Annotated in this window: 59 protein-coding genes and 1 pseudogene (2 of these 60 cut by a window edge); 33 read left to right on the top strand and 27 right to left on the bottom strand. The window is 54.8% G+C overall.

Annotated elements, in window-relative coordinates:
* Together AC2T28_RS17880 and AC2T28_RS17875 are read right to left on the bottom strand one after the other, a co-directional pair.
* A protein-coding gene (locus AC2T28_RS17880; RefSeq protein WP_486750003.1) for a flavin monoamine oxidase family protein crosses the window boundary here: on the bottom strand, nt 1-685 show its beginning. It extends 1,112 nt beyond the left edge of the window; the window shows 685 of its 1,797 coding nt (coding positions 1-685); its start codon is at nt 683-685; its stop codon lies off the left edge, out of view.
* Between the two features lie 618 nt (nt 686-1,303).
* Complete coding sequence (locus AC2T28_RS17875) at nt 1,304-1,756, bottom strand: RrF2 family transcriptional regulator (protein WP_486750002.1); 453 nt, start codon at nt 1,754-1,756, stop codon at nt 1,304-1,306.
* 132 nt (nt 1,757-1,888) lie between these two features.
* On the opposite strand from AC2T28_RS17875, the gene AC2T28_RS17870 reads away from it, so the two are divergent.
* From AC2T28_RS17870 to AC2T28_RS17850, 5 genes are read left to right on the top strand one after another with little or no spacing between them, the layout of a single operon-like run.
* On the top strand, nt 1,889-2,395 hold the full coding sequence (locus tag AC2T28_RS17870) for a cupredoxin domain-containing protein (RefSeq protein WP_486750001.1): 507 nt from the start codon (nt 1,889-1,891) through the stop codon (nt 2,393-2,395).
* The gene (locus AC2T28_RS17865; protein WP_486750000.1) at nt 2,392-3,849 is read left to right on the top strand and encodes a cbb3-type cytochrome c oxidase subunit I; all 1,458 of its coding nucleotides are present in this window, start codon (nt 2,392-2,394) and stop codon (nt 3,847-3,849) included. The genes AC2T28_RS17870 and AC2T28_RS17865 overlap by 4 nt, the downstream gene beginning before the upstream one ends.
* On the top strand, nt 3,849-4,439 hold the full coding sequence (locus tag AC2T28_RS17860) for an SCO family protein (RefSeq protein ID WP_486749999.1): 591 nt from the start codon (nt 3,849-3,851) through the stop codon (nt 4,437-4,439). The genes AC2T28_RS17865 and AC2T28_RS17860 overlap by 1 nt, the downstream gene beginning before the upstream one ends.
* Entirely contained in the window at nt 4,436-4,981 is a 546-nt protein-coding gene (locus tag AC2T28_RS17855) for a hypothetical protein (RefSeq protein ID WP_486749998.1), read from the top strand. The genes AC2T28_RS17860 and AC2T28_RS17855 overlap by 4 nt, the downstream gene beginning before the upstream one ends.
* Nucleotides 4,978-5,769 (top strand): formate/nitrite transporter family protein, encoded by a 792-nt coding sequence (locus AC2T28_RS17850; RefSeq protein WP_486749997.1) that lies wholly within the window; start codon nt 4,978-4,980, stop codon nt 5,767-5,769. The genes AC2T28_RS17855 and AC2T28_RS17850 overlap by 4 nt, the downstream gene beginning before the upstream one ends.
* Before the next feature lie 20 nt (nt 5,770-5,789).
* Here the strand turns inward: AC2T28_RS17850 and ccoS are convergent, their stop codons facing one another.
* The 10 genes from ccoS to AC2T28_RS17800 form a co-directional block, all read right to left on the bottom strand.
* A complete protein-coding gene (gene ccoS / locus AC2T28_RS17845; protein WP_486749996.1) occupies nt 5,790-5,945 on the bottom strand; it encodes a cbb3-type cytochrome oxidase assembly protein CcoS in 156 nt (51 codons plus the stop codon).
* A gap of 98 nt (nt 5,946-6,043) precedes the next feature.
* On the bottom strand, nt 6,044-6,208 hold the full coding sequence (locus AC2T28_RS17840; protein ID WP_486749995.1) for a hypothetical protein: 165 nt from the start codon (nt 6,206-6,208) through the stop codon (nt 6,044-6,046).
* The gene (gene ccoP, locus AC2T28_RS17835; RefSeq protein ID WP_486749994.1) at nt 6,195-7,067 is read right to left on the bottom strand and encodes a cytochrome-c oxidase, cbb3-type subunit III; all 873 of its coding nucleotides are present in this window, start codon (nt 7,065-7,067) and stop codon (nt 6,195-6,197) included. Before ccoP ends, AC2T28_RS17840 begins: the two co-directional genes overlap by 14 nt.
* A complete protein-coding gene (locus tag AC2T28_RS17830; protein WP_486749993.1) occupies nt 7,064-7,237 on the bottom strand; it encodes a cbb3-type cytochrome oxidase subunit 3 in 174 nt (57 codons plus the stop codon). Before AC2T28_RS17830 ends, ccoP begins: the two co-directional genes overlap by 4 nt.
* Nucleotides 7,234-7,965, bottom strand: a complete 732-nt coding sequence (gene ccoO / locus AC2T28_RS17825) for a cytochrome-c oxidase, cbb3-type subunit II (RefSeq protein WP_486749992.1) — start codon at nt 7,963-7,965, stop codon at nt 7,234-7,236. The genes AC2T28_RS17830 and ccoO overlap by 4 nt, the downstream gene beginning before the upstream one ends.
* A gap of 4 nt (nt 7,966-7,969) precedes the next feature.
* Nucleotides 7,970-9,586, bottom strand: coding sequence for a cytochrome-c oxidase, cbb3-type subunit I (gene ccoN, locus AC2T28_RS17820; protein ID WP_486749991.1), 1,617 nt, complete (start codon nt 9,584-9,586; stop codon nt 7,970-7,972).
* The gene (locus AC2T28_RS17815; RefSeq protein WP_486749990.1) at nt 9,586-9,906 is read right to left on the bottom strand and encodes a TehB family protein; all 321 of its coding nucleotides are present in this window, start codon (nt 9,904-9,906) and stop codon (nt 9,586-9,588) included. Before AC2T28_RS17815 ends, ccoN begins: the two co-directional genes overlap by 1 nt.
* A complete protein-coding gene (locus AC2T28_RS17810; RefSeq protein ID WP_486749989.1) occupies nt 9,899-10,669 on the bottom strand; it encodes a DUF2189 domain-containing protein in 771 nt (256 codons plus the stop codon). Before AC2T28_RS17810 ends, AC2T28_RS17815 begins: the two co-directional genes overlap by 8 nt.
* A gap of 60 nt (nt 10,670-10,729) precedes the next feature.
* Nucleotides 10,730-11,137 (bottom strand): group III truncated hemoglobin, encoded by a 408-nt coding sequence (locus AC2T28_RS17805; protein WP_486749988.1) that lies wholly within the window; start codon nt 11,135-11,137, stop codon nt 10,730-10,732.
* 1 nt (nt 11,138) lies between these two features.
* Nucleotides 11,139-11,609 carry a hypothetical protein gene (locus AC2T28_RS17800; RefSeq protein ID WP_486749987.1) on the bottom strand — a complete coding sequence of 157 codons (471 nt, stop codon included), beginning with the start codon at nt 11,607-11,609 and terminating at the stop codon, nt 11,139-11,141.
* A 173-nt stretch (nt 11,610-11,782) separates the two neighbouring features.
* Between AC2T28_RS17800 and AC2T28_RS17795 the strand changes: the two genes are divergently transcribed.
* Nucleotides 11,783-12,226 (top strand): pseudoazurin, encoded by a 444-nt coding sequence (locus AC2T28_RS17795; protein ID WP_486749986.1) that lies wholly within the window; start codon nt 11,783-11,785, stop codon nt 12,224-12,226.
* Between the two features lie 155 nt (nt 12,227-12,381).
* Here AC2T28_RS17795 and AC2T28_RS17790 read toward each other — a convergent pair whose 3' ends face one another.
* Nucleotides 12,382-13,083, bottom strand: a complete 702-nt coding sequence (locus tag AC2T28_RS17790) for a LysR substrate-binding domain-containing protein (protein WP_486749985.1) — start codon at nt 13,081-13,083, stop codon at nt 12,382-12,384.
* A gap of 74 nt (nt 13,084-13,157) precedes the next feature.
* Between AC2T28_RS17790 and AC2T28_RS17785 the strand changes: the two are divergent.
* A pseudogene (locus AC2T28_RS17785) lies at nt 13,158-13,796 on the top strand (LysR substrate-binding domain-containing protein); the annotation flags it as partial.
* 385 nt (nt 13,797-14,181) lie between these two features.
* Here the strand turns inward: AC2T28_RS17785 and AC2T28_RS17780 are convergent.
* Entirely contained in the window at nt 14,182-15,249 is a 1,068-nt protein-coding gene (locus AC2T28_RS17780) for a helix-turn-helix domain-containing protein (protein ID WP_486749984.1), read from the bottom strand.
* 363 nt (nt 15,250-15,612) lie between these two features.
* Here AC2T28_RS17780 and AC2T28_RS17775 point away from each other — a divergent pair, with 363 nt between their 5' ends.
* The 7 genes from AC2T28_RS17775 to AC2T28_RS17745 all read left to right on the top strand — a co-directional run bounded on the left by AC2T28_RS17775 (nt 15,613) and on the right by AC2T28_RS17745 (nt 21,579).
* Entirely contained in the window at nt 15,613-16,602 is a 990-nt protein-coding gene (locus AC2T28_RS17775; RefSeq protein ID WP_486749983.1) for a lipid A-modifier LpxR family protein, read from the top strand.
* A 100-nt stretch (nt 16,603-16,702) separates the two neighbouring features.
* Nucleotides 16,703-17,764, top strand: coding sequence for a Hint domain-containing protein (locus AC2T28_RS17770; RefSeq protein WP_486749982.1), 1,062 nt, complete (start codon nt 16,703-16,705; stop codon nt 17,762-17,764).
* Nucleotides 17,765-17,970: 206 nt separating this feature from the next.
* Nucleotides 17,971-18,591, top strand: a complete 621-nt coding sequence (rpsD, locus tag AC2T28_RS17765; protein WP_486749981.1) for a 30S ribosomal protein S4 — start codon at nt 17,971-17,973, stop codon at nt 18,589-18,591.
* A gap of 172 nt (nt 18,592-18,763) precedes the next feature.
* Complete coding sequence (locus AC2T28_RS17760) at nt 18,764-19,228, top strand: dTDP-4-dehydrorhamnose 3,5-epimerase family protein (protein ID WP_486749980.1); 465 nt, start codon at nt 18,764-18,766, stop codon at nt 19,226-19,228.
* Nucleotides 19,225-19,995, top strand: a complete 771-nt coding sequence (locus AC2T28_RS17755; protein WP_486749979.1) for a hypothetical protein — start codon at nt 19,225-19,227, stop codon at nt 19,993-19,995. The genes AC2T28_RS17760 and AC2T28_RS17755 overlap by 4 nt, the downstream gene beginning before the upstream one ends.
* A gap of 49 nt (nt 19,996-20,044) precedes the next feature.
* On the top strand, nt 20,045-20,908 hold the full coding sequence (locus tag AC2T28_RS17750) for a glycosyltransferase family 2 protein (RefSeq protein ID WP_486749978.1): 864 nt from the start codon (nt 20,045-20,047) through the stop codon (nt 20,906-20,908).
* 137 nt (nt 20,909-21,045) lie between these two features.
* Nucleotides 21,046-21,579 carry a PA14 domain-containing protein gene (locus AC2T28_RS17745; protein WP_486750009.1) on the top strand — a complete coding sequence of 178 codons (534 nt, stop codon included), beginning with the start codon at nt 21,046-21,048 and terminating at the stop codon, nt 21,577-21,579.
* 18 nt (nt 21,580-21,597) lie between these two features.
* Here AC2T28_RS17745 and AC2T28_RS17740 read toward each other — a convergent pair whose 3' ends face one another.
* Entirely contained in the window at nt 21,598-22,059 is a 462-nt protein-coding gene (locus tag AC2T28_RS17740) for an Lrp/AsnC family transcriptional regulator (RefSeq protein ID WP_486749977.1), read from the bottom strand.
* A gap of 105 nt (nt 22,060-22,164) precedes the next feature.
* On the opposite strand from AC2T28_RS17740, the gene AC2T28_RS17735 reads away from it, so the two are divergent.
* The 5 genes from AC2T28_RS17735 (at nt 22,165) to AC2T28_RS17715 (ending at nt 28,306) form a co-directional block, all read left to right on the top strand.
* Nucleotides 22,165-23,589 (top strand): aminotransferase class V-fold PLP-dependent enzyme, encoded by a 1,425-nt coding sequence (locus AC2T28_RS17735; RefSeq protein WP_486749976.1) that lies wholly within the window; start codon nt 22,165-22,167, stop codon nt 23,587-23,589.
* 122 nt (nt 23,590-23,711) lie between these two features.
* Nucleotides 23,712-25,355, top strand: a complete 1,644-nt coding sequence (locus AC2T28_RS17730; RefSeq protein ID WP_486749975.1) for a peptidoglycan-binding protein — start codon at nt 23,712-23,714, stop codon at nt 25,353-25,355.
* Nucleotides 25,356-25,443: 88 nt separating this feature from the next.
* Nucleotides 25,444-26,541: a histidinol-phosphate transaminase gene (hisC, locus tag AC2T28_RS17725; RefSeq protein WP_486749974.1), complete on the top strand. Its 1,098-nt coding sequence runs from the start codon at nt 25,444-25,446 to the stop codon at nt 26,539-26,541.
* Nucleotides 26,538-27,482, top strand: coding sequence for a prephenate/arogenate dehydrogenase family protein (locus tag AC2T28_RS17720; RefSeq protein ID WP_486749973.1), 945 nt, complete (start codon nt 26,538-26,540; stop codon nt 27,480-27,482). The genes hisC and AC2T28_RS17720 overlap by 4 nt, the downstream gene beginning before the upstream one ends.
* Nucleotides 27,483-27,484: 2 nt before the next feature.
* The gene (locus tag AC2T28_RS17715; RefSeq protein ID WP_486749972.1) at nt 27,485-28,306 is read left to right on the top strand and encodes an extensin-like domain-containing protein; all 822 of its coding nucleotides are present in this window, start codon (nt 27,485-27,487) and stop codon (nt 28,304-28,306) included.
* Between the two features lie 114 nt (nt 28,307-28,420).
* On the opposite strand, the gene AC2T28_RS17710 is transcribed toward AC2T28_RS17715, so the two are convergent.
* Nucleotides 28,421-29,422, bottom strand: coding sequence for a DUF2125 domain-containing protein (locus AC2T28_RS17710; RefSeq protein ID WP_486749971.1), 1,002 nt, complete (start codon nt 29,420-29,422; stop codon nt 28,421-28,423).
* Nucleotides 29,423-29,488: 66 nt separating this feature from the next.
* Here AC2T28_RS17710 and AC2T28_RS17705 point away from each other — a divergent pair, with 66 nt between their 5' ends.
* The 3 genes from AC2T28_RS17705 (at nt 29,489) to AC2T28_RS17695 (ending at nt 33,662) form a co-directional block, all read left to right on the top strand.
* Nucleotides 29,489-30,019, top strand: a complete 531-nt coding sequence (locus tag AC2T28_RS17705) for a gamma-glutamylcyclotransferase (RefSeq protein WP_486749970.1) — start codon at nt 29,489-29,491, stop codon at nt 30,017-30,019.
* A 73-nt stretch (nt 30,020-30,092) separates the two neighbouring features.
* Nucleotides 30,093-31,283, top strand: a complete 1,191-nt coding sequence (locus tag AC2T28_RS17700; RefSeq protein WP_486749969.1) for a biopolymer transporter ExbB — start codon at nt 30,093-30,095, stop codon at nt 31,281-31,283.
* A gap of 3 nt (nt 31,284-31,286) precedes the next feature.
* Nucleotides 31,287-33,662, top strand: coding sequence for a peptidoglycan -binding protein (locus tag AC2T28_RS17695; RefSeq protein WP_486749968.1), 2,376 nt, complete (start codon nt 31,287-31,289; stop codon nt 33,660-33,662).
* 74 nt (nt 33,663-33,736) lie between these two features.
* On the opposite strand, the gene AC2T28_RS17690 is transcribed toward AC2T28_RS17695, so the two are convergent.
* The 3 genes from AC2T28_RS17690 to gloB all read right to left on the bottom strand — a co-directional run bounded on the left by AC2T28_RS17690 (nt 33,737) and on the right by gloB (nt 37,964).
* Nucleotides 33,737-34,690 carry a M23 family metallopeptidase gene (locus AC2T28_RS17690; protein ID WP_486749967.1) on the bottom strand — a complete coding sequence of 318 codons (954 nt, stop codon included), beginning with the start codon at nt 34,688-34,690 and terminating at the stop codon, nt 33,737-33,739.
* Nucleotides 34,690-37,011 (bottom strand): ATP-dependent Clp protease ATP-binding subunit ClpA, encoded by a 2,322-nt coding sequence (clpA, locus tag AC2T28_RS17685; protein WP_486749966.1) that lies wholly within the window; start codon nt 37,009-37,011, stop codon nt 34,690-34,692. The genes AC2T28_RS17690 and clpA overlap by 1 nt, the downstream gene beginning before the upstream one ends.
* Before the next feature lie 179 nt (nt 37,012-37,190).
* Nucleotides 37,191-37,964, bottom strand: coding sequence for a hydroxyacylglutathione hydrolase (gene gloB / locus AC2T28_RS17680; protein WP_486749965.1), 774 nt, complete (start codon nt 37,962-37,964; stop codon nt 37,191-37,193).
* A gap of 57 nt (nt 37,965-38,021) precedes the next feature.
* Here gloB and AC2T28_RS17675 point away from each other — a divergent pair, with 57 nt between their 5' ends.
* From AC2T28_RS17675 to AC2T28_RS17640, 8 genes are all read left to right on the top strand, one after another.
* Nucleotides 38,022-38,768 carry a class I SAM-dependent methyltransferase gene (locus AC2T28_RS17675; protein ID WP_486749964.1) on the top strand — a complete coding sequence of 249 codons (747 nt, stop codon included), beginning with the start codon at nt 38,022-38,024 and terminating at the stop codon, nt 38,766-38,768.
* A gap of 477 nt (nt 38,769-39,245) precedes the next feature.
* Nucleotides 39,246-39,806 (top strand): F0F1 ATP synthase subunit delta, encoded by a 561-nt coding sequence (locus tag AC2T28_RS17670; RefSeq protein ID WP_486749963.1) that lies wholly within the window; start codon nt 39,246-39,248, stop codon nt 39,804-39,806.
* Nucleotides 39,807-41,345 carry a F0F1 ATP synthase subunit alpha gene (gene atpA, locus AC2T28_RS17665; protein ID WP_486749962.1) on the top strand — a complete coding sequence of 513 codons (1,539 nt, stop codon included), beginning with the start codon at nt 39,807-39,809 and terminating at the stop codon, nt 41,343-41,345.
* 15 nt (nt 41,346-41,360) lie between these two features.
* A complete protein-coding gene (locus AC2T28_RS17660; RefSeq protein WP_486749961.1) occupies nt 41,361-42,236 on the top strand; it encodes a F0F1 ATP synthase subunit gamma in 876 nt (291 codons plus the stop codon).
* Between the two features lie 20 nt (nt 42,237-42,256).
* The gene (gene atpD, locus AC2T28_RS17655; protein ID WP_486749960.1) at nt 42,257-43,681 is read left to right on the top strand and encodes a F0F1 ATP synthase subunit beta; all 1,425 of its coding nucleotides are present in this window, start codon (nt 42,257-42,259) and stop codon (nt 43,679-43,681) included.
* Between the two features lie 11 nt (nt 43,682-43,692).
* Nucleotides 43,693-44,109, top strand: a complete 417-nt coding sequence (locus AC2T28_RS17650) for a F0F1 ATP synthase subunit epsilon (protein ID WP_486749959.1) — start codon at nt 43,693-43,695, stop codon at nt 44,107-44,109.
* 123 nt (nt 44,110-44,232) lie between these two features.
* Nucleotides 44,233-44,583 (top strand): H-type lectin domain-containing protein, encoded by a 351-nt coding sequence (locus AC2T28_RS17645; protein ID WP_486749958.1) that lies wholly within the window; start codon nt 44,233-44,235, stop codon nt 44,581-44,583.
* A gap of 145 nt (nt 44,584-44,728) precedes the next feature.
* Nucleotides 44,729-45,445 (top strand): hypothetical protein, encoded by a 717-nt coding sequence (locus AC2T28_RS17640; RefSeq protein ID WP_486749957.1) that lies wholly within the window; start codon nt 44,729-44,731, stop codon nt 45,443-45,445.
* A gap of 84 nt (nt 45,446-45,529) precedes the next feature.
* Here AC2T28_RS17640 and AC2T28_RS17635 read toward each other — a convergent pair whose 3' ends face one another.
* Together AC2T28_RS17635 and AC2T28_RS17630 are read right to left on the bottom strand one after the other, a co-directional pair.
* Nucleotides 45,530-46,552 carry a hypothetical protein gene (locus AC2T28_RS17635; RefSeq protein ID WP_486749956.1) on the bottom strand — a complete coding sequence of 341 codons (1,023 nt, stop codon included), beginning with the start codon at nt 46,550-46,552 and terminating at the stop codon, nt 45,530-45,532.
* A 167-nt stretch (nt 46,553-46,719) separates the two neighbouring features.
* Nucleotides 46,720-47,742, bottom strand: coding sequence for a ribose-phosphate pyrophosphokinase (locus tag AC2T28_RS17630; RefSeq protein ID WP_486749955.1), 1,023 nt, complete (start codon nt 47,740-47,742; stop codon nt 46,720-46,722).
* A 108-nt stretch (nt 47,743-47,850) separates the two neighbouring features.
* Here AC2T28_RS17630 and AC2T28_RS17625 point away from each other — a divergent pair, with 108 nt between their 5' ends.
* On the top strand, nt 47,851-48,450 hold the full coding sequence (locus AC2T28_RS17625; RefSeq protein WP_486749954.1) for a DsbA family protein: 600 nt from the start codon (nt 47,851-47,853) through the stop codon (nt 48,448-48,450).
* Complete coding sequence (locus AC2T28_RS17620) at nt 48,450-49,280, top strand: alpha/beta fold hydrolase (RefSeq protein ID WP_486749953.1); 831 nt, start codon at nt 48,450-48,452, stop codon at nt 49,278-49,280. The genes AC2T28_RS17625 and AC2T28_RS17620 overlap by 1 nt, the downstream gene beginning before the upstream one ends.
* Before the next feature lie 48 nt (nt 49,281-49,328).
* Here the strand turns inward: AC2T28_RS17620 and AC2T28_RS17615 are convergent, their stop codons facing one another.
* The 6 genes from AC2T28_RS17615 to AC2T28_RS17590 form a co-directional block, all read right to left on the bottom strand.
* A complete protein-coding gene (locus AC2T28_RS17615) occupies nt 49,329-50,363 on the bottom strand; it encodes a threonine aldolase family protein (protein WP_486749952.1) in 1,035 nt (344 codons plus the stop codon).
* The gene (locus tag AC2T28_RS17610; protein ID WP_486749951.1) at nt 50,363-50,833 is read right to left on the bottom strand and encodes a YcgN family cysteine cluster protein; all 471 of its coding nucleotides are present in this window, start codon (nt 50,831-50,833) and stop codon (nt 50,363-50,365) included. Before AC2T28_RS17610 ends, AC2T28_RS17615 begins: the two co-directional genes overlap by 1 nt.
* Nucleotides 50,830-51,762, bottom strand: coding sequence for a bifunctional riboflavin kinase/FAD synthetase (locus AC2T28_RS17605; RefSeq protein WP_486749950.1), 933 nt, complete (start codon nt 51,760-51,762; stop codon nt 50,830-50,832). The genes AC2T28_RS17610 and AC2T28_RS17605 overlap by 4 nt, the downstream gene beginning before the upstream one ends.
* 113 nt (nt 51,763-51,875) lie before the next feature.
* Nucleotides 51,876-52,388 (bottom strand): hypothetical protein, encoded by a 513-nt coding sequence (locus AC2T28_RS17600; protein WP_486749949.1) that lies wholly within the window; start codon nt 52,386-52,388, stop codon nt 51,876-51,878.
* Nucleotides 52,389-52,552: 164 nt separating this feature from the next.
* Entirely contained in the window at nt 52,553-52,996 is a 444-nt protein-coding gene (locus AC2T28_RS17595; protein ID WP_486749948.1) for a MaoC family dehydratase, read from the bottom strand.
* A gap of 100 nt (nt 52,997-53,096) precedes the next feature.
* Nucleotides 53,097-53,972 carry a TIGR01459 family HAD-type hydrolase gene (locus tag AC2T28_RS17590; protein ID WP_486749947.1) on the bottom strand — a complete coding sequence of 292 codons (876 nt, stop codon included), beginning with the start codon at nt 53,970-53,972 and terminating at the stop codon, nt 53,097-53,099.
* Nucleotides 53,973-54,555: 583 nt separating this feature from the next.
* On the opposite strand from AC2T28_RS17590, the gene AC2T28_RS17585 reads away from it, so the two are divergent.
* On the top strand, nt 54,556-55,540 hold the 5' portion of the coding sequence (locus AC2T28_RS17585) for a putative bifunctional diguanylate cyclase/phosphodiesterase (protein ID WP_486749946.1). 629 nt of this gene lie beyond the right edge of the window; the window shows 985 of its 1,614 coding nt (coding positions 1-985); it begins with the start codon at nt 54,556-54,558; its stop codon lies off the right edge, out of view.

The following is a 55,540-nucleotide window of genomic DNA, read 5'->3' as shown; positions in this document are numbered from 1 at the left end:
CGTTTGAGCTATATCCGCCGCCGTCTGCCGCATAGCTGAACCCCTCGTTACCTGCTTGATCATAGAACACGTTCCAATAGCCGACATTGCTGGCCACATCGCCTGGATTGTAAACGAAGCTGTTAAACGTACTTGGCAGCGTTCCAGAGGCGTAGAACTGGCATTGCTCTGTGCGGTCATCAAGCTTGGCGTCGCCCGTGATAAGATCTGAAATGTTGGAATACAAAACGTCAGGGGACGCTTCGTTTACACCGGGTGTGTTATAAGGCGCCGTAACTTCGCCGCCGTTGGCTTTAAGTTCATTCTGATAGAAGTGCTGGCCGCGCAGGTAATACAACGGATTGTCGACCGTCAGAAAGTTCACGACATCCGGGCCTAAGCCGACCTCGTCAACAGTTTTTGTGACCAGCCGGTGGCCCTTTGCAGAGGTCGTGTTCTCGCCGTTCCACTCGATAAACCGCATCCCGCCAATCTCTATATACGTGGCGCTGTCCTCATCGAGGTAATGGTGTGAACAGATACGCCCGGCGGGTTGGCGGCCTTTGCCCTTGCCGGTAAAATCATAGGTTCCCCACTCGTACAAATTGAGCGTGTCACCAACCTGCAGCTTGCCCGATGACAACAGTCGCCACGCCGTATAAAGCCCGCCGGGGCCTGCGCCAAAAATCGAATACGTTTGTCCCATTATGAAAAGTCCTTTTGATAAGAGGATTAGCTGGTCGCCGGCCAGTCGACTGCGAATTTGTTTAGATCAATGGTGTAATCGCCATAGGTGAGGCTTTTGGTTTCTTCACAAAGCATCCGCACGATCATGTCCCCCAAGATCTGGACGCGATGGTCGCGCGTGATCGCCAATGAAAAGGTCTCACTTTGCGAAGTTGTCTAACTCAAAGGTTCCCATGAATAGTTGGAATCGCCAGTTTTGCTGCCCCCCTTCCTTCACACTAATTAGTTTCGGCAGAAATGCAATCAATGCGGTATTGCCATGATCTCACTACACCTTTAGGTTTGCGTCTGACGTGAGCACTTACGGGTCAAAATAGCGGTATTTGATGTGAGAGTGTTGTTGGCTCATCGTAGCCACCAAGGAGTGGAAGATGAGAAAGACAACAAAACAGCGCAGGATGTCTACTGCGCTGCTTTTACTTTCAGATCTTTCAGAGGCCTACGAGAGAACGTCTTTCACATCAATTTGGAGCTAAAGGATTGACCGGCTGTCCACGTTTTGCAGAAAGGAATAGCTGATGCAGTACGGAGACGCTGGAGGGGCTCTGCCATGAGTGATCTTAGTTTCAGGCTTTGGCTAATCAAACTCTTCCGTGATTGATTTCAGCAGTCGATCCATCCCAGGTGATAGGCTTGTCAGATCGGCAACCGTGTACCTGTCCATCGCTACATAAAAGGCCTCTTGGGCTTCCTGCAGTGCGAAGGAGAGGCCACATGCGGGGGAAAAACGGCAAGTTCCAGCGCCATCGGGGTTCATGCACTCGACCATGTGTTTGTCTGCCTCAAGGCGCCGCAGTACGTGGCCAAGGTTGATCTGGTCGGGTTGGACGGCAAGTTTCAAACCGCCACCGCGCCCTCGGCTGGAGACGGTGTAGCCTTCTTGCACGGTCCAGGCAGTGACCTTGGCAAGGTGATTGTATTTCACATCGTGCAGTTCGGCGATCTGTCGCGTGGTCAGTAACCGATCTGGCGAAGCGGCTAGGTGGATCAAAATCCGAAGGGCATAGTCAGTAAATTTAGAAAGCTGCATAGTATCTCTGTAGCACTCTCGAATAGGTATCCCAATGGCAAATTTAAATCGGTAAACAAAATGCCAGTTTAAATTGACATGCGGAATGCGTATTATTATGCACACGGGGCAACGGAAGAGAAAGGCCCCGAAATGCAAACCACGATTCTCCTTGTAACGCTGGCTCTGATGGCGGTAACCGCTGCCGTGATCTGGCGGGCCGTCAGCGCAACCAACGGTCCGCCCGCGCCTGTTTCTATCAATCAAACACGCGCTAAATTCATCTGGAGTATGATCTTTCTAGGCATCATCGTGTCTGTCGGCTCGTTGCGTGAGGGCCCGCACCAGACTGCCAGTTCCGAAACTTTGGTGGTCAATATCACCAGCGGCCAGTGGTGGTGGGAGACCGACACCACCGAAATTCCAATGGGCAAAGAGATCGAATTTCGGGTCACCACGGAAGACGTGAACCATGGGTTGGGGATATATGATCCGAACATGAACCTGGTGGCACAGGTTCAGGCGATGCCAAGTTACACCAACAAACTTGTGCATGTTTTCGATACACCGGGCACCTATCAGATCCTCTGCATGGAGTTCTGCGGTATCGCCCACCACGACATGACCTATGAATTTGACGTTTTGGAAGACATCGGATGAGCGCCCCATATTCGACAAACCCGGAAGTGGCCGCGCCCACTGTAAGCAACGACGCCGTTATCAAATTGACCATGTTGTTGGGCGGTGTTGTTTTCCTTGTGATGATGGTTTTTGGTCTGATCATGCGCGTCGCGCAGGGCGGATTGATCGACCTTGATCCGGAAATTTTCTACCAGCTTCTGACTGCGCATGGTGCCGGGATGGTTGGCTCTGCCGCTTTGTCTGGTGCCGCGATCATGTGGTACTTCTTGTCCCGTCACGTCCAGCTGAATGGAGCAATCTATCTGAGCTTCTTGGGGCTGTTTCTGGCAGGTGTCGTCCTGATACTTGGGTCGATTTTTGTTGGTGGCTACGGTGGGCTGTGGACCTTCCTTTATCCTCTGCCGGCAATCTCGGGTGGATTATGGGAAGCAAGCGCGGCTGTTGTCTTTTGCCTGGGCTATGTCCTGATCGGCGTTGGTTTTCTACTGTACTATCTAGAAATCGGCCTAAAGGTCATTCGCAAGTACAATGGTTTGCTGGGGGCTTTGGGGTGGCGTTATCTGTTTGCCAATAATGCAGACGATGTACCGCCGCCTACTGTGGTTGCTGCTGCAAGTGTGATGGTCTTCAATACCATTGGGATCGTATTTGGTGCTGCGGTCCTGGCGGCAAGCATTGTGAACCTGTTGTGGCCCAGCTTTGATGTCGACCCGCTGATGGCCAAGAATGCGATCTACTTCTTTGGCCATGTTTTCATCAATGCCACGATCTATATGGCAATCACTGCCGTCTATGAAGTTGTGCCGGACTACACTGGCCGCCCTTGGAAAAGTTCGCGCTTGTTCATTGGCGGATGGGCGGCCGTGGTGATCTTTGTGCAGGCAGTTTACTTCCACCATCTTTTGCAGGATGTGAACATGCCGACTTGGGCCTTGGTGATGGGACAAATCGTTTCCTACGCCTCGGGGGTGCCGTTGATGGGCGTGACCGTGTTCTCGCTTTTGGTCTACATCAAAGGGTCCAAAATGAAATGGGACCTGCCTGTCAGCCTGCTGGTGTTGGGCACCGTTGGTTGGGGGCTTGGGGTGATCCCTGCGATGATCGATGGCATGGTTTCGGTCAACAAGCTGATGCACAACACACAATGGGTGCCGGGGCATTTCCACACCTATCTGTTGCTGGGTGAAGTTGCGATGGCCTTTGGTTTTGCTGCTTGGTTGGTGCGTGACAAGGCGGCTAAGGGCATGACCGCATTAGAGAGGTTTGCCTTCCACGCCTATGTAACAGGTGGTTTTGGGTTTACTCTGATTTTCCTGTGGTCCGGGGCAAGCTCGATCCCACGCCGCTGGGCCGTTCATCTTGAGGCCTGGCAATTGCAAAGCCAGCTGGCGAGCCTGTTTGCGCTTGTGGTTGTTCTGGCAACGGCCTTGCTGGTGCTGCGTTACGTGGCCGGTCTGCTGAGGAAATCCTGATGCGACAGCTGTTGTTTACCATCGGTGCGGCCCTTTTGGGCTGCGCCACCCTCTGGACGGCGACTGATGGGTTTAGGGCCGTCACAGCTGAAGGCGCGCGGCGGGTGCAAATCACCAAACGCCCGGTGCCCGTGCCCGCAGTTGCCCTAGAAACCATGCGGGGTGATTGGCATTCCCTGTCTGGGCGCAATACTCCGATGCTGGTCGAGTTCATCTACACATCCTGTCCCACCATTTGCCAAACTTCGGGTGGTGATTTTGCAGAGTTGCGGGATCACTTGTCGGAGCAGGGGATTTCAGTGCCGATGTATTCGATCAGTTTTGATCCGGAAATCGATACGTTGGAAATGCTCCAAACATATGGTGAGGCCCATTCAGCCAGCGGTCATCCTTGGACCATTGCCCGGCCAGATGTCTCTGCGGTGCAGGAACTTCTGGACATTTTTCGAGTGACCGTCATTCCTGACGGTTGGGGCGGCTATACGCATAATCTGGCGGTGTTGCTGATCAACGCAGAAGGAAAGTTTGCGGGCGCCTATGACACGCGTGCCTTTGCCCAGATCCAATCTGCGTTGGAGGCATCGTTATGATCCGTGCATTGCCGCCTTTGGGCTTCTTTGCTTTGGCACTGTCTCTTCAGCGTTTTGTCGAAGCCGACCCGGTTATCCATGTCTTGCTCCAGTTTCCTGCGCTGATCCTGGCGGGTGGGTTTCTTGCAAAGGAGGTGTCTCTTCCTCGCGATGTGGTCGGATCGGCATTGGTGATTGCGGTTGTTGCAGGTGCGATTTGGATGCTGCCCCGATCGGTTGATGCCGCCTTGACCGATCAGTATTGGCTGGTAGCGAAATTTGCCACCTTACCTCTCTGTGTCGGCCTTCCAATTGGCTTGGCCTGGCCAGTCATGGGGCCCATTTTGCGCGGGTTCCTAAAAGCACAGTGCATTTCGATGCTGCTGTTTCTGGCCTTTCTGTACACACACGCCCCTGTTCGTCTGTGCAATTCCTATCTGGAGGTTGACCAAGTGCGTCTGGGCAAAGGTTTTACCTATGTCGCCATCGCTTTGATCCTTCTTTGGATCGTTCCACTGTTTGCTGGGGGCATTGCTCCTCTTCACGAAAGATCAACACCATGAACTTCACGGAATCCGTCAACACTTTCGCTGAAACTGCTGTTGCCAAACGAAGCCACCTCAAACGCGACAGGCTTGGATTTTTCACCTTGGCGATGATGGCTGGGGCCTATGTTGGGCTTGGTGTTCTTCTGATATTCTCGGTGGGGCAGGGCGTTGACCCTAGCATCCGTCCCATAGTGATGGGCGCAAGCTTTGGCATTGCGCTGGTGCTGGTGATCTATGCAGGGTCAGAGCTGTTTACCGGTCACACGATGTATATGACCTTGGGGTTGCTGACAGGACGTACGGGGATAAAGGACCTTGCGGGATGTTGGCTCACCAGTTGGACAGGCAATTTGATAGGGGCTGGTTTCTTGGCTGTTCTGTTCGTTTCTGGAGGTGGCGGTCTAGTGCTAGAAACGGAGATGAACAGCCTGCTTTACAAGGTCGCCGCAAAGAAAATGAACGGCGGCGAGCTAAGCTTGTTCTTGAACGGTATCCTGTGCAACTGGTTGGTCTGCCTTGCCATTTGGACAAGCTCGCGCAGCCAGAACGATATGGCAAAAATCGCCCTGATCTGGTTCTGTCTCTATGCTTTCATCGCAGCCGGGTTTGAGCATTCGGTGGCCAATATGACCATTTTTTCCGTCGCCTTGTTGTCGGATCATCCCGACAGCATCAGCTTGGCTGCTGCCCTGCGTAATCTGGCATATGTAACAGCCGGGAATGCCGTTGCTGGGGCAGGTATCATGGGCGTTGGCTATTGGTTGGCGGCAGGCCGCCCCAGATATGTCGCTCAAACCAGCTAATGAACCAAGATACCCCCCTCTCAGCGCGAGAGGGGGGTGTCTTCATCGGCAAGGATCCTGACGGCATCTCCTTCGGGGTCATCATATTGTTGGGTCTTGAGTGACCAATAAAACCCCAGCAAAGCCAGTACTGCTAGGCCGATGGAAATCGGGATGAGATAAAGAACTGCGTTCATTGGGCTTCCTTAATTGCTGCGGCCTTTAGGTAAGGGCATCCGATCCTTGGGAGACGCTGTGCCCCAACCTTCAGCTCAGCCAAATTGAAAAGGCGGCCTCATTTGGCCGCCCCTTTTGTTTCAATTGTTAACGGCTGTCCCTGATAAGCCTGCATCGCCAGTGCGATATGGCGTGATTTGATCACTCCATAAGACACGAGCAATCCAAGGATCAGCGTAAGAAACAGCCGCTGTGATGTCTTTTCACGATCACTCTGGGCCATTGGTTTCTCCCGACCATAAGACATAGAGGGTCAGCATTTTAATCTCGGTCTCGGACAGTTTGCCCTGCCAAGAAGGCATGACACCGACGCGACCGGTTTCAAGCGTTTCCAAGATGTCGTGTCGCGAACCACCGTAGATCCAGGTCTCGTCGACTAAGCTGGGTGCGCCAGTCTCTAGACCACCAGCACCGTCATCGCCGTGGCAACTTGCACAGTTTTCTGCAAACAGGGGTTGTCCCCGTTCTGCGGCTTCCGGCATGGGCGTTTGCCCTGAAAGTTGCAGCACATAATCGGTGATGTCCTTGATTTCGCTCCGTTCCAGCATTTCGTCACGACCAAAGGCGGGCATTTCGGCATAACGGGTTTCGTCATGATCAGCGTTGATGCCAACGGTCAGGGTCCATTCGATTTCATCAGGGGCTCCTGACCAGAGCCAGTGACCATCGGTCAGATTGGGAAACCCTCTCTGTCCTTGTAGATCCCGCCCATGGCAGGCTGCGCATTTGTCTTTGTAAAGTGCGCCAATTGCTGGGGCAAACTCCGCTTGCAATGTTGGATCCTGAGCAAGATCGCTGACGTCCTCTGTTCCGAACTTGGCAAAGGCCTGGGCGCGGGTTTCTGTGCCTTGAGCAACGGCTTCGGCGACGGCTTGTCGGGAAGAATAGCCAAGGATGCCGGGTGTGTAGTCTTTTACATAGGGCCAGGCAGGGTAGAGGATCCAGAACACCACACAGATCGCGATAGAGCTCCACATCCAAATACCAAACACCTTGGGCGGCGGGGTGTTGAGTTCGGTAATACCATTCCACTCGTGGCCGGTGGTCATTTCACCGCTAATTTCATCGAGTTCCGGGGTCATTTCTGGATTTCCTCATCCTCAAGCGGTTGTTGGGCGGCGGAGTCATAGATCCCACGGCGACTGGGCCAGTAGGTCCACAGGGCGGCCAGAAAAAAGACCACGAGCAGGTAGAGCGCGCCCCAGGTTTTGGAGAAAACAAGGACGGTGTCATGAAGAGTTTCGGGGTTCATTGTTCCAGATCCTCCTCGCTAAGTGAATCTACGTCGGCAAGAGTGCCAAGCACCTGCAGATAGGCGACAAGCGCGTCCATTTCGGTCAACCGGTCAGGGTTGCCATCAAAATCACGCACCTGCACTTTATCGCCATAGCGCGCGATCAGATCGTCTTCGTAATCGGCATCTTGATCCGCCTGGAACGTGGCGTCCCGCTCGGCGTTTGCAATCTGATCGGTGCTGTATGGGACCCCCGCGTGGGATAGGGCCTTCAGGGATGCAGGCAAACGTTGGATGTCCAGGCTGGTTTCGGACAGGAACCAATACCCAGGCATGACCGAGCCCGGAACCACGTCTCGTGGTCGGCTGAGATGGGCGACGTGCCAATCGTCTGAGTATTTGCCACCAATCCGTGCCAGATCCGGTCCGGTACGTTTTGACCCCCATTGATGGGGATGGTCATACATGGATTCCGCAGCCAGACTGTAGTGCCCGTATCGGTCCACATCCGAGCGTAAGGTGCGGATCATCTGACTGTGGCAGGCATAACAGCCCTCGCGCACATAGATGTCGAACCCTGCCAGTTCCAGCGGAGTGTAAGGGCGCATGCCCTCCACTTTTTCTACTGTGTTTTCGATGGTGAACAGCGGTGCGATTTCAAAGATTCCACCGAGAGAGGCGACAAAGAGGATGGCAGTCGCAAAAGCCATTCCGTTGCGTTCAAGTTTTGCGTGTTTTGTGTCCATTGTCTTATTCCACCTGTGCCGCGAGCGGACGTTGCGAAGCATCTTCTTGGGGCAGTCTTGCGCCGCGTACAGTCATGTAGATGTTGTAGGAACCGACCAAAGCACCTGCGAGGTAGAAGGCCCCGCCAATGGCGCGCGCCCAGTAGTAGGGGATCATCGCGTCCACAGTGTCGATAAAAGAGAAGCTGAAGGCCCCGTTGGGTTCGTAGGTTTGCCACATCAGCGATTGCGTGATGCCGCTGTTCCACATGGCGCCGACGTAGATCAGCGTTCCAGTCAGGGCGAGCCAAAAGTGCCAGGCTTCAAGACGGAGCGAATAGGTTCCCTCGCGTTTCCAGATCCACGGCACCATTTTATACATCGCGCCAAAGGTGATGAAAGCGACCCATCCAAGGGCTCCGGCGTGGACGTGTCCCACAGTCCAGTCGGTATAGTGGCTCAGGGTGTTCACAGGGCGGATCGCCATAAAGGAGCCTTCGAATGTGGCCAGCCCGTAAAACAACATCGCCACCATCATGAAACGGATAGCGGGATCAGTGCGAACCTTGTCCCAGGCGCCATTCAGGGTGAGCAGCCCATTGAAAACGGACCCCCAACTGGGCACCAGCAGGATGATCGACATGGTCATGCCTAGGTATTGAACCCAGTCGGGTAGGGCAGTGTAGTGCAGGTGGTGTGATCCTGCCCAAAGGTAGAGAAAGGTGATCCCCCAGAAGCCCAGGATCGAAAGGCGATAGCTGTAAATTGGGCGTCCCGCGGCTTTGGGCAAGAAGTAGTACATCATGCCAAGAAAACCGGCAGTCAGCAGGAACCCCACCGCATTATGGCCGTACCACCATTGCGTCATGGCATCCTGCACGCCGGAAAACAGTGGATAGCTTTTGGCGTAACGCAACGAGATCGGGACGGCGAGGTTGTTGACCACGTGCAACATCGCGATCACCACGATGAACCCCAGATAATACCAGTTGGCGACATAGATATGGGGCTCGGCCCGGCGGGCTAGGGTGCGCATGTAAAGCAACAGGTAGGCGACCCAGGTTACCAGTAGGATCAGGTCAGCGTACCATTCTGGTTCGGCGTACTCCTTGGATTGGGTGATGCCCATCGGGTAGCCGGTCACTGCTAGAACGACAAACAGGTTATAGCCGCCAAACACCAGCCAGGGCAGGGTTTCAGAACATAGCCGTGCCCGCGAAGTTCGCTGCACCACATAAAAAGACGTTGCCATCAGGGCATTGCCGCCAAAGCCAAAAATCACAGCAGTTGTATGGATAGGCCGGATGCGCCCAAAGTTGGTGCCCCACATATCGCCGTTTAGCGATGGAATCGCGAGTTGCCATGCGAGAAGGTCTCCGATGGTGAAGCCAAGCACCCCCCAGCCAAAGCAGGCCAACACTCCCCATTTGATAACGTCATCTTTGTACTCCAGCGGGATTTCAGCGGGTTCATCGCTGAGTTTCCCAACCAAATAGAAAGTCCCCCAGCCTGCCACCGCTGCAATCAACCAGCCATGCATTGCAAACCCTATGTCTCGGGCAAATCCCAAAATGGCAATCCCAAGCACCAGCACCGCAAGGGTGGCGATAAGGGAGAGAATGAGTTCATAACTGCGCGACATTACTTGGCCTCCGGTTGGCGAAGGCGATAGAATTCCACTTTGAATTTCACAGCATCGACAGGGCGCACATAATGCGGCTCTTCGGGCCAGATTATTGCTGTGTCTTGAGCTGTAACACGCTGCGCCGGGTGTTCGTCACGCAGATAAAGAGCCGGGTGTTCGTCACGCAGATAAAGAAGGGTGCCTTCCTGCACGACGATCTTGCCCCAGACCCCGGATTTTGTCTGGTGCTGGCGACGCAGCGAGGCGGGTAAAGTCTCTTGTGTGAAGAGCGGTGATTCAGAGTACTTCACTGCATTTGGAGGGAAGACTTCAGTCATTGGAACTCTCCTGAAAGAGGTCGGCATAGGCATGCCATGTGGCAAAGCCGAGAATTGGGAAGATGACGATCAGGGCAAGAAGACCTGTAACTACACCGATGAACACCAGCGCTGTGACGCAAGCGGCCCAAAGGACCATCAAGCGGAAGTTGGCGGTGGTTGCATTGAAACTCAGCCCCATGGCCGAGAACCCGTCTATGTTGCGATCAACCAGAATTGGGAAGGAGAACACCGAAATAGCAAAACCGAGCGCCGCAAACAGCCCGCCAGTGGCAGAGCCGATGAGGAACAACGCAATCCCCGATGGGGTCGTGAATAGTGTTGCCAAGGTTTCGAAAAATCCGCCGAAAGGCCGCAATCCGTAAAAGACGGCGAACAGCAGGGTTGCTGTGCGTATCCAGGACAGGAAAAGTACCATCATCACAACGCTGACCAGAGTGATCTGCCCTGGGGCCGCAACGCCCCCACCGCCCTTGCCAAGGGAGCGGCGGCTTATTCGGTATAGGCCAACGGTGGCCAAAGGGCCGAACAACATTGCGCCAGACACGGTGGGTAAGAGCATCCATGTCATCTCCAGATGCCACATCGCTACGATGGTGAACCAGCCGGTGGCTACCAGACCTATTCCGTAAGATATTGATTTGGTGTTGTGATTTCGAAAGTCTGCAAAGCCCGCAGCGAGCCAGATACGTACCAGTTCAATTGGTTTTTGTTCGGCGATGCGCGCCTTCCTGTAGCGATTTGCCTTCAAGGTTTCACTCATGGGTTAGATCCTTTTCGCCCAGATGCGAAAGCGCATCTGAAAACCATCTTTTTTGACAACTTAATTCAGCTCAGGCACTGCGCCACGTTTCGCTCGTATCTGCCGCAGACCCATCGACAGGCTGCTGCCAATACGATCGGCAAATGCGGCCAAGTTCCTGGCAGGATCTGGTGGTAAAACGTCTTCGCAGGTTTTGCGAAACAGCATGAGCCAGCGCACAAAATCCTCGGGGCGTACATCGGGGTTGGCAAGGTGGGTCCGCATTGGGTTGCCACTAAAACCTTGCCCCATACCAAGGGCATTGCACCAAAACGCGGTGATGTTTGCCTCATGATCGCGCCACGCTTCTACGCCTGTTCCAAGGGCGCTAAAAAAGATCGGCCCGAGTGTCTCATCTCGGCGAATTCGAGCGTAGAACGTCATCACGACTGTATCGATCTGGGTGGCGGTTATGTCGAACTTTTGCATTTCAGAGGGCGCCTTTCACTAAGGTTTTCCCATTTGGTGTTGTTGTGATTTTTTGGGGGACAGAGACTTTTTGTGCAGCGATAAGCAACAACCCCCACTTAAGAAGTTCTGCCGCCACGAAGATGATGTGCAGGCGGTTTGCAGGCGCCTGTGCCCCGGCGATGATGATGTCGCTGCGTTCCTGTAATAGGGGCTGCAATTGGAGTTGTTGAAGCAGGAAGAAGAAGATCGCCGTCAGCAGGGACCAGTGTGGCTGGCTGCGTGCAAAGCACAGGCAGGCCAGGGTCAGTGAAAGCAGCACATATTCGACACTGCCGATCCACTCGAACTGCACGCGCCCCACCAGAAGCAGTTCTGCAGTTGTAAGTGAGGTCACTTGAAACTTGGCCGGCGCTGCAACGAGATTTCCCGCGAGTGATACGCCTACCCAGACGTATATGCATGCAGTGGCCATGTTCTGAAATCGCTTCATTGTACGTGTTCCTTGGTTTCCAGTGCCGCTTGTTCCAACACGCGCACCAGATTGGCCGTGATGTTGCAGGTGCGCAGCTTGGCATGGACTTGAGTAGTTCAATAAACTAGTATTGTAAATGCGTATTTAAAAAGTTAGAGAGTTTACCGTGTGAAATGACAGGGACACCTCTGATGATTACTTTCAAAACCCCAAGTTTTGTTGCTGCCGTGGTGCTTGTTGCCTCGGGGGCATTTGCTGAAACATACGAAGTTCAGATGGTCAACAAAGCCGAATCGGGAAGGATGGCCTTTGTGCCGGATTCCTTGAGAATTGAGCCCGGGGACAGCGTGAAATTCATTGCTGTCGATAAGGGGCACAACGCGGAAACTGTTGCCACAATGCTTCCTGAATTCGCGGTAGGCTTCGCCGGTAAGGTAAATGAGGAGATCGAAGTGGTTTTCGAGAAGGCTGGCGTCTACGGCGTCAAATGCAAACCCCACTACGGTATGGGCATGGTCATGACGATCGCCGTTGGTGAGGTGTCAGAAATCCCGGAAGCTTTCTTCGAGGGACGTGTTCCCAAAAAGGCTATGAAACGATTTGAAGGTCAGCTTACAGCCCTGGGTTTTGAATAAAGTCACCACCGGGGAAGGCTATGCCTTCCCCGGTGTTTGTTTCAGCTCCATAGTCCGACTCGTTTGTTGTAATGAATGCTATCAAAGTAGCAGTATCAAACCGCGACAGGTTCAGGTGAATCACTTCATTGGGCGGGGGCTCAACATGTTTTTGACTACGGGCGATGAGGACACTTGCCCTCGAGCAGATCTTTCTTGGCCAATATTCCCTTGACCATAAAATCGGTGAAATGACGAACACGAGCGGTGTGGCGCAGATCTTCATGCGTGAGCACCCAAACATCGCGACTGGGATAGACCATGGCATTGGGAACTCGTCGTAAATCTGGCTCTGTATCGGCCATAAAACACGGCAACATGGCCAGGCCCATACCGGCCTTGGCCGCGGCCAGCTGTGTCAATGGATGGCAAATGTTGTTGCGGGCCGGAACGTCAGGGTACTGGCTATCACGGATCCACTGTGGGTCAGGAACCTTATCGTACCAGCCAATCCATGTCAGAGCTTCACGGTCCTTAAGGTTCCTTGTCTGCTCGAGGTACTCTAGCGACGCGTAGGTAGAAGTTGCATAGCGTACCACCCTGCGCCCTACCAAGTTATCTGGTGGGTCATTGGAAATGCGAATTGCAACATCGGCTTCGCGTCGTGACAGGTCAGCCATTGAGTGATCAATGTCGAATTCAAGCTCTATGTCTGGATAGGCATGCTGGAACTCGACAAAAAGTGGCATCAGCAGTTTATCTGCGAGTGAGTTGTGAAGGCTGACCTTTAAAACACCGTCCAGCTGGGTATCCCGCCCTGTGACCTGCCGCCCAATTGTATCAACTTCAGCTTCGATCTTGGCGGCTGAACGGCTCATTTCCTCACCCGCTTGCGTGATTAGATAGCCAGAGGGCAAACGTTCAAACAGGTGTTTCTGAAGATAAGTCCCCCACACTAAAGGTAGGATGTTTCTCCCCCCTCGGCGCATTGCTGATCCCGTCAGTTCTTAAACGGTATGTCGCTGAAAATGGAAATTGCGAAGTCGTGCTGATGAAGGGAGGTCAAAGTGAGTTGCGGCATTGGCTTGCAGCTGGCGATGTCGATCTGGTTGTCACCTACGATATTGGCGAAGTTTACGGCAGTGGCATCACACCAATCTGCCAGCTTCCGGCGCATGCCTTGCTCAGTAAGACAGACCCTCATGCTGAATTGGCCGCAATATCAATGGAGCAGCTTGCCCAAAAACCACATATCCTTTTGGACCTACCAGAAACGCGTGCGTATTTGTTGGTGCTTTTTGACTTCACTGGTCAGCGGCCCGAAATCGGCCTAAGAACACGGACCTATGAAACCATACGTGCCGCCGTGGCCAATGGTTTGGGTGCGTCGATGCTGAATATCCGCCCCTCTGAAACCAGCCCAGGCACTGATACATTGGTCCGGCTACCGATTTCGGATCAGTTAAAACACACGACACTGATGGTCGCCGACCCCTATGGGGATCAGAAGCCGGAATATGTGCGAACATTCATCGAGATCTTGTACCAGTACTTTTACGAATTGGGCCCCGACAAATTTGCTGTTTCGTGACCTGAGCACTTGGGGGCACTCATCTATGCAAAGCCCGATTTGTAACTTCTGACGAGGTTACAGAGATCGTGTTGAACAAAGACGCACCAAGTACCATTCAACGCAAAGGGCGTATTAGCCTATGCGGTTTGAGTGGACACACGGTCTAGTCGTCATGCTTGGGTAAAGTAGCTGTCGGGCAAAGCTTAAGCGGGCCACAAAAGGATTCGGTTTCGGGGAAAGTGGAAGGTGGCATTGTCGGCATTGATTGAGCCGGGACCTGCGTGGCGTTGGCAAAAACTATCAGCACGGTGAGAATGAGGGCGCGCATTGGGTATCTCCGTTTGGTGGAATTGATACCCATGCTTGCTAGGCCTAGCGCATCCATGCGCGCCGAATTTGGAAATCAGTGCAGGTTTTTAGCAATTGGCGATGATTTTCCAGGATCGGTGAATGTATTGGACTGCGCGCGGTGGCGGTATTCTGTTGGGCTGCACCCGATTTCTGCGCGAAAGGCCCGATTAAACGGCCCCACCGAGGCAAAGCCCACCTCATATGCGATTTCCAGAACTGTAGCGTTCATCTGGTCAGGATCTGACAAAGCGGCACAGGCCGCTTCGATCCGCGCCCGATTGATGAAACTTGAGAAGTTGCGAAACCCTAGCCCTTGGTTGATCGCGCGCCGCAAACGGTGCTCGGGCACGGTGAGTTTTCTTGCCAGCGCGCCGATGGTCAGCCCTTCTTCTCGCCAGATGCCTGCGGACATTGCGGATTGGATGTTTGCGATCAGGGCTGGGTCAGCACTTTCATTTTGGACCGGCAAACGGGTGTCTGTTTCCAAGGGCCGTTCACCGGGCCAGCGGTTTGCGTCGGGGCGCAACATCCACACCGCAAATGCGAGGGAAACCACAAGGGTGCCAACAGCCTGCGAAAGAGCCAGCAATAAGCTGTCCTCTTGTAGCAAGCCGGTAGCCTGACCTGCAGTCAGAAACAAGGCGAGGCCGGCGATAGCAGCAGCGAACCAGGGGCGCGCTCGGCAACGGCATTCCACCAAATCATCACGGGTAGACCTGAGCGAGAGCACGAGAAGGCCGCCATAAAGGACCACGGACATTGGCAAACAAACAGAGATAAGGTCAGGAAAGGTCTCATGGGTATACAGCGCAACTGAGGCAGCGAGCGCCACTGCTAGCCAGGGCCAACGTTGACCGGGGGTGTCAAGAAATATGGTCACAATCAACCAGGTAATCGCAGCAGGGGTGAGGCTGGCGATAAGCGTGAGATTTGAAAGCAAAGCTGGGTGAAGGTCGAGAGGCAGACCTGCCGTGATAATCAAAAACGCGGCTTCAGTCAGGGCCAACGCCGCGACTGACAAGCGTCCTTCCAAACTGATGGGCGCGCGCCAAAGCAATAAAGCGAGCAACAGCATGATCGTAATGGCACCGCCGCGCAGCGCAAGATCGAGGTAAATCATTATCGGCCTATTCTTTCCCTCAAGCATTGGATTGGGGTCTTTATAGGGACACGGCCCCCGTTCCGCGCGTCGATTTCTGAAAATGATGCGCCGATTCTGAAAAATGGCGCATTGTGGATGTGTCTCCTCCTACCGGTTTGCGTAAATGTATTGAAAGCTCGGTCGCCCGTTTTGGTTGGAATTGCTAATTGGAGAACAGCCACTGAGACTTAGCTCAGCGAACTGAAATTGTGACGAAAGTTGGGCGAATTCAAGATCGTGCATCACAGCATTCAGCTGGTTTGTTGCTCTATTGCACTAGCCCAAAAGGTGGTGACTGTTTACCTAGGTTAACAAAACCCCAAGAGGGGACTGAGCAGGAATATGACTATGCTTTCTAAGTTTGTGGTGGCTTTGGCCGGTGTGCTGTTGGCCCCCGGAATTGCGTTTGCAGATGCTGCGAATAACAGTGTGCCTCAGGCTGACACTGAGCATTCAAGGGCCCCGTCGCCTTTTGATGGTGCTGGGCGCAAGCGCATTGGCTATGGCCGTCTGGTCACCAATGATTTGATTGGTGACGGTAAGGATCGCTGGCGCACCGGTTCAATCACGACGTCGCGGGTTTACGGTTATTCATGGGATGGCGCAGCGCCTGCGCGGTTTGGCGAGCTATTCGAGCTTCGCATTCAAGGGCAGATCATTGCACCTGAGGACCTGACCTCGGCTGATCCCAGTGATCGTCCTTGGGCTGGCGCATTGTCGTTTGGTGTGCACAGCCACATGCAACGTGGCAACGCCGAGTATGCGCTGGGGGCTGACCTTGTGGTGATTGGGCCGCAGACCCAATTGGACAGCCTGCAAGACACCCTACATGACTGGTTTGGCGCTCCACGGCCGTCAGAAGCGATGTTGGCAATGCAGATCCCCAATAAAATCAGACCAGCACTGGTTGCTGAAGCAGGACAGGTGATTGATCTGGGCCATTCGGTTTCTCTGCGGCCCTTTGCCGAGGCGCGTGCCGGAGATGAGACCTTGGTGAGGGTCGGTGCTGACTTCAATTTTGGTAGTATCGGTCAAAGAGAACTCCTGGTTCGCGAATCTGTGACAGGGCAGCGGTATCGAGCGGTTTATGATTCGGCTCCGGGCTTCAGTTTCACCTTGGGTGGCGATGTGGCCTATGTTGCCGACTCGGTCTATCTACCCGAAGAGCGAGGATATGAGCTGACCAGTCGCCGCGATCGAGCACGGGCTGGTGTGCATTGGCAGGGCGAGAATGCATCCGCGTTTTATGGTGTAACTTATCTGGGTAAGGAATTTGTCGGCCAGAGTGAAGGTCAGCTGACGGGATCCATCCGGTTAAAGTTGAGGTTTTAAGAACACGCTGCAACGGTCTGTTAAACTTTAATCTTTGCCGATGCGGCTGCCTGTGTTAACGAATCGTTAATAAAAAAATAAAGAGCAGGCATACAGGCAAATGAAAACGGGCTTTAAAGGCACGTTTGTCATCTCCTGGTCACAAACAGATGTGGACGGTCTTTCGACCGCCCCAATTGACGCCCTTGATGTGGGCGCAGCATGGTCCTGGCATGGCGAAGCCGTGCGCGTGGATGGACCATCAGAGCTGTTGCGACTGGATATGGCACACGGTGAGGCTGACATTCGGCGCCGGGCTGCACGATCCGTGCGGCGTTTGGTGGGCGCGGCGGTGCAGCACCGGACCGATATCGATTCGGTCGAGGTGGATGATCCGCTGCTAGACAGCAGTTTTGTTGTCACCAATGGGGTGCAAAGTTACACAGTCACCTTGATCGAAGTGGGTCCCGGACAGCGTCCCCTGTTGATGTTCGTGGACGAATTGCCGCCCCGGAATACGGATCTTTGGGTGGTGCACCATTCGTTGGGAACCATTACTGCACCGGACCAGCCCTCGGATGGCGGTGTTATCTGTTTCACGCCGGGCACACGCATTGCCACCCCCGAAGGGCCGCGGTTGGTGGAAAGCCTGCGCGAAGGCGATTGGGTGCAAACTCGTGACAACGGTGCGCAAGAGGTGCTGTGGATCGGTGCCCGCCGGATGAGCGGTGCCCGCCTGTTTGTTATGCCAAAACTGCGCCCGGTGCGAATCAAAGCCGGAGCCCTGGGCATTGACCGCCCCGAAGAGGAGCTGTTGGTGTCGCCTGAACATCGGATGCTTGTCCGAGGTGCCACGGCGCAGGCTTTGTTCAACACCCCCGAGGTGCTGGTCGCTGCGCGGGATCTGGTCAACGGTTCAACCATTATCACTGATTTGGCTGTGCGCGAGGTGACCTATGTTCACCTGTTGCTCAGCGACCATCAGGTACTTTGGGCCAATGGCGTTGAAACCGAGAGTTTTCATCCTGCTAACGCTGCATTGTCGGCCCTGGATGATCAGGACCGGGTTCGCCTGTTGCAGCTCTTACCTGGGCTCGAGCGGGACCCACTGTCTTATGGTGGCTATGCCCGCCGCAATCTAAGCGCTTCGGAAGCGGCCATTTTGGCGCACGAAGCTGCTTAAAACAAAGAATTACTCCTACCTCGCAAAATAGGATGGGGCGCAGTGTTGACTCTGCGCCCCATCCCAATATAAGCGCCGCTCTATTGGTGTTGGTGGACCCCGCAAGGGGATTCCTGTCATGCCGGGATCCTAGGATGTCGAGCAAGAGGACAACGCCCTTCATAGCGGTCCATTCCGGGCCGCGATTTAAACGAAGGATATCAGCCGTGACTAAACGTACAGCTGCCAAATACAAGATTGACCGCCGCATGGGCGAAAACATCTGGGGACGTCCAAAGTCTCCAGTAAATCGTCGTGAATATGGCCCCGGCCAGCACGGTCAGCGCCGTAAGGGCAAGATTTCCGACTTCGGTATCCAGCTGCGCGCCAAGCAGAAGCTCAAGGGCTACTACGGCGATCTGACCGAAAAGCAGTTCCGTCGCATCTACGGCGAAGCTGAGCGTGTTAAAGGCGATACCGGTGAAAACCTGATCGGTCTGCTGGAGCGCCGCCTGGACGCAGTTGTTTACCGCGCCAAGTTCGTTGCAACAGTTTTTGCTGCACGTCAGTTCGTCAACCACGGCCACGTCCTGGTTAACGGCAAGCGCGTCAACATCCCTTCTTATCGTGTTAAAGAAGGTGACGTGATTGAAGTGCGTGACAAGTCCAAGCAGCTTGCGGTTCTGATCGAAGCAACCACTCTGGCCGAGCGCGATGTTCCTGATTACATCGAAACTGACCACTCCAAAATGACTGCCACTTTCGTGCGCACACCTGGTCTGGGCGATGTTCCATACCCAGTTGTCATGGAGCCAAACCTGGTGGTGGAATTCTACGCGAAGAACTAATCATCGCCATACCAGAGATTTTCGAAGGGTCGCCATTGGGCGGCCCTTCTTACGTTTTGGATCATGCAAATTCGATCAGGGGAAAGTTGAGTTTCAGAACAAGATAGGGGTGCCTGTACTGGATATGAGTGTTATCCGTCGCTGCGAAATTGACTGAATCGAGTATTTGCTGATGGGTAATGGGGCGCAGATAGCGATTTCCGGGGTGGTAGTCCGGGAGTTACGCATGATTGCGAGTGACCGGGGTGTAGTACGTGAGTTCGTGCGAGAGGATGATCCCGATTTTCCTGGGTTTGGTCAGGTGCATGTGGTTGAAACCAACCCTGGCGTTGTCCGAGCCTGGTTTCGGCACAGATCACAAGTAGACCAAATTTCAGTGATTTCAGGGCAGTTGCGACTGGTGCTTGTGGATGAACGTCCGGGCAGTGACACCTATGGTGCCAAGATGGACATTCACCTGCGTGCTGATGAGCCGGTTCTGGTCTGCGTTCCCGCGATGGTATGGCACGGGTTCACACCTATCGGCGATGTTCCTGCCGTTTGTATTCAGCAAAACAGTCAGGCCTTTAACCACCAAGAACCGGATGAAGAGAAGCGGGTTTTTGACGATCTACATTTTGGTGTGAACTGGCTATGAGAGGTGAGTTGACGCTTTGGGCTTGGACTGACGACCCCGAGAAGGCTGCAGTGGCTGACGGGGCTGGAGTTGATCGGATTGGCATTGACATTGAACGTATTGGCAAAGCTGAAAGACAACGGGGGTGGGGGTCATGGATTTCGCCCCATCAGTTGAACGCATTGCCCAAGCTGCGTGATAGGGCGGGTCACGCCGAATTGTTCATGCGAACCAATGCGTTGCACAGCGGCAGCGTGGGCGAAGTTGAAGCCGCTTTGGATGCAGGCGTCGAAGTATTGATGTTACCCAACTTCAAAACCTGGGCCGAGTTGGAAGACTTTTCTGAAATCGTTAAGGGACGTACGAAGATCGTACCATTGGTCGAGCGGCTGGATGCGGTTCCACTGATTTCCCGGTTTCCAGATCTAGGTATAGAAGAGTTCCATGTGGGACTGAACGATCTTGGTCGCGATATGAAGATCTCGCAACCTTTGGCGTTGCTGCAGCACTCACTGCTTACGGAAATTGCGGTCGCGGCCCGCACAAGAAATTTGCGATACGGAATTGGTGGCGTGGCAAGGTTGGGCGACACTACGTTGCCTGTATGCCCCGATGTGGTTTTGGCTCAGCTGGTATCTTTGGGGGCTAGCGGAGCACTGCTAACTCGCAGTTTCTGGAAGGGCCTCCGCCTTGATATCCGATCCGTTCAAGAAGCGGTGCAAGCCGTGAGGGCCAGATTCGCGTATTTTAGCCAAAACAACAGAGTTGACGCGAGGCGGGTTTGTTAGAGCCCCAAGTCAGCGTCGCAACTAAATTATTCTCTTGGCGGAGAGCTGAATGAAAATCCACTTGCATGCCAACTGCTGGAACGAGATCCGTATGTTGGATTATTTCTTTCGTCACTACGACGCTTTCGTGGACCAGTATTTTATCTGGGATGACGGATCAACCGATGGATCTCTTGAATACTTGGCACGCCGGTCGGATGTGGTTGTTAAGCCCATGCCGCGCATTCATGCGGAGTCCTACGTCGCTTGCGCACAAGAGTTTTATAACACGGGTTGGCATGAAAGTCGGGGAGAAGCGGATTGGGTGATTGTTACCAATATTGATGAGCATCTGTTTCATCCACGGTTTGCCGAATATTTGGAGGAACAGACCGCTGCAGGCGTTACCGCCATTCCGGCGCTCGGCTATCAGATGTTGTCCGAAACGTTCCCAGATTCTGACGCTTTCTTGTGCCGGGACCTTGTTGTTGGAGCGCCTTGGCACATGATGAGCAAACTTGACTTGTTCAAACCGGAAGCCATTCAAGAGATGAATTATATTCCTGGGCGCCATCAATCGAACCCGACAGGTCGGGTGGTCTATCCCAAGACGGACGAACTGCTGAACTTGCACTACAAATACCTCGACTTGAACTATATCCGCAGTCGCCACAGTGCTGCGAATGCCCGGCGTGGAAAAATCGATCGGGAAAAGGGGTGGGGGAAGAAGTACGCGTTTTCCGAAAGCGAGTTGGAAAGGGATATCAAGCAGTTTCAGCAGCGTGCAATTAACTACCGGAGCCACTACCCAACTGAAGATCACACTGAAGACCGGTGGTGGCGTCAGGTCTCGCAGTCGCAGTCGCAGCCGTCCAGTGCGAAGCGCAGGTCCAAGCTCTTCTCATTTTTGTCCGGATTGTCGGGCTTGAAGTGAAGCCCGCTAGAATTTGATTGGCAATGTTCCCGATTGGATCATAACTTAAGATTAATAAAGCCCTCTAAAAGGGGTAGTTCATCTTGGGAGTATACAAATTGAGAAAAGCTATTACCGCTGTCTTTGCAGTGTTGGCCATGGTTGCAGGCAGTGCCCTGTCTGCCGGGCCATTGAAGCTCACGCCCGCAAACCCGCAGCCTTCGGGACTGCAGGCGGGGCTGAATGTGCGTTACGCTTACCCCAATGATGTCAAAAACCTTGCTCAGGCGCGTAGTGCGCTCAAGTACCGGGTTGAGGCTGGGCGCCCACTCTCGGGACTTGACTATCGCGATACAAACGCTGGCGAGAAGGCGCTAACGTCAAAACGGTCAGAGCGGGTTGTTGCAGATATCTCGGGTTACGTGAAGTTCGACAAACCCGGTATATACACCATAGATTTCCTGACCAACGACGGGCTTCATGCTGTTGTTGGTGGTCAATTGGTTGGAAAATTCGATGGACGCCAAACCTGTCAGGAAACCTATGCGGTTGATGTCGAGGTCCCCAAGGCTGGTTGGTATCCGGTTAAAATACTATATTTCCAACGTCTTGTAACCTCCTGCTTGCACATGCGGAGTGGTCCGAAAGGCGGCCGGGTAACATGGATGCCAAACTCAGCCTTTGGTCGGTAAGTTTTCAGGGCTCGCTGTCTACAAAGGCAGCGGGCGGCCTTCGGCAATTGCTTCCATGGCGAAGTATGACGTAACGCTGTCTAGCTCGACGCCGTCGATCAGGCGTTGATACACACGATCATAACTGGCCATATCCTCGGTCACGACCTTTAGCTGATAATCATAGTCGCCACCGATGCGGTGGAAATCCACCACTTCGGGAATGGTCAATACGTGGCGACGAAAGGTCTGCAACCACTCGGCTGAATGGTGCCGGGTGCGCAACATGACAAACACCACCAGATCCAGCCCAAGCTGTTTGCGGTCTACCCGAGCGGACGAGCCCATCAGCAATCCGCGTTCGTTCAGCACCTTCAATCTGCGCCAACAGGCATTTTGCGACAGTCCAACGGATTCGGCGAGGTCACGTTGCGACAGGCTGGCGTCCCGTTGTAGTGCTCGTAGAATGGCGCGGTCTATCTGATCGATACTTCTGCTCATGTCGTATCATATGACACAAAAAATTCCAAATCTACCCAAGATTTGGTGAGGTTTTCGCGCTCAAATTCGTTCATTCTTCTTGGTAACGAATAGGAGACGCTTCAAATGACCCTCGCAGCCTTTAAATCATCGATCAAAACCGCAGCCCAAGATGGCAGCCTGCAGACGGGTGTGATTGGCGACGGGGTGATGATTCCCGGGCTGAATGGCGATGTACCGCTGGTTTATGCTGACTACGTTGCCTCGGGTCGTGCGCTGCGTCAGGTCGAGGACTTTGTCACCGAACAGGTGCTGCCGTTCTATGCAAACTCTCATACCGAAGCCTCATACTGTGGGTCATATGTTACTCGGATGCGGCGTGAAGCCCGGTCCGAGATTGCTCGTGTTGTTGGCGCGACAGAGGATGACGCGGTGATCTTCACCGGGTCAGGCGCCACCGCGGGTTTGAACCGGCTGGTCAGTTTGATGGGGATTGAAAAGGCTGATCAGCCGGTTGTTTTTATCGGCCCTTATGAGCACCATTCCAACATCCTGCCGTGGCGTGAGAGCAAGGCCAAAGTGGTTGAGATTCCCGAAGCTGCCGAGGGTGGGGTGGATCTGGACGCGCTGCACCACGCGCTGAAGGATCACGCGGGCAGTGATCTCAAAATCGGGAGCTTTTCGGCGGCTTCCAATGTGACAGGTATTATTACCGACCCGGACCCAATTTGCCGCTTATTGCACGCCCATGACGCGTTGGCTGTCTGGGACTATGCGGGGGCTGGCCCCTATCTGTCGATCGACATGGGGGCGAATGGTGCAGAACGCAAAGATGCTGTTGTGGTCTCTCCACACAAGTTCCCGGGCGGCCCAGGATCCACCGGGGTCTTGATTGTCAACAAATCCGTTGTACGCCGTGACTGTCCGTCATGGCCCGGTGGAGGCACCGTTAGCTTTGTTTCGCCTTGGTCACATGAATACAGTGATGATTTGGCAGCCCGCGAAGAGGCCGGAACCCCGAATGTAGTGGGCGATATCCGTGCTGCATTGGTGTTCTTGGTCAAGGAAGCAGTTGGACAGCAGGAGATTGAGGTCAAAGAGGAACACTTTGCCGCCATGGCGCGTAAAGGTTGGGCGGATAATCCGAATTTGACATTGCTGGGTCATGAAACGGCGTCTCGCTTGCCCATTTTCTCATTTCTGGTGACAGGCAACTCAGGCGCACCAGTGCATCAGCAACTGTTCACTCGTATGCTTAGCGATATCTATGGTATCCAGGCGCGCGGAGGCTGCGCCTGCGCAGGCCCATATGCCCATCGCTTGCTGGATATTGATCACAAGGCCTCGGATGAGTTATTTGCCGACCTTAAGGCGGGCAAGGAAATGCGCAAGCCGGGCTGGGTACGTCTCAACTTCTCGTATCTGATGAGCGATGAAAAAGCGCAATACATCATCGACAGTGTCAATGAATTGTCCCGCAATGCCGAAGAGCTGACTTCGCGCTATTCGGTGGATCAGAGCACCGCACGGTTCAAGGCGCAGGCCGCTTAAACTAATTCTTATTCCTGCGTCATCAAGAGGCTAGCCAAACGGGGTAGCCTGCCGACTGTTCGCTTTCGCGGGCCAACCTACATTGATGCCATGTGGCTATTAATTGGTTGGAGCTGTGAAATATGACGCTCAAGTTATCCGCCGCCGTTGGCGACAAAAAACGCATTACCAAGCCTGATCCAAAGAAAGATAAGGGCAAGTTTGGGCCGGTCAAAAATATTGCTGCGGATGTCGAGCTGGTGCGGCTGATGCTCAAGGCGAACGGATATACGATCGATGTCCATGGCAAGTGCGATGCCGGGCTGATTTCGTTGATCCGTGATTTCCAGAAAAAGAAGCTAGGGTTCAAGAAACCCGATGGTATTGTAGATCCAGGTGGTCGCACATGGAGTGCTGGGCTGCCCAAACTGGCCGCGCAGGTTTCTGCGGATGCCAAGATTGAGGTTTATGAGGTCACCGAGGGTGGCAAAACCAAATTTGTGTCCAAGGCAGAATACGAGGCCGGGCAAAAGGCGCTCAAGCACGAAATGCTGTCCAAGGCCAATATGATGTATAATCAGGCCGAAACTTGGTCGGATTTCTGCAGCGCCGTAGAACAAACTCGTCAATCCGCCGATGGTTTTATGATGGCGTTGGCTGAGTTTACTGTCAGCATGGTCAACGACAAGACGGACCCGCCCTGGGACAAAATTCTGGACGCTCGCAGTCAGGCGTCGTCTCTGAGATCTGCCGTTAATCGAGCTAAACCGGACTGGGTTAAAGTCCTTAAAGAGGACAAGAAAGCGACCAAAGCCTATATGAAAGGCGGTAAGGCTTTCCATAAATTCATTGATGAACGCATCAGCACCGCCAGCAAGATTGTTGGTACGCTGGAGGTTGTGCGCGATACCTCTTTCACAGTGGTTGAGGCGTATATCACAGCCAAGTTGGTGGTGACAAAGGGCATGTCACCAGCCAAAGCCAACGCCGTTGCCGCAGCCAGTACCGAAGCGTTGAAATCGGGTGCAGGGCAGTTTGGCGAATATGCGGCAGGCAACAAGGTGACCTGGGACAGTGCGGCCAAGAAGGTTTTTATCGACAGTTTCATTGCCGGGTTGGCTGGTGCGGCTGGCGGCAAGCTAGGGGCTGCACTGAGTAAGGGGCTGGCTGGAAAACTGGCCGCCAAGGTGATGCCGAAACTGACGGGAAAGATTTCCAAGAAGGTAGGCACGGCGTTTTTCACACGTTTTTTGACCTCCAAGGCCGGCGAGGCAATGGTGACCACGGCGCTGAAAGAGGTCATCGGACTGTTCAAACCCGTCATCGAAAAGGGGCGTCCTCCGAATGCCAAAGAGATCAAAGAGGCTGTCGCCAAGACCCTGACGGCTGGCATTTTGACCCATGCCTCGTTTAAGGCTTTGGAAGGCTTCACCAAGCATCTGCCTGGGGCAACCGAGAAGTTCTTGTCTAAAACCCTGGCGCCAAAAGTCATGGAAGGTATGCGCAAGGATCTGGTGAAGCTCTATGGTGCGGATACTGTCGATGATCTCATCGCCAAGCATGGCGATGAGATCTTTATGAAGGTCACCGATATGCTTGGCGGAAAAATCGCGGATAAGGTTGCGATTGATGTGATCAACGGGTCTGACGGGTCGCAATCAGCCAGTCAGATGCAGAAAATCGCCAATGAGAAGCTGCGCAAGGATGCAGATTTGCGCAAACGGATCGAGGCGATCATCAAAGCCGAGGCCAAGCGCAAGGCCAAGAAGCTACAGCCCGCGCGCTGAAACCTGCGCTAAAGACGCATCTTTGATCTTGCGGCTTTCCCAAATCCATTGGGGAAGCTATTAGGGTTTTCGACAAGGAGCCCTATGCATGAACAAGATCACACCGCAGCCCGGCATTATGGAGATTGCCCTATATCAGGGTGGCCAGAGCCAGCTGGCAGGCCATGCGGAGCCGCTGAAACTCAGTTCCAATGAAAACCCGTTTGGCCCCAGCCCGATGGCGGTTGAGGCTGCGGCGGCCCAGATGGCATCCATGCATCGCTATCCCAGCACCGATCACGGCGCGCTGCGCACTGCCATTGCTGAGATGCATGGGGTGAAGTCCGACAATGTGATTTGCGGTGTTGGCTCGGATGAGATTATCCACTTTCTGTGTCAGGCCTATGCCGGGCCGGGATCCGAGGTCATTCACACGGAACATGGCTTTGCGATGTATCGCATCAGTACCTTGGCGGCGGGGGCGACCCCGGTCGAGGTGCCCGAGTGCGACCGTTATGTGGATGTGGATGCGATCTTGGACGCGGTCACCGAAGCCACAAGCCTTGTGTTCATCGCCAATCCAGCCAACCCAACGGCGACACTGTTACCGAAGGAAGAGATCGAGCGTCTGGCGGATGGTCTGCCCAAAAGCTGCCTGCTAGTGCTGGATGGGGCCTATGTTGAGTTTGCAGAAGGCTATGACGGTGGCCGGTCTTTGGTTGAAACACACGACAACGTTGTGATGACCCGCACCTTCTCGAAGCTTTATGGGCTGGGTGGATTGCGCGTGGGCTGGGGCTATGCACCATTGCCGGTGATCGAAGTGCTGAACCGCATTCGCGGGCCGTTTAACCTTTCCAATGCTGCCCTGTCAGGGGCCGAAGCGGCGCTGGCGGATAAGGATTGGGTGGCAGAGTGTTTGCAAATCAATGCAGACGAGCGTGCCCGATTGACCGGCGGGCTGCGCCAGCTTGGTATCAGCTGCGATGACAGTGCCGCCAATTTTGTACTGGCTCGTTTTGAGAATGAGGCTGAGGCGCTGGCAGCGGATACCTACCTGAAAGAGCAGGGCATCATTGTGCGTCATCCCAAAAGCTATAATCTGCCGCATTGCCTGCGCATTACCGTTGGCCGCCCCGAGGATAACACTCGTGTGCTGTCGGCACTGACCAATTTCAAACACCAGGCCGAGGACGTTCCTGCATGAGCACCCAAGTTTACAACCGTGTGGCCCTTATTGGCTTGGGTTTGATTGCATCGTCAATGTACTGGGCGATCAAACGGGGTGGTCTGGTTGGTGAAGTCACGGGTTATGCCCGCAGCGATGCAACCCGCGACAAAGCACGTGAGATTGGCCTGTGCGACCGGGTCTGTGATAGTGCCGCCGAGGCGGTTGAAGGGGCGGATCTGGTGGTTCTCTGTGTGCCCGTAGGTGCGATGGGCCCTGTGATGAAGGACATCGCGGGTTCATTGATGCCCGGTGCAACCGTGTCTGACGTGGGATCTGTCAAACGTCATGTGATCGAAGCGGTGCAGCCACATATTCCATCAGGTGTACATTTTGTGCCCGCGCACCCGCTGGCCGGAACCGAACATTCCGGCCCCGAGGCTGGCTTTGCCGAGCTGTATGACAACCGCTGGTGCCTGTTGGTGCCTGTTGAGGGCAGCGATCCTGAAGCCGTCGCCAAACTGCGGGCCCTGTGGGAGGGCATGGGGTCGAACGTGGACGAGATGGACGCCGATCACCACGATCTGGTGCTGGCCGTCACCAGCCACACACCTCACCTGATTGCCTATACCATGGTGGGGGTTGCTGATGACCTGCGCAGAGTAACCGACAGCGAAGTGATCAAGTATTCGGCAGCGGGTTTTCGGGATTTCACCCGGATTGCAGCCTCGGACCCCACAATGTGGCGGGATGTTTTTCTGACCAACAAAGAAGCGACGCTGGAAATTCTGGGGCGCTTCACCGAAGAGCTGTTTGCCCTGCAACGCGCGATCCGTACCGGCGACGGAGAGCAGTTGCACGACTATTTCACCCACACCCGCGCCATCCGTCGCGGTATCATCGAGGCTGGTCAGGACACTGACGCGCCAGATTTCGGTCGCACACATGGAGTGTCACCAACAGAAGGACAGGAAAAATGAGCATGCGGGCGGCTGTTGCGGTGTTGATGATGATGGCGTTACCGGCTGGTGGTGCCGCGCCTAAAACTTCATTGCGCCCTGAGCCCCGCCCAGTTGCCGAGGTTCAGTTGGCGGCTTTGGTGCAACCCAATATGCCGAACCCTTTGGTGCGTCCGGTTGTCCGACCCCTGTCGGATCAAATTGTGAGTGCTGCAGCCCGCCCTGCTGATCTGCAGTCCCTGGGCCCCGAGCTGTCTTTGCGTCCAGTGTTACGCCCGGATAGCGTGGTAGAACAGGCCTGGTTCAAACGCCGCCAGCTTCGCAAAGGTTCAGTCTGCGGTGATCTTGATATTCAAGGTGAAGTGATCGGCGCAGTGCCGGCCAAGTTGAACGGTTGCGGTGTCAGCAATGCTGTTCGTGTACGTTCGGTTGCAGGGGTGACCCTTAGCCAGCCTTCGGTGATGACCTGTCAAACGGCTGAAGCGCTGAATGCCTGGGTCGACAAAGGTCTTCAGCCCGCGTTTCGCCGGTCTAACAAGGTGGTAAGCCTGCGCATCGCGGCGCATTATTCATGCCGAACCCGTAACAATCGTCCCGGAGCCCGGATTTCGGAGCATGGCAAGGGTAAAGCAATTGATATTTCAGGCTTTACTCTGGAGAACGGAGAAACCGTGACGGTTCTGGAAGGGTGGCAAGGTCGCGGTCATAAGAAACGCCTGCGCAAGGCTTGGAATGCCGCTTGTCAGTACTTTGGAACGGTTCTGGGCCCCGAAGCCGACCGCTATCACCGCGATCATTTTCATTTTGACACCGCCAGCCACCGCAATGGGTCTTACTGTCGTTGATGTAAACTGCGTCGGCGCAGACACCAGCACAGTTTGATCTTGCGCCGCGGCAGCGGCGCCACGCCCAACGGGAGGACGGCATCATAGATGCCAAACGTCCGGCGGGAGATGTTGCTATCTAAGGATCAGTCGCGGGGCTGGTCCCAACGGAATTGGGCCAAGGGCCATTTGGCCGTTTCTGAAAATGAGCTGGGTATCGAGATCCTGGGGATTACCGGCAAGTCCTGCAAACAGGGTCAAGACACGCTCGACCCCATCACGGGCGCTTGCGGCCAATGCGCCAGCCCCTTCAGCCATTCCCAACATCTGACGCCAGTTTTCAACTTTTAGCGTAAGAGTACCGGTTGGAATCCCAGCTTCATCTACCTCCAATGACCCGGATGCATTCAGGCGCAGGGCACCCCAATGGGCGTCGGCGAGGTTTAACTGGATGTGGCGGGGCTGCGGTCGGCGCAGCTCTATCGCAGAGCGATCCCATGCGGTGTCAAATGTCACCTCCATGTCCAGCTCCAGTGCCTCAAAGGTTTCTGGCAACGCATCGGTGGCTGCCAGCGTCTTCCGTATTGCAGAACCTGGGGCAAAATTGGTGGCGGCCATCGCCAATTGATAGCGCTCTGGAGTTTCGGTTTGGGTCATTCCAAGCTGCAAGGAGCTGGCACTCATCGTCACCTGGTCGCCGTTGCTGAACTGCCATGGACCGCTGGTTAGCGCTAGTTTCTCAAGCGACAGTGCCAATCCGGGGGCCAGGTACAGTTGGGCTTGCAAGTCTTCGGCCTGCAAGACTGCAGTTTGGTCAAAATAAGACAGGCGCTGTGGCGTTGGCGCAAATCGTAACTCTTGGTGCCCCGGCCAGATCGCGGGGCTGTCGATTTCAAGCCAGTCAGCGCGCCACGCCGTTCCGGTGCCTGGGTCGGCTAGGGTAGGGTGTTCAATCCGGGTGGTATGACGGCTGGGGTATCCGTCTCTGGTCATGGCGGAATACTCAGCCTGCCAGCCTTGGCGTTGCTGTTCTGCGAACCAGGCACTGATGCCAGATTGCAGGCCCCAGCCTACCGCAAACCAATAAATTGACCATATCAAGACCACAGCCAATAGAATTTTTGCCAATCGCAGCATTAAGGGACTCTTTTGCTCAAACAAGTTTTGCTGTTTATAAGCCGTAAACCAGAGAGGGCCAGTGCTATGACGATGTGGGTGTTTGGATATGGATCTTTGCTGTGGCATCCGGGCTTTCCGGTCGCCCGTAGCGAAGTGGCTACTTTGCCTGGCTATGCCCGGTCCTTTTGCATGAGTTCGATCCATCACCGAGGCAGCGAGGAGAAGCCCGGACTGGTTCTGGCGCTGGATGAGAACGAGAGCACCCATTGCACTGGCTTGGCTCTGGCGGTCGAAACAGGACACGAAGAAAAAACGCTAGCTGAACTGCGCGAACGGGAGTTGATCTCTTCGGCCTATTTGGAACGCGACCTGCAGGTCGAACTCGCAAGTGGTGAGACAGTAACGGCTGTTACCTATGTCATTGATCCGCATCATGTGCAGTATTGCGGAGGGTTGAGCCTGGAAGAGCAGGCACAGATCATTGCTGTCGCAGTTGGTGGACGCGGGCCAAATCCCGAGTATTTGTTCAACACAGCAGCCCATTTGGCTGAAATCGGTCTTAGAGACGATGATCTAGATTGGTTGACCAGCCGTGTGCAGCAGCTAAGCGCATAAAATCTTGGCGCTTTGGAACTTTAAACTGTAGGCTTTGCAACAAGAGCAGAGTTTAAGTCAGGAATACCCACGTATGGCGCAGCCAGACCGCGAGACCCGTGTGCAATTTTCGCAACCGGTCCGCCAAATCATGATGATGTTAATTGCGTTGGGCCTGTCAGGTTTTGGCGCTTTTGTGGCCTTGCCACGGGTTTTGCCAGTATTCCAGGCCAATCCTTGGCTAAACGGGTTCATTGTTCTGGTCTTTGTCTTTGGCGTGCTGGCCTGTTTCTGGCAAGTGATCCAGCTCATCGGTTCGGTGCGCTGGATTGAGCGTTTTGCGGCTGGTGAAGCGGATGCAAGCGTCCGACCGCCGTCGCTGTTGGCGCCACTTGCCACGATGCTCAGTTCGCGTGCCGCGCGGATGCAGCTTGGCTCCTCTTCCACTCGGTCGATCTTGGATTCGGTTGCCACCCGTGTCGATGAAGAGCGCGAGATTACCCGGTACATCGTCAACCTGCTGATTTTCCTCGGCCTGCTGGGGACATTTTATGGGCTTGCCACCACGGTGCCGGCGGTGGTTGAAACAATCCGCAGCTTGGCGCCGCAAGACGGCGAAGAAAGCCTGGATGTGTTCAAGCGCCTGATGACTGGGCTGGAATCGCAACTAGGCGGTATGGGCACGGCGTTTGCCTCGTCGCTGCTGGGGCTGGCCGGGTCGCTGATTGTTGGCCTGTTGGAACTGTTTGCCGGCCATGGGCAAAACCGATTTTACCGCGAGCTGGAAGAGTGGCTGTCCACATTCACGCGGGTTAGCTTTTCTTCTGGCGAAGAAGGCAGTGGAGACACGGGAGTGGTGGCTGAGGTGCTGGACACCATGGCCGAGCAGATGGACGCCTTGCAGGCCCTGTTTGTGCAGTCTGCCGAAGGCCGGGATATGGTCAACGAGAAGCTTTCGACTCTGGTAGACAGTATTTCTGCGATGAATGACCGACAGGATCAGAATGATACGATTGCGGCATCGCTAGAACGGGTTGCCGTGGGGCAAGAGGCTCTGACCGAAGTGATGCGGTCCTATGGCAGTGATGCAGGGATCGACGCAGAAAGCCGGATGCGCCTTCGTTCTATTGATGTGCAGATGCTGCGCATCCTCGAGGAAATCTCGGCAGGGCGCCAAGAGAGCCTGGCAGTGTTGCGCCGTGATATCGATACACTAGTCAAAACATTTGCCCGTCCCCGCGGTCGCGCCCGGGCTGCACTTAACCCTGACGGCGGGGAGAGTTAAGTCATGTCCTTGTCACGGCGCACAGGACAAAGGTTCCAGGCCTCGATCTGGCCCGGTTTTGTCGATGCGATGACCGGGTTGCTTCTGGTTCTGATGTTCTTGCTCACCATTTTTATGGTGGTGCAATTTGTCTTACGCGAAACCATCACCGGGCAAGAAGATGAATTGGATGCCCTGGCTGCCGAGGTCGGTGCCTTGGCCGACGCCCTGGGCTTGGAAGAGCGGGCCAACAATCAGCTGAATGCCCGTTTGGGCGCGCTAAGTGCGACGTTGAATGACACCCAAGGGGATCTGGACCGAACCCAAACACAGTTGAGTGAGCAAGCAACTTTGATTGCATCGCTGACAGGCGAGCGGGACCGTCAGGCCTCGGAACTGGCGGATGCCGCATCCCGGATCACATCGTTCGAGGCCCAGGTGGCGACATTGCTGGCTGGGCGGGATCAGGCCAATGCCAGTATTGCGGCGCTACAGGCCGATCAGGAAGCTCTGGAACAGGCAAGAGCGGAACTTTTGTCAGAACGTGACGCGCTGAACCTGGCATTGGCGCAAAGTCGATCCGAAATTGACACACAGGTTGAAGCTGCCCGGCTGGCCGCGGCCAAACGTGAAGCACTGGAAGCCTTGATCGCGGGACTGGAGCAAGAAGGTACAGATCGCGCAGCCGAGCTTGCCGATGCTCAGCAACAACTGAGCGACGAGGAAGCCGCACGTCTGGTAGAAGCCGCTGCCGCTGAAGCCTTGCGTGAGAAGCTGGCGACTGCGGATACCGAACTGACTGCCATGACCCTGGCGCTTGAGGCCCAGCGGCAGGAAGCCGAAGATACACTGACTCTGCTGGCTGCTGCCAACGCCGCCAAGGAAACTTTGGATACCCAATTGGCCGAGGCTCTGGATGCAATCGATGCCGCCAAAGCACAGACGCGTGAGCGCGATGAGTTGGCCGAGCGCCTGACCCGTGTTCTGGCTCAAATGCAGGTGGCACAATCCAGCGCCGAGGCACGTGTAACTGCGTTGGATGCTGAGATTGGACAAATCAGAGCGGAAAGTGTCGCGATTCGAGAGCGGCTATCGGCGGAATTGGCTCAAGCGCGTGAAGAGGCTGTCCAGACGCGTGATGCGCTGGCGGCAGAGCTGGCCAATCAACGGGCTGCAAATGTGCAATCAGAGTCCGAATACCAGGCTGAATTGCAGAGAATGCAGATTGAACATGCCGCCGCGCAGTCGAAGTTAGAGACACAGATTGCAGCGCTGCAGGCAACGGCTGAGGCGGAACAGCGTGGATTGCAGCAAAGGTTGGCAGACCTGCAGGCCGAGGCCGCAAGTGCCGAAGCAACACTGACAACACAGCTGGATCAGGTGCGGGCTGATCTCGTCGCCTCGAGATCTGCTGCCACGTCAACCCAAGAAGAGCGTGCCGCAATTGAAAGCCGTTTGCTACAAGCGCTGGAAGCTCTGGAAAAAGCCCAAGTGGCGGCGACGGATCAAGAAATTCTGCAAAGCCGCTTGATGGCCGCACTGGCCCAGCAAGCCGAGGCCGAGGGGCGCGCAGCGGAACAGCTGTCTTTGGCTGAACAACGCGCGGCCCTGTTGGCACAGGCGCAAGATGCCTTGGCTGGTGAAAAAGAAATTTCCGCTGATGCACAGCGCCAGACTGCGTTGCTTAATCAGCAAATCGCTGCACTAAGGAACCAGCTTGGTAGTTTGCAGGCCCTGTTGGATGATGGGCAAGTACGCGATATTGCCCAACAGGTTCAGTTGCAGAACTTGGGTAAGGACCTGAACGCAGCGCTGGCACGTGCAGCCTCGGAAGAGCGCAAGCGCCGTCTGCTGGAAGAGGCTGAACGCAAGAGATTGGAAGCAGAGGCGATTGAACTGGCCAGCCGGGCAACGGATTTGGAGGCTCAGGCTGAAGACTTGGAACGGTACAGGTCCGAGTTCTTTGGTCGCTTGCGCGATGTACTGGGCAATCAGGAAGGCGTGCGGATCGAAGGGGATCGTTTTGTCTTTGCCTCTGAGGTGCTGTTTCCACCGGGTGGCTACAATCTGTCACCCGAAGGAGAAGTCGAAATTGCCAAAGTCGCCCACATCCTTAGCGGTGTGGCGGATGACATCCCCCCCAGCATCGACTGGGTGATCCGGGTTGATGGTCACACAGACGATGTGCCACTGACTGGGCATTCCAAATATGCAGACAACTGGGAGCTTAGTCAGGGCAGGGCGCTATCTGTGGTTCGTTTCCTGGTCGAGGTATTGGGCATTGCCCCCAGCCGTCTCTCAGCCAATGGGTTTGGAGAATATCAGCCGATCAACCCAGCAGACACAGCCCAGGCGCGGTCTCAGAACCGTCGGATCGAGCTGAAATTTACCGAGAAATAGGCTTCGATGCACGCTTGAAAAAATGAGGTCCCCAAGTGCGGAAGTTTAGAGAATTCCGACGTGGGTTGCAGTTGCTATTGAATAGTCATCAGGCTTTCGAAGCTGGAAATTTCGCGCCCATCGCGAACCAGAGAGGCAGTGCCCAGATAGGTGCCTGTCGCCCACCCGCTGATCTTAAGTCGTTTGCCTGCTGCGCGGAAAAACTGGGCCTGATCTTTAGACAGTTTAGCGTCATGAGTAATCATGCGCCCATTTGGCCCGTCGACGGCCAACTTCAAAACGTCACCCTTTTGTCCCCCAAACGCATAGGCCCAAAAGACCAGAGCTGGGGCTGTCGCAGGAAGGGGAGATTGATCCGCTTCTCCTGATTTTATCGTGCCATATTCAGGTACGGTTGTGCTAAAGCCGCTCTGTAACAGGCCACCCGGCTGATATTCAGGGGGGGCTTCCCAAAGGGTTTCGCCAGCCTGCCCGCAGGTGGAAAAAGCTGATAGGTCAAACGGATCTGTGACCTTGCCGTCGTGACGTACACTCAGGTGCAAATGTGGAAACTCTGTTTTGCCACTTAACCCAACTTGGCCCAGAACCGCGCCAGCAACGACACGTTGGCCTGATTTTACACGGATGGATCCATACTTCATGTGGCAGTATTGCGTTTCCCAGCCACCTTCGTGACGCAGTACAACGCCGTTGCCGCACTCTTTGCCAGCAGTGGCCTCAGACAGGCCGGTATCTGGAAGGCCGTCACGCATTCCCCGAACTACACCCGGGGCAGAGGCCAGGACATCCACGCCACGTACCATTTCAGCCAGGGTTGGAAGGCCAAAATCGGTTCCTTTATGGCCATCATAGCCAAGGCTACCACATTGGTAGTCGGACATATTTGGGCCCGGATCGCGGTCGACATAGTTTTGGATGTAACAGGTGTCGCCAAGGGTGCAATCAATGGGCTGTTGCAATACAAAATCGCTCGCCACCGCAGGGGTGGCGAGCGTAAATGTCAGAGCCAAAAGCGCTGTCTTTTGCATCAATCAGCGGTCAGCAGCGGTGGCTTGTCGCCCGAAATCCGCGGCTTGGCCGGTCCTTCGATGCGCAGGTCCAGAGCGCCGTCCTTGATACCAACCTTGACCAGCCCACCTTTGGCAAGTTTGCCAAACAGCAGCTCTTCGGCCAGTGGCTTCTTGATGTACTCCTGGATCACACGTCCCAGCGGACGAGCCCCCATTTTGTCATCATAGCCTTTGTTGGCGATCCATTCCGCGGCTTTACGGGTCAGTTCGATCGATACATTGCGATCCATCAGCTGGGCCTCAAGCTGCAATACGAACTTCTCGACCACCTGCATGATGACTTCTTTGGGCAGTGGCGCAAAAGAGATCACCGCGTCCAGACGGTTGCGGAATTCCGGCGTGAATGTGCGCTCGATCGCGGCGGTGTCTTCGCCCTCGCGACGGTCGCGGCCGAAACCAATGGCGGACTTCGCCTGTTCGGATGCACCCGCGTTTGAGGTCATGATCAGAACCACGTTGCGGAAGTTCACCGTGCGGCCATTGTGATCAGTCAGCTCACCGTGATCCATCACCTGCAGCAGGATATTGAACACATCCGGGTGTGCTTTCTCGATTTCGTCGAGCAACAGAACACAGTGTGGATGTTGGTCAACACCGTCGGTCAGCAGGCCACCCTGGTCAAAGCCGACATAACCCGGAGGTGCACCAATCAAGCGGGAAACAGCGTGTTTTTCCATGTACTCAGACATATCGAAACGCAACAGTTCGACACCCAGCATATCAGACAGCTGCTTGGCCACTTCGGTTTTACCAACCCCGGTTGGGCCAGCGAACAGATAATTGCCAATTGGCTTTTCAGGTTCCCGCAGCCCGGCACGGGCCAGTTTGATCGCCGAGGATAGGGCGCCAATGGCGTCGTCTTGACCAAAGACAACCCGTTTGAGCGAGTTCTCCAGGTCTTTCAGCACTTCGGCATCGTCTTTGGACACCGACTTGGGCGGAATGCGGGCGATCTTGGCCACCACAGCTTCGATCTCTTTGACGCCAATTGTCTTGCGGCGTTTGCTTTCGATGATCAGATGCTGGGCGGCACCAGCCTCGTCGATCACATCAATTGCACTGTCGGGCAGCTTGCGGTCGTTGATATAGCGCGAGGCCAGCTCAACCGCGGATTTGACAGCATCAACGGTGTACTTTGTGCCGTGGTGTTCTTCGAAATAGGGTTTTAGACCTTTCAGGATCTTAACCGCATCTTCGACCGAAGGCTCGTTCACGTCAATTTTCTGGAAACGACGGGCCAGGGCGCGGTCTTTTTCAAAGTGTTGGCGGAATTCCTTGTAAGTTGTTGAGCCCATGGTGCGCAGCTTACCACCCTGCAGAGCAGGCTTCAGCAAGTTCGACGCATCCATAGCCCCACCAGATGTGGCGCCGGCACCAATTACGGTGTGGATCTCATCGATGAACAGGACCGCATCCGGATGATCTTCCAGTTCGGTCACAACAGCCTTGAGCCGTTCCTCAAAATCACCGCGGTAACGTGTACCAGCCAGCAAAGCGCCCATGTCGAGCGAATAGATGGTAGTTTCCGACAGGACCTCGGGTGTTTCACCAGCTACGATTTTGCGGGCCAGACCTTCGGCGATTGCGGTTTTACCAACACCTGGGTCACCAACCAGCAGCGGGTTGTTCTTACGGCGGCGGCACAGCACTTGGATACAGCGCTCAACCTCGTCGTCGCGACCAATCAGTGGATCAATGTCGCCTTCACGGGACTTGGTGTTCAGGTCAACGCAGTATTTATCAAGTGCGCTTTCCTTCTTGTCCTCTTCGGTAACGGGCTGCACCTCGTCTTCGGGGTCATGCGCGCCAGTCACCGGGCGTTGTTCACCAAAGGCGGGATCTTTGGCTACACCGTGTGCGATGTAGTTGACCGCGTCATAGCGAGTCATTTCCTGATCCTGCAGGAAGAAGGCAGCGTCGCTTTCGCGTTCGGCAAAGATCGCAACCAGGACGTTGGCGCCTGTCACCTCGGTCCGGCCGGAACTTTGAACATGAATTGCGGCGCGCTGGATCACCCGCTGGAAAGCGGCAGTCGGCACGGCCTCGGATCCGTCGATGTCAGTGACCAGATTGGCCAGATCATCATCGACAAATTCGACGAGTGTCTTTCGCAGTTCGGTTAAATCAACGCTACAGGCCTGCATGACGCGTGCGGCGTCGGGCTCGTCCAACAGGGCAAGCAGCAGGTGTTCAAGTGTAGCGAATTCGTGACGCCGTTCATTTGCCAGCGCTAGCGCGGCATGGATGGCTGTTTCTAGTGTGCTCGAGAATGAAGGCACTGTGGTGCTCCTCTGTCTTGGGTCGGCGGGTCGATGATACGTTTACCAATTTGCCCTTACGCTAACCATGTCCTCATAGTGTTAGATTTTGGTTGATAGCGGTGCTGCTTCAAGGCTTTTCTTGTAATTTTTGCTCACAATGATGGTGAGCGTGCTTTGTTTGCCGATACATTGACTTGTCAAAAGGCATCCTTTCGTCTGCGGATTTCTGCAAATACTTGTTCTGAATCAACATCTTTCATTCCTATGGCCTGTTTTACCTCGTCCAGACCTGCCCGTAGAAACGGATTTGTGGCCAGTTCCAAAGATAATAAAGAAGGCACAGTTGGAACCCCTTTGCTACGGGCTTTTTTGATGTCAGCAACGCGACTCTGCAACGAGGAGTTGTCGGGCTCGATGGTTAATGCAAACGCACCGTTAGTTTGGGTATACTCATGACCTGAGTAAACCACGGTGTCCGCGGGCAAGGCGGCAAGCTTGCTCAGGCTTTGCCACATCTGTTCGGGGCTGCCTTCGAACAGGCGACCACATCCTAGGGCCATCAAACTATCGGCAGTAAACACTGCCTGTGAGGCTGATAGGTAAAATGCGATGTGACCAAGAGTGTGGCCAGAAACGTCGATAACCTGAACGTCTTCGTCAGATAAAGAGAACACAGAGCCTTCGGTGACCGCCAAATCCAAGGGGGGGAGCCGGTGGGCGTCTGCCTCGGCGCCGACAACGGTTGGGTTGTAGGCTTGCCTGAGTTCATCCAATCCGTCGACATGGTCCCAGTGATGGTGGGTAAGCAGGACATAATCCAGTTCCCAGCCTCGGCGCTCCAGCTCAGCTTTGATCGGAGCAGCCTCGGGTGCGTCGACAAGAGCAGTGGTACCTGTATCGGCCGCATGCAGCAAAAAGGCGTAGTTATCTGACAGGCACGGGACGGTTACGATCTCAAGAGGCATGGTCATTCGCCTTATCATGGTTAAAACTGTACATCAGATTGACCGAAGCGACAGGCGCCCGCAATGCATCTTGATGTGCAGGATTTGAAAAACTTCTATTATCGCAGCACGCTGGGTCGGGCGGCGCAGGCTTCGATTAGGGCTCGGTTGCTGCAGATGTGGCCCGAGGCCACCGGAGAGACCATGGCGGGATTTGGCTTTGCCGCGCCCCTTATGCGTCCCTATCTACCAGACGCGCGTCGGGTGATTGCTCTGATGCCAGGGCCACAAGGGGTGATGCAATGGCCGGCCGGGATGCCAAATGTCTCGGTGTTGTGTGAAGAAACACTGTGGCCGCTGGATACGGGACGGGTTGACCGTTTGGTGGTTATGCACGGTTTGGAAACCTCCGAGCGCCCGACGCATCTGCTTGAGGAATGTCGGCGCGTGTTGGCTCCAGGTGGTCGCGCCATTTTTGTGGTGCCAAACCGGGCAGGGCTATGGTCGCGTTCGGACAAGACGCCGTTTGGCTATGGCCGCCCCTATACGCTGGGTCAGTTGGAAAGCCAGCTGCGGGCCCATCAGTTCACCACCGAGCGCCACGCTGCGGCGCTGTATCAGCCACCTTCGATGCGCCGGTTCTGGTTAAAGTCAGGGCGTTTGTTTGAAAAAGCAGGGCGGCATCTTCCCGCAATGCTGGCGGGTGGGGTGTTTCTGGTCGAGGTCAGCAAGCAGGTTCACTCGCAACGCGGATTGATGACAAAAACAAAATCCCGAAATCGCATCCGCGTGCTCGAAGGTTTGTCGAACCCCATGCCAGTGCCCAGTTAAGGCTGAGGCTTCCGGTTCTAATTTGGTGTGCATGGCTTTGCGTTGGCTAGGGATAAATATGCATTAGCTGGCCAAGGTCGGGGATGTTGCATTCAAACTCAGACGATGACCGCAGTGGCAAGAAACACTGATTCCCGGATGTCTCGCCTTAGGACAGTATTACCACCCAGATTGGCCTGTGAGAGGGTTATCCACATGCTCCAGTTGGGGTTCGGGGCGGCTAGGAATCGAAAAATGCGGCAAATTCGGTGCCTTTTTCTGCCGGTTTCGAAGGGGTAAAGCGTCGCACTTCCGGTAAGTTGTTGAATTTGTTAAATTAAGCACTTTTCCGGTTCATGCTATCTAATGTTGCTAGGTTGCTAACGCTCTGTTACATCCACGCTGATTTTATCGCCCTTCCGTGATGGGAGGGCTGACTCACGCCCCCGGACGCCACCTTTTGGCATGCTAACCGGGGCCAGTATCGGAAGGGTGGACGTGTCCGAACCAGCTTCGATTTCCGCAGGCATTGCCGCGCGCTATGCCACTGCGATCTTTGAGATCGCAGAAGAGAACAAGGCCTTGGATGGTCTTGAAACCAGTATCAATGACTTGCAGGCCGCCTTGGCTGACAGTGCTGATCTTCGTAACCTGATCTCCTCGCCGCTTGTGTCGCGCGAAGAGCAGGGTGCTGCGATCACTGCGATTGCTGCTAAAATGGGGCTCGACTCCATGATGAGCAACTCGCTGGCGCTGATGGCTGCGAACCGCCGCCTGTTTGTTCTGCCAGCGCTGATTGCCGCGCTGCGTAGCCAATTGGCAGACGCCCGTGGTGAAGTCACAGCGGATGTGACCTCGGCCAAGGCGCTGACCAAAACCCAAAGCGAAAAGTTGGCCAAGACGCTGACCGCTCGTGTGGGCAAAAAAGTTACTATCAATGCTACCGTCGATGAAAGCATCATCGGCGGTCTCGTCGTTAAAGTGGGCTCGAAGATGATCGATAGCTCGATCCGCTCCAAGCTCGACTCCCTCCAGAATGTAATGAAAGAGGTCGGATAAATGGGTATCCAAGCTGCAGAGATTTCTGCAATCCTGAAGGATCAAATCAAAAACTTCGGTCAAGAAGCCGAAGTTGCTGAAATTGGTCGCGTGCTGAGCGTTGGCGATGGTATCGCCCGCGTTTACGGTCTGGACAATGTTCAGGCTGGTGAAATGGTCGAATTCCCCGGCGGCATCATGGGTATGGCGCTGAACTTGGAAAGCGACAACGTTGGTATCGTTATCTTTGGGTCCGACCGTGACATCAAAGAAGGCGACACTGTTAAGCGCACCAACTCGATCGTGGACGTTCCAATCGGTAACGGTCTGCTGGGTCGTGTTGTTGACGGTCTGGGTAACCCGCTTGACGGCAAAGGCCCAATCGAGAGCACTGAACGCGGTATCGCCGACGTTAAAGCTCCGGGCATCATTCCACGTAAATCGGTTCACGAGCCGATGGCAACTGGTCTGAAATCCGTTGACGCGATGATCCCAATTGGTCGTGGCCAGCGTGAGCTGATCATTGGTGACCGTCAGACAGGCAAAACTGCCGTTGCTCTGGACGCGATCCTGAACCAGAAATCCTACAACGAAGCCGCTGGCGAAGACGAAGGCAAAAAGCTGTACTGCGTATACGTAGCGATCGGCCAGAAGCGTTCGACTGTTGCTCAGCTGGTCAAGAAGCTGGAAGAAACCGGTGCGATGGAATACTCCATCGTCGTGGCCGCAACCGCGTCCGACCCGGCTCCTATGCAGTTTCTGGCACCATACGCCGCGACAGCCATGGCTGAATTCTTCCGTGACAACGGCCGCCACGCTCTGATCATCTATGATGATCTGTCCAAGCAGGCTGTGTCCTACCGTCAGATGTCCCTGCTGCTGCGTCGTCCACCAGGACGTGAAGCGTATCCTGGCGACGTTTTCTATCTGCACTCGCGCCTGCTGGAGCGTTCGGCCAAATTGGGCGACGACAACGGCAATGGCTCGCTGACAGCTCTGCCAATCATTGAAACCCAGGGTGGTGACGTTTCGGCGTTTATTCCAACCAACGTGATTTCGATCACCGACGGTCAGATCTTCCTGGAAACCGAACTGTTCTACCAGGGCATCCGTCCTGCTGTGAACACCGGCCTGTCGGTGTCTCGTGTTGGTTCGTCCGCTCAGACAAACTCGATGAAGTCGGTTGCTGGTCCAGTTAAACTGGAATTGGCTCAGTATCGCGAAATGGCTGCCTTTGCGCAGTTCGGTTCCGATCTGGATGCCGCTACTCAGCAGCTGCTGAACCGTGGTGCCCGCCTGACCGAGCTGATGAAACAGCCTCAGTACTCGCCACTGACCAACGCTGAAATCGTCTGCGTTATCTTCGCTGGTACCACTGGCTACCTGGACAAGATCGACGTGAACGCAGTTGGCCGCTACGAAGCTGGTCTTTTGGCGCACCTGCGTGGCAAGCATCAGGATCTGCTGGACTTCATCACCAATGAAGATCCCAAGATCAAAGGTGATGCCGCCGATAAGATCAAAGCTGCGCTGGACGAATTCGCCGCTGATTTCGCTTAAGGGAGGGAGGAGGCAATGCCAAATCTTAAAGACCTTAAAAATCGGATCGAGTCGGTCAAGTCGACCCGCAAGATCACCAAAGCCATGCAAATGGTCGCGGCCGCAAAATTGCGCCGCGCCCAGGAAGCAGCAGAGGAGTCACGCCCCTACACCAAACGGTTCAACGCCGTGATGGCGGGGCTGGCTGCTTCTGTTGGCGGGAGCGATTCTGCGCCGCTGCTGCTGCGTGGCACAGGTAGCGATCAGACCCATCTCTTGGTTGTCATGACCTCTGAGCGGGGCCTGTGTGGTGGCTTCAACTCCAGCATCGCCAAACTGGCGCGGCAGAAAGCTGAAGAGCTGAAAGCTGCAGGCAAGACAGTCAAAATTCTGACTGTTGGGAAAAAGGGCCGTGACAGCCTGAAGCGCGACTTGGGCGACAGCTATGTCGGTCACGTCGACCTGAGCGAAGTTAAGCGCGTTGGCTACGTCAATGCACAAGACATCGCCAAGGACGTTTTGGGCCGCTTTGACGCGGGTGAATTCGACGTTGCGACGCTGTTTTATTCGCACTTTGTCAACGTTGTGAGCCAGATCCCGACTGCACAGCAAATCATCCCGGCGTCTTTCGAGGCGAACGAAGGTGAGAGCGACGGCGCTGTCTACGACTACGAGCCCAGCGAAGAGGCCATTCTGGCTGACCTGCTGCCGCGTGGTGTAGCAACCCAGATCTTTGCAGCCCTGCTGGAAAATGGTGCATCTGAACAAGGTGCCCGGATGAGCGCGATGGACAATGCGACCCGCAACGCGGGTGACATGATCGACAAACTGACAATCGAGTACAACCGCTCGCGTCAGGCTGTGATCACCAACGAGCTGATTGAAATTATTTCGGGCGCTGAGGCGCTCTAAGAGACAACCGGAGACGAAACATGGCTAATGCAAAAGGCAAAGTGACTCAGGTCATTGGCGCCGTTGTTGACGTACAGTTCGAGGATGACCTGCCGGAAATCCTGAACGCGCTGAACACAGACAACAATGGCAAAAACCTGGTGCTGGAAGTTGCTCAGCACCTGGGCGAAAACACTGTACGTACAATTGCGATGGACGCGACCGAAGGTCTGGTCCGTGGCGCTGACGTAACAGACACTGGCGCTCCTATCTCGGTGCCAGTTGGTAACGCGACCCTGGGCCGCATCATGAACGTTATCGGCGAAGCCGTTGACGAAAAGGGTGAAGTCGCTGCGACTGAAACCCGTGCGATCCACGGCGACGCTCCGGCGTTCTCCGAGCAGTCGACTGCGACTGAGATCCTGACCACCGGTATTAAGGTCATCGACCTGCTGGCGCCTTACACCAAAGGTGGTAAAATTGGTCTGTTCGGTGGTGCCGGTGTTGGTAAAACCGTTTTGATCATGGAACTGATCAACAACATTGCGAAGGTACACTCTGGTGTGTCCGTGTTCGCGGGTGTTGGTGAGCGTACTCGTGAAGGTAACGACCTGTACCACGAGATGATCGAATCTGGCGTTATCGTTCCTGACGACCTGGAAAAATCCAAGATTGCTCTGGTTTACGGTCAGATGAACGAGCCTCCAGGTGCGCGTATGCGTGTTGCTCTGTCGGGTCTGACCCTGGCGGAACAGTTCCGCGACGAATCCGGTTCGGACGTTCTGTTCTTCGTGGACAACATCTTCCGCTTTACTCAGGCTGGTTCCGAAGTTTCGGCGCTGCTGGGTCGTATTCCATCCGCTGTGGGTTACCAGCCAACACTGGCAACCGACATGGGTGCGATGCAGGAACGCATCTCGTCAACCAAATCCGGTTCGATTACTTCGGTTCAGGCCGTGTACGTACCTGCGGATGACTTGACTGACCCTGCGCCAGCGACTTCGTTTGCTCACCTGGACGCGACAACCGTTCTGGACCGTGCGATCTCGGAAAAGGGTATCTACCCTGCTGTTGACCCGCTGGGTTCGACTTCGCGTCTGCTGGATCCACTGGTTATCGGTGACGAGCACTACACTGTAGCGACTGACGTTCAGCAGATTCTGCAGCGTTACAAATCGCTTCAGGATATCATCGCGATTTTGGGCATGGACGAACTGTCAGAAGAAGACAAACTGGCCGTTGCACGTGCACGTAAGATCGAGCGCTTCCTGTCGCAGCCGTTTGACGTTGCGAAAATCTTTACCGGCGCTGACGGTAAACAGGTTCCGCTCGAAGACACCATCGCGTCGTTCAAAGCTGTTGTGGCTGGCGAATACGATCACCTGCCCGAAGGCGCCTTCTACATGGTTGGCGGCATCGACGAAGTGATCGCAAAAGCCGAGAAAATGGCTGCTGACGCGGCCTAAGGAGGGTCGTAATGGCTGATACCATGCAATTCGACCTCGTGAGCCCGGAGCGAAGCCTAGCTTCGCTTCAGGTGACCGCGGTTCAAATTCCGGGTGCGGATGGTGACATGACGGCTATGCCGATGCATGCGCCAACCATCACCACACTGCGTCCAGGTCTGCTTCGGGTCGAAAGCCCCGAGGGCAACTCGGACTATGTTGTGTCGGGCGGTTTTGCTGAAATCGGTTCTGAAGGTCTGTCGGTTCTGGCTGAGAAGGCCATTCCGGTAACTGAAATGACCCGTGATCACCTGGACGAGCTGATCGAGGCTGCACGCGCAGCCCATGCAGCGGCTCAGGACACCAAGGAAGAGCATCACACCCTGGTCGATGACGCCACCAAGCTGTTGGCGGACATGGAAGCACTGGGCGAGCACATCAACCTGTAAGGGTTGTTGCTATTGCTACTTGATACCAAACCGGCCCCTTTGTGGGCCGGTTTTCTTTTTGGTCCTAGTCTTGCCCAATTTTTCTCTTAAGGTCGCGGAAGGGGATAACAGATCAGGCGCGACATGAAGAGACTAATGAACCCGCGAACCGGTGTGCATCAGGGCGATGTTACGGTATTTGCGGACTTTGAAGATGGTGGAGCAATGTGGACCGGCTCAGGTCCCCGCGAACGCCGTAAGTCGGTACGGTTTGACGAAGTATTTGCATCGCCTCCTGCGGTGCAATTGGCGATCTCGTTGTGGGATATGGATACTTCAGCGGCGATCCGGGCTGAATTGGTGGCCGAGAATGTCACCAACAAAGGATTTGATATTGTATTCCGGACTTGGGCTGACAGCCGTGTTGCCAGATTACGGGCGTCATGGACCGCAATTGGAGAGCTACCATTTGAGGATGATTGGAATGTCGCCTAGCTCCTTTTACCATCCTTCGCGTTAGTAAGATCAGGGCCTTTTTGGCCCTAGGTTGGTGACCTGAAGCGCAGAGATCGTTTTCAGTTGGTTGAGAACACAAACCGCATCTATTTGATCAACGGCATTGGTAAGAGGATTTACACACATGACTGACGTTCGGGTCACGATGGCCTCAGATAACAATGCCGACCTATACGAGGTCGTATTTGCCTCTCATGGCCTAAAGTGGGAACGAACGTCTTGTGCGTTTGTGGCTTTGGATCAGCCGCCACCCTATTATGCCAATCTGACAGTAACCTCTCGGCAAAACCAAGACGAGATAACTTCACATCTGAAAACTTTAGCATCCAGACATGACGGAGTGGTCTGTGTGAAAGACAGCTTCTGCCAGCTCGATTTGCACACAAATGGTTTTGAAGCGCTGTTCACGGCCTCTTGGATTTGGAGAGAAGCGCGCACGCGTGATGTTCCAGCCGAATGGGATTTCGTCGAAAGCCCAGACGATTTAGAGCAATGGGAAGACGCTTGGAAAGAGTTTGGATCCCCTGCAGATATTCGTATGTTCAACGACGATTTGCTGCGCCGATCTGACATCAAGTTTCTTTGCAAGCGGGAGGCAGGCAAGATCGAAGCGGGTTGCATCGCAAATCTGTCCGACGACTGTATTGGGCTGTCCAATGTGTTCTCAAGATCAATGGCACCCAAGATTTTTGCCGACGCAGCCGATGCTGTGGCAGCGATCAACTCCAATCTTCCCGTCGTTGGTTACGAGAGCGGGGACAGCCTGAACTATGCCAACCGTGCCGGTTTCGAAATACTTGGGGACCTGCGCGTTTTGCTCAGTAGAACAGCTAAGTTTTAGAGCTGGTTGCAGACGTCTGGACATACCAGATTGGGTAACACCCAGAGCAATCTGAGTACGGCTGGGATAAGGCAGCCTGCAGATCTAAGCCATTTTGGATACGATACTGAGTATCTCCTTGCTGCCATCTGCCAGATCCCGTGCAGTGCGCAGGGATTTGGGGCCCTGAGACGACATCGCCCCAACCGCATCAAGCATCTTCTTGTGCTCAGCGGCGATTGTCTTCCAGCTCTCTTTCAGGGCATCCGTGGTTGGCAATTCGGATATCAGTTTTTTCATTGCGGTGGTGTTGCTCTGGATCATGCCCCGCAGCTTAACGGCTGTTTTGGGATCCGTGTCAGCCAGAGCCTTCAATTCATCGTTCATGATCTTATTTTGCGATGCAAAGGCGGCAACTTTCATTTCCGCTGACTTGCGCCGTCCGTCCATGGTTTTGATCCGCGTTGCCATTGTCTTGAGCGCAGCTGAGACCGAGGCAACGTCTTTCTCGACCGCTGTCTGATCAGACTTGAACTCGTTCAAAGCCGAGGACAAATCATCCGAGGCTTTCATTGTGGCGCTGACGGCCTTGACCAGAGCCGAACTGGCACCAACCGGGTTGCCGGTTAGCCCGGATACGGCAGCGGAGATGACCGAGATGACAGGCACGGCTGTGACGCGCCCGACGGCCTTGATTTTCTTGGTAGGTAGATCCTTTAGATCTTTTTCGCGTGTTGATTTCACGACGTCTTGCAGCGCTTGATTAGCCAGCTTAGGGGCAAGCTTGTCAGACCAGTTTTCCCAGAGCTTTCGCAGCTGATCCTCTTCCTTCTTTAGAAAGTCAGATTTTTCTACCGCCTCTGGCCCACGTTTTTCGATGATGGCACCGATGGCTTTGACCTTCTGCTTCAGGTCTTTCAGGAAACCACCGGATTTGGATTTCACCAAGGCATTGAAGGCTTTATCCATTCCGAACTTCAAAGCCTTCCCCGCAGCAGGGGAGAGCGCCATGCCCAGTGGAATTTTGACTTCGCAACTCATTTCGGTGGGTTGCATCAGCTTATGGCCATCTGGCGTTTCAACCATAGTGCAGATGAGTTTGTCGCGAGACCACGTAATATCAAACATAATGGGGTCACCCCTCAACAGAATGTAACAGGAAACTAATTCACCACCCAAGGTTACATCATGCAGGCCGCGATCGACAGGTTGTTGCCAATACCAGCTATAAATGGGCATAAAAATACCCCGCGCAGTTTCCTGCACGGGGTCATTGAGCAGATCGAAATCCGCGATCAGATATTGTTCGAGTATAGGGACTCGTAGATTGGCACCAGTGTCTTGTCATCGAACAATGAGGAGACGCTGGTGCCATGCCAGATGTTCAGGATAGCCTGAGTAAACAAAGGCGCTGTTGGCAGGACGCGGATGTTGGGTGTGTTCAGAACCGCTTCGGTCGGCTGAATTGAATCCGTCAGCACCAGCGATTTCATAACAGAGTTGGTCACGCGCTCGACCGCAGGGCCGCTCATCACACCGTGGGTGATATAGGCGTGCACTTCTTTGGCGCCGTTATCCAGCAGGATCTGCGCCGCCTTGCATAGGGTGCCAGCCGTGTCGCACATGTCGTCGATGATCAGGCAGATCTTGTCTTTGACGTCACCAATAACGGTCATCTCAGCCACTTCACCGGGTTTACCACGACGTTTGTCAACGATCGACAGTGGCGCGTTGATGCGCTTGGCCAGTTCACGTGCGCGGGCAACGCCGCCCACGTCGGGCGACACCACCATCAGTTCGTCCATGCGGTCTTTGAACTGGTTTTTGACATCCAGGGCAAAGATCGGGCTGGCATAGAGGTTGTCGACGGGAATGTCGAAGAAACCCTGAATCTGTGCAGCGTGCAGATCCATGGTTAGTACCCGCTCGATCCCGGCTTCGACCAGCATATTGGCCACCAGTTTGGATGTGATTGGTGTGCGGGCCTTGGTGCGGCGATCCTGACGGGCATAGCCGAAGTAAGGGATCACGGCGGTGATCCGCTGGGCAGATGAGCGGCGCAGAGCATCTGAGATGATCAGCAGCTCCATCAGGTTGTCATTGGCCGGGTTCGATGTCGGCTGAATGATGAACATGTCCTCGCCGCGGACATTTTCATAGACCTCGACAAAGATCTCACCATCGTTGAACCGCTCAACGCGGGCATCAACCAGGTTCTGGTCAATGCCGCGATGCAGGCTCATGCGGCGACTGATCGCCTCGGCTAAAGGCGGGTTTGCGTTCCCAGAAATGAGTTTGGGTTCGTTTAGTGTCGGCATAAGCTGAAAATCCCCAGGCAGCTGAGCAGTGTGACAGATTCGTGATGTTGAACACCGCTTAGCATGGGCGTAGCGTCGGGCAAAGTTCTTAGGCAGGAGAGTGCCAAAATGACCCAGATCCGATTCTACTTTTCCACGCTGTCGCCCTATACCTATCTGGCGGGTACGCGCTTGGAGGAAATCGCCGCCAAGCATGGGGCCAGCATAGATTACAGACCGCTGGATATCATCGGCCTGTTTGGTCGCACGGGTGGCCAGCCGCCAAAAGATCGCCATCCGTCCCGTCAGGAGTACCGCCTGATTGAAATGGAACGGCAGGCCAAAAAACTCGATTTACCGTTGAACCTAAAACCTGTCTATTGGCCAACCAATCCGGCGCCGTCTTCTTATGCCTTTATTGCGGCACAAAATGCCGGTGGCGGTGACTTAGGCAAATTGCACCACGCCTTTACCCGCGCTGTCTGGGCCGAGGAAAAGAACATCGCCGAGGATGATGTGATCCGCGACTGTCTCGATAGCGCCGGTTTTGACCCGGCGTTGGCAGATAGCGGATTGCTGACCGGCGCGGAAACCTATGCGCAAAACCTCGAGGACGCAGTGGGAGAGGGCGTTTTTGGTGCGCCTTTTTACATCACCTCGGACGGGGCGAGGTTCTGGGGCCAGGACCGGTTGGATGATCTAGACTGGCACCTATCGGAAAACGCCTGATGGAAGCGAAAGTAGCGGTTCTGCCGCAACCGGTTTATTCTCGCAGCTTTGGCACAGGTTCAAGGCAGGTGTTGGCGGTGCATTGCTCGTTGGCCCACTCGGGGACTTGGCGCGGCTTGTCTACTGCGCTGGAAGACGTGGCTCTCACCGCTTTTGACATGTTAACCCATGGTCGAAGCCCGGATTGGGACGGGCAAGGGGATTTTCAATATCGCAACGTCGAAGCCGGTTTATCGCTACTGCAGCAACCGGTGGATTTGATTGGTCATTCATTTGGGGCAACCGTGGCCCTGAACATGGCGCTGCAAAAACCGCACCTTGTGCGCAGCCTCACTCTGGTTGAGCCGGTGTTCTTTGCAGCAGCAATGGCAGATGATCCCGATGTCTTGTCCGTGTTGGAAGAACAGAACAGGCCATTTGCCGAGGCGCTAGCCTCGGGAGATTTCGCTTTGGCAGCCCGCCTGTTTAACCGGATGTGGAGCTCGGGTGCGCCGCGTTGGCCAGATCTGCCCGAAACCACCCGTGCAGCGATGACCCGAGCCATTCAGATTGTACCACATTGTGATCAGGCGATCCTGACTGACCGGGCCAATTTGCTAAAGCCAGGAGGTTTGGACAGATTGGCCATGCCAGTTCTGTTGCTTCGTGGTGATGAGACAAATCCAGTGATCGCCAAAGTCAACGCCGCGCTTGCAACACGACTGCAGGATGTCACGTCGGTTTCAATCACCGGGGCAGGGCACATGGTGCCGATCTCGCACCCGGCAGAAGTTGCGGCTGAAGTGCGGAAACTCTGGGCTGGATCTGCCGATCCAACTTCATCTGGCTAGAAGTATCCCGGCGGTTTGGGGGCAGAGCCCCCAAACATGTGTTGTTGCTCAAAGCAGTGCCAGAAATTGATCAATCTGATCTCGTTCCATCGACCAGTCACAGACAAATCTTGCCCCCACCATTTCTTCCAGCGGGCCATCAATCCCGCCATCCCACAGGTGATAGCTGGCGCCTGCCGCATAAAGCTTTTGGTGGGCCGCGCGGGGCAGCGCGGCAAAGATCATATTGGCATCCGGGCGGTGCAGGAATTCTGCGCCAGCCTTGCGCAATCTCTCGGCCAGATAGGCGCAATTGTCGTTGGCCTTTTTCGCGCTGTCGAGCCACAGGTCATCCTGCAGATAGCCCAGCATCTGTGCCGCCAAAAATCGGTTTTTTGAAAACAGATGCGCCCCACGCTTGCGGCGCAGTTCGAACTCCCAAGCGTGTTTGGGATCAAAGAAGATGACCGCTTCAACGCCCATGCAGCCGTTCTTGGTGCCGCCAAAGCTGACCGCGTCCACGCCCGCCTTCCAGCTCATCTCAGCTGGGGTGCAGCCAAGCGCGACCATGGCATTGGCAAAGCGGGCACCATCCAGATGAACGGGCAGGCCAAATTCAGCCGCAACCGCAGTTAGTGCGCGCAGCTCGTCCAACGAATAAACCGAGCCGCGTTCAGTGACTTGGCTGATCGATACTGGCCCACGCTGGGGGCCGTGCACACCTCGGGTTTCCTCTCCTTCAATGCTGGCGCGCAGGGCTTGGGGTGTCATTTTGTCACCACCCGCCACCAGGGTCAGCTTGGCGCCGCCGGAAAAGAACTCGGGTGCATTGCATTCATCCTCGTGGATGTGTGCGACCGAGGAACAGAATACAGTCTGATAGGGCTGGGTGAGGGTTGCCAGGGCCAAGGAATTGGCGGCTGTACCGGTCGCCACCAGATAGATCGCTGCCTCGGGGGCCTCGAACACCTCACGCAGCGTATCACGCAGAGTCTCCATCTGCGCATCGTCACCATAGGCCATGGCGTAACTGGTATTGGCTTCAGCCAGGGCTTCCATCACCTTTGGATGAACGGGGCCAGAGTTGTCAGAGGCAAAATGCATCAGGTTGGTTCCTCGATTATGTGGTCTTCCCAGTCTTCTTCGGGGGTATCAAACTCAGACACGGTCCAGCCCCGAACCGACACACCAGCGTCATGCACGCTGTTTGGATCGCCTGTCAGCAGCGGATGCCAGTCGGGCAGGGGCTTGCCCTCCCACAGCAGCCGATAGGCGCAGGTTTGCGGCATCCAATAGGCGTGGCTGTCCAGATTGCTGGGCTTCAGCACAATACATTCCGGCACAAAGTTGTGGCGGATCTCGTACTGGGCACACAGGCATGTGCTATCATCCAGCAGACGACAGGCGACGCGGGTCAGGGCCACTTCACCGCTGTCTTCGTCTTCCAGCTTGTTCAGGCAGCATTTACCGCAGCCGTCACACAGGGCTTCCCATTCTTTCTGGCTCATTTTGGTCAGGGGCTTCTTTTCCCAATACCGCTTGGCCAGCCCGGATCGGTCGATAAGGTCCGTCATATCTTGGCCAGTATTGCGCGCGCCTGATCACAGTCCGAGTTCATCTGATCGATCAGGGCGTCCAGCCCGTCGAATTTCAACTCGAGGCGCAGATAGTCGACCACACCAACGGATAGAGTTGACCCATAGAGATCGCCGGAGAAGTCGAAGATAAAGGTTTCAAGATTGGGATGCTCGCCATCGAACATAGGTCGTACCCCCATCGAAGCCGCCCCATGGTACGATCCAGCATGCGGGCCGTCCAGTACGTCGACCAGAACCGCATAGACGCCAAAGGCAGGCAAATGTAGCCCGTCGATGGACATATTGGCAGTGGGAAATCCCAGCTCGCGGCCGCGTTGTTCGCCGCCGATCACTTCACCTTCGATCCGGTGCCAATGGCCCAACATGGCAGCGGCGTCGCGCGGTCGGGCATCGCTCAGCGCCTGGCGAATAGCGGTCGAAGAGACCGTATTGTCCGAATATTCCATTAGCGGGGCGATCGTTACGCCAAACCCGTATTTTTCGCCAAACTGCTGCAGATCTTGCGGTGTGCCGCTACGTCCCTTGCCAAAGCAGAAATCGGCGCCAACAACCACATGGGCCAGTCCCAGCCCCTTGGCAATGACGTCACGCGCAAATTCTTCTGGCGTCAAACCAGACAGGGCGGCGTTAAAGTTAAGCTGGTACAGGTGATCCACGCCCAGCTTTTCCAACCGCGAGGCGCGGGCTTCGGGCGACATCAGCCGAAAAGGCGGCGCATCGGGCGCAAAATACTCACGGGGATGTGGTTCAAACGACATCACACCCAGAGGCGCGTCTGGCGCAGCCTTGCGCGCCAGGTCAATCACTGATTGGTGACCCAGATGGACGCCGTCAAAATTGCCAATCGCAACGCTGGCGCCGCGGTCTTGGGGTTCTACAAACTGATAATCTCGGATGATGCGCATACCGGCATCCGTACCCGCACTGGCCAGCCGGTTCAAGCGGCGTGTGGGCAGATCTTGACGTCACCCGGCCTGTGCGCCGGGTGAACAAATATTTTATGGGTCAAAGCCGGGTACTAGCCCAGTTGCTGCTGATTACAGGTGCGGGCCAGCTCAATCGCTTTATAGGTGCCCGCGAGGTTGACCGAGAAACCATAGGCCTTTTCCGGGAACACTTCCATTGTATGCTTGCGGGCCAGGTCATCCACGAACTGTGGATCATCCGACAGCACATAGCCGCCAGAATACCCCTTGGTGATATTGCCGCGCATCCCTTTGGCTTCACCGGCATAGAGATTGCCCTCTAACGAGATCAGCACGGCCTGAGTGTCATTGCGCTTGATGTCAGTTTCAGCCTTGGTGAACACGCCGACGTATCCAATAGAGCGATCTGCAGTCAGTCCCATTTGCACCACGTTGCCCATTTCATCGGCTTTTTCGATCAGGCAGGATTTCTTCTCAGCGTCGATAAAGACGCCCCATCCTTCAACCTCACCATATTTCAAAAAGGGGGCATCTGCGGCAATAGCGCCAGTTGCGGTGATGGCTGCTGCAACCGCGCCAACAGAAAGAGCCTTTAGATTAAACATGTCCAGTCCTCAAAATCACAATGGTATCAGCTGGTCCGGGCGGACCTGAGCACCGAGAATTTTAGCGAACAAAGGAGGAGGGGCAATCGGCTTTGCACAGATGAGCAGTTTATCGCCCCTAGCGTGCAGTGTAGGGTGCGTGCTGGCACGCACCACTGCCAGTATCAGTCAAATTTGCGCGACGGTGCCAGCACCATGGCTTCGCCAACCAGAACCTTTTTGCCATCTACACTGCAATGGCAATCCAGTTTCACCCGGCGCTTGGACATATCGATGTCAATTACCTTGACCTCGGCAAAGACCATGTCACCGGGGCGCACCGGGGCCAGGAATTTCAGCGATTGCCCCATATAAACCGTGCCGTGACCTGGAAGCTGCTCGCCAATCACGGCTGAGATCAGACCAGCGGTCAGCATCCCGTGCGCGATGCGACCCTGAAAGATGGTGTCACGCGCATAGTCATCGTCCAGATGCACCGGATTACGGTCGGTGGAGACCTGCGCAAACATCTCGATGTCTTCGTCCGTCACCACTTTGCGCAGCGAGCGGGTCATCCCCATTTCGATGTCTTCAATGCAGATGGTTCCGCGTGGCTGGTTGTCCAACATATCGCCCTCGATGCAGTACGTGTGAAATTATCGAGCGCCAGAGTCTTTCGCTCGGTAACTTTATTACTTTGCACTTGCAGAAAATCAAGGGCTAATTCAGCTAGCGCAGCCGTCCGATGGTATAGGTCGGGTTTGATTGTTCCTGCGTCAGATACTGCTCCAGAGCCTGTGGGTCTGGTTGGGTCTCGGTCTTTGTTTCCTTGGCGGCCAATCCGCCTGAGATAAACAGCGAGTCGATGCCTTCGCCCATGCCGCCGGCGATATCGGTGTGGGGACCGTCACCAATGACCAGAATATCGCCATCGGGAATGTCTTGCCCCAGTTCAGCCAACCGGCGACGGGCCAGATCATAGATCGGTGGATGAGGCTTGCCAAAGTAAAGGCTCTCACCTCCCATTTCCGTATACAACCGCGCCACCGCGCCAGCGCACCACTCGCGGGTCTCGCCTCGGTCAACGACGATATCCGGGTTGGCACAAAGCAGCTTCAGCCCCTTTTGCTTGGCATACAGGAAGTCGGGACGGTTTACATCCGGGTCGGCCATTGGATCATTGGGGCCGCAGCACACAATGCCCTCGGCCTCGGCTAGTGGCACACGCTGAATATTGCGGGGGTTTTCCAAAATATGCAGCGGTTCAAAGAACCCGGCATCACGTTGCGGCTCTCCCATGAAATAAACCTTCTCGCCCACAGCGCCGCGGAACATGGCTGATCGGGCTGAATCCCCCGAGGTAGCAATGGTGTCATAGGCGTCATCCGGAACATTGAATTGAGCCAACTGATCGGCAACACCTGCGCGGGGCTTGGGAGAGTTGGTGACCAGAACCACAATGCCACCCTCTTCGCGATAGGTTTGTAAGGCGGCGACGGCCTCAGGAAAGGCTGTAATGCCGTTATGGACGCAGCCCCAGAGATCAACAAAAAGTGCCTTATAGCGGGAGGAGACGTCGGATAGGGCGGTGATGATCTGGCTCATGGGATGTCCTTGGGTTGGTCCACTCTGTGTATGCCGCAACCTGATGCTAAAGGCCATCCGGGGATGGCTGGATGTATAGGTTGGTATGGGGTGGCCTTAATCCGCCTCATGCACTGGAGCTCTTCAAGGAGCGTGTAGGGCATTGATTCGCAATCGAGCAAATGAATTTAGATGCCTTGTGAAGTAATTGGTGAGCGCGTTAATTTTCTTTCTTGTTTAAATTGATTTGACCGCAACCCTAATACGTCAAAGGCTGACGTGAAGCTGACATCAATATAAGTTCCTCTTAATATATAAGGCGCTAGTTGGCACATTATGTCGCAGGCGGGGTGGGGAATTTTGTGCTACAAAATAGGAGTATTTAGTTCCCATAGTAGCAGGTAGGAACCAAGAAGTGACAATAAAAATGAAAAAAATCAATATCATGAGATACAGTAGTGCACGCGGATCAGTGTGGGGAAGGTCTGGATTGTGCCTCAATCTGAATAATCAGATCGTAAAATTATAACAAAACGAACGTTGCCTCATAAACATTTTTTTAGTTACGCTAAATTACCGATGGTGAGAGCTGAACTAAATTGAAATGGAGGCCGTTTTGCAACAGTTGCTGGATGCTTTAAAAAAGCACAAGACGCCGATTATTATCGCTCTGACCACAGCGCTGACGTTTTCCATCAGTGCTGAGTATGAATTGCTGGAATGGTTCTATGAGTACAGCCGGGCGCATGAAGACTGGGAGCTAGATGAGATTGCCATTCTTGTACTGAACGCCGTTGTCGGTCTGACCTTTTTCCTGATTGTAAAATCACGTCAATTGATGCAGGCCGTTAGTGAACGTGACAAGGCCGAGCAGGCTGCGCAAAAGATTGCCCGTCACGACGCGCTGACCGGTTTAGCTAATCGCCGTGCCTTTTCGGATCATATAGACGATCTGACGTCTGCCGACAGTGGCAACGACGGCATCATGGTGATGATGCTGGATCTGGATCGATTCAAGGCGGTTAATGATCTGCACGGCCACGCCGGTGGTGATTATGTCCTGACCGAGGTTGCCAAGCGCATCAACGACAAGATGGACGAGGGTGATTTTGTCGCACGTCTCGGCGGTGATGAATTCGCCATTACACTGGCCCCTGGATCAACAGTGGAACATGCGGAACGTGCAGCGCGCCGTTTGTTGACTGCCATTAGCAAACCCTTCTCTGTTGGCGGTAAGAATGTACTGGTTGGGACCAGCATCGGGATTTCCCGAATTGTGCTGGGGCAGGGCGTATCCGAAGCGCTGCAACTGGCCGATCAGGCGCTGTACTCTGCCAAGAAAGCCGGTCGTGGCCAATTTGCCTGGTACGACGCCGAACTGGATGAATCCGCCAAAGAACGCCAACAGCTTGAACAGGACTTGCGTCAGGCTGTTCGCAACAAGGAAATTGTCCCATATTTCCAGCCTGTGTTTGATATGGCCACGGATAAGCTGGGCGGGTTCGAAGCGCTGGCGCGCTGGCAGCATCCTGAGCGTGGCATGGTCTCGCCCGAGATATTTATCGAGATCGCCGAAGATATTGGCCTGA

The sequence above is a fragment of the Parasedimentitalea nitratireducens genome (assembly GCF_057444295.1).
Note: the sequence above shows the minus strand (reverse complement) of the source record. Positions and strands in the feature narration are given on the sequence as shown.

Coding starts and splice junctions, on each gene's coding strand:
- AC2T28_RS17875 (WP_486750002.1), bottom strand. CDS start 1,756: ATGCAGCTTTCTAAATTTACTGACTATGCCCTTCGGATTTTGATCCAC.
- AC2T28_RS17870 (WP_486750001.1), top strand. CDS start 1,889: ATGCAAACCACGATTCTCCTTGTAACGCTGGCTCTGATGGCGGTAACC.
- AC2T28_RS17865 (WP_486750000.1), top strand. CDS start 2,392: ATGAGCGCCCCATATTCGACAAACCCGGAAGTGGCCGCGCCCACTGTA.
- AC2T28_RS17860 (WP_486749999.1), top strand. CDS start 3,849: ATGCGACAGCTGTTGTTTACCATCGGTGCGGCCCTTTTGGGCTGCGCC.
- AC2T28_RS17855 (WP_486749998.1), top strand. CDS start 4,436: ATGATCCGTGCATTGCCGCCTTTGGGCTTCTTTGCTTTGGCACTGTCT.
- AC2T28_RS17850 (WP_486749997.1), top strand. CDS start 4,978: ATGAACTTCACGGAATCCGTCAACACTTTCGCTGAAACTGCTGTTGCC.
- ccoS (WP_486749996.1), bottom strand. CDS start 5,945: ATGAACGCAGTTCTTTATCTCATCCCGATTTCCATCGGCCTAGCAGTA.
- AC2T28_RS17840 (WP_486749995.1), bottom strand. CDS start 6,208: ATGGCCCAGAGTGATCGTGAAAAGACATCACAGCGGCTGTTTCTTACG.
- ccoP (WP_486749994.1), bottom strand. CDS start 7,067: ATGACCCCGGAACTCGATGAAATTAGCGGTGAAATGACCACCGGCCAC.
- AC2T28_RS17830 (WP_486749993.1), bottom strand. CDS start 7,237: ATGAACCCCGAAACTCTTCATGACACCGTCCTTGTTTTCTCCAAAACC.
- ccoO (WP_486749992.1), bottom strand. CDS start 7,965: ATGGACACAAAACACGCAAAACTTGAACGCAACGGAATGGCTTTTGCG.
- ccoN (WP_486749991.1), bottom strand. CDS start 9,586: ATGTCGCGCAGTTATGAACTCATTCTCTCCCTTATCGCCACCCTTGCG.
- AC2T28_RS17815 (WP_486749990.1), bottom strand. CDS start 9,906: ATGACTGAAGTCTTCCCTCCAAATGCAGTGAAGTACTCTGAATCACCG.
- AC2T28_RS17810 (WP_486749989.1), bottom strand. CDS start 10,669: ATGAGTGAAACCTTGAAGGCAAATCGCTACAGGAAGGCGCGCATCGCC.
- AC2T28_RS17805 (WP_486749988.1), bottom strand. CDS start 11,137: ATGCAAAAGTTCGACATAACCGCCACCCAGATCGATACAGTCGTGATG.
- AC2T28_RS17800 (WP_486749987.1), bottom strand. CDS start 11,609: ATGAAGCGATTTCAGAACATGGCCACTGCATGCATATACGTCTGGGTA.
- AC2T28_RS17795 (WP_486749986.1), top strand. CDS start 11,783: ATGATTACTTTCAAAACCCCAAGTTTTGTTGCTGCCGTGGTGCTTGTT.
- AC2T28_RS17790 (WP_486749985.1), bottom strand. CDS start 13,083: ATGAGCCGTTCAGCCGCCAAGATCGAAGCTGAAGTTGATACAATTGGG.
- AC2T28_RS17780 (WP_486749984.1), bottom strand. CDS start 15,249: ATGATTTACCTCGATCTTGCGCTGCGCGGCGGTGCCATTACGATCATG.
- AC2T28_RS17775 (WP_486749983.1), top strand. CDS start 15,613: ATGACTATGCTTTCTAAGTTTGTGGTGGCTTTGGCCGGTGTGCTGTTG.
- AC2T28_RS17770 (WP_486749982.1), top strand. CDS start 16,703: ATGAAAACGGGCTTTAAAGGCACGTTTGTCATCTCCTGGTCACAAACA.
- AC2T28_RS17760 (WP_486749980.1), top strand. CDS start 18,764: ATGGGTAATGGGGCGCAGATAGCGATTTCCGGGGTGGTAGTCCGGGAG.
- AC2T28_RS17755 (WP_486749979.1), top strand. CDS start 19,225: ATGAGAGGTGAGTTGACGCTTTGGGCTTGGACTGACGACCCCGAGAAG.
- AC2T28_RS17750 (WP_486749978.1), top strand. CDS start 20,045: ATGAAAATCCACTTGCATGCCAACTGCTGGAACGAGATCCGTATGTTG.
- AC2T28_RS17745 (WP_486750009.1), top strand. CDS start 21,046: ATGGTTGCAGGCAGTGCCCTGTCTGCCGGGCCATTGAAGCTCACGCCC.
- AC2T28_RS17740 (WP_486749977.1), bottom strand. CDS start 22,059: ATGAGCAGAAGTATCGATCAGATAGACCGCGCCATTCTACGAGCACTA.
- AC2T28_RS17735 (WP_486749976.1), top strand. CDS start 22,165: ATGACCCTCGCAGCCTTTAAATCATCGATCAAAACCGCAGCCCAAGAT.
- AC2T28_RS17730 (WP_486749975.1), top strand. CDS start 23,712: ATGACGCTCAAGTTATCCGCCGCCGTTGGCGACAAAAAACGCATTACC.
- hisC (WP_486749974.1), top strand. CDS start 25,444: ATGAACAAGATCACACCGCAGCCCGGCATTATGGAGATTGCCCTATAT.
- AC2T28_RS17720 (WP_486749973.1), top strand. CDS start 26,538: ATGAGCACCCAAGTTTACAACCGTGTGGCCCTTATTGGCTTGGGTTTG.
- AC2T28_RS17715 (WP_486749972.1), top strand. CDS start 27,485: ATGCGGGCGGCTGTTGCGGTGTTGATGATGATGGCGTTACCGGCTGGT.
- AC2T28_RS17710 (WP_486749971.1), bottom strand. CDS start 29,422: ATGCTGCGATTGGCAAAAATTCTATTGGCTGTGGTCTTGATATGGTCA.
- AC2T28_RS17705 (WP_486749970.1), top strand. CDS start 29,489: ATGACGATGTGGGTGTTTGGATATGGATCTTTGCTGTGGCATCCGGGC.
- AC2T28_RS17700 (WP_486749969.1), top strand. CDS start 30,093: ATGGCGCAGCCAGACCGCGAGACCCGTGTGCAATTTTCGCAACCGGTC.
- AC2T28_RS17695 (WP_486749968.1), top strand. CDS start 31,287: ATGTCCTTGTCACGGCGCACAGGACAAAGGTTCCAGGCCTCGATCTGG.
- AC2T28_RS17690 (WP_486749967.1), bottom strand. CDS start 34,690: ATGCAAAAGACAGCGCTTTTGGCTCTGACATTTACGCTCGCCACCCCT.
- gloB (WP_486749965.1), bottom strand. CDS start 37,964: ATGACCATGCCTCTTGAGATCGTAACCGTCCCGTGCCTGTCAGATAAC.
- AC2T28_RS17675 (WP_486749964.1), top strand. CDS start 38,022: ATGCATCTTGATGTGCAGGATTTGAAAAACTTCTATTATCGCAGCACG.
- atpA (WP_486749962.1), top strand. CDS start 39,807: ATGGGTATCCAAGCTGCAGAGATTTCTGCAATCCTGAAGGATCAAATC.
- AC2T28_RS17660 (WP_486749961.1), top strand. CDS start 41,361: ATGCCAAATCTTAAAGACCTTAAAAATCGGATCGAGTCGGTCAAGTCG.
- atpD (WP_486749960.1), top strand. CDS start 42,257: ATGGCTAATGCAAAAGGCAAAGTGACTCAGGTCATTGGCGCCGTTGTT.
- AC2T28_RS17650 (WP_486749959.1), top strand. CDS start 43,693: ATGGCTGATACCATGCAATTCGACCTCGTGAGCCCGGAGCGAAGCCTA.
- AC2T28_RS17645 (WP_486749958.1), top strand. CDS start 44,233: ATGAAGAGACTAATGAACCCGCGAACCGGTGTGCATCAGGGCGATGTT.
- AC2T28_RS17640 (WP_486749957.1), top strand. CDS start 44,729: ATGACTGACGTTCGGGTCACGATGGCCTCAGATAACAATGCCGACCTA.
- AC2T28_RS17635 (WP_486749956.1), bottom strand. CDS start 46,552: ATGTTTGATATTACGTGGTCTCGCGACAAACTCATCTGCACTATGGTT.
- AC2T28_RS17630 (WP_486749955.1), bottom strand. CDS start 47,742: ATGCCGACACTAAACGAACCCAAACTCATTTCTGGGAACGCAAACCCG.
- AC2T28_RS17625 (WP_486749954.1), top strand. CDS start 47,851: ATGACCCAGATCCGATTCTACTTTTCCACGCTGTCGCCCTATACCTAT.
- AC2T28_RS17620 (WP_486749953.1), top strand. CDS start 48,450: ATGGAAGCGAAAGTAGCGGTTCTGCCGCAACCGGTTTATTCTCGCAGC.
- AC2T28_RS17615 (WP_486749952.1), bottom strand. CDS start 50,363: ATGCATTTTGCCTCTGACAACTCTGGCCCCGTTCATCCAAAGGTGATG.
- AC2T28_RS17610 (WP_486749951.1), bottom strand. CDS start 50,833: ATGACGGACCTTATCGACCGATCCGGGCTGGCCAAGCGGTATTGGGAA.
- AC2T28_RS17605 (WP_486749950.1), bottom strand. CDS start 51,762: ATGCGCATCATCCGAGATTATCAGTTTGTAGAACCCCAAGACCGCGGC.
- AC2T28_RS17600 (WP_486749949.1), bottom strand. CDS start 52,388: ATGTTTAATCTAAAGGCTCTTTCTGTTGGCGCGGTTGCAGCAGCCATC.
- AC2T28_RS17595 (WP_486749948.1), bottom strand. CDS start 52,996: ATGTTGGACAACCAGCCACGCGGAACCATCTGCATTGAAGACATCGAA.
- AC2T28_RS17590 (WP_486749947.1), bottom strand. CDS start 53,972: ATGAGCCAGATCATCACCGCCCTATCCGACGTCTCCTCCCGCTATAAG.